We start from the raw sequence: 57,671 nt of genomic DNA, 5'->3' as shown, positions 1-57,671 counted from the left end.
TGGCTTCCTTCTCACTTCTGGGTCCATCTCCGTATGATGAGATTAAGCCGGAAGTCTCAGCACCAGGTGTCAATATCCGATCCGCTGTTCCAGGCGGAGTGTACGAGGGCGGCTGGGATGGAACGTCCATGGCTGGTCCTCATACGACAGCACTTGCTGCATTACTGCTCCAGGCGAATCATTCCCTGACCGTGGATCAGCTGGAACAGATCATTATGGATACAGCAACACCGCGCACGGACAGTCAATATCCAACATCGCCCAACAACGGTTATGGGCATGGTATCATCAATGCCTTGGATGCTGTAGGTTCCGTGCTTGAAGGCATAGGAACCGTATCGGGACGGGTAATTACCGCAGGAGATGATCTGGAAGAACCGGTACTTGAACATACGCCTGTGAATTCAGCTTTTACCGGACTCGATATTCCGCTGACGGCTCATGTAACGGATAATGTGGGTGTGGTCTCCGTAGAGGCGTTTGCCAAAACGACAGGAACAAGCCAGTACGTCTATCTGCCGATGAGCCGCATAGCGGGTGACAGCAAGGATGGAACCTATTCCGCTACTATTCCGGCATTCTTGATTGAACCTGAAGGCGTGGAATATTATATCCGGGTTAACGATTATGGCAACAACGGATTCGACAGCCAGGTGTATAAAGTGGCCGTTTCCAATGGGGTTCAGCCTGGATATGTTCAGGATTTTGAAGAAGATCAGCTGGGCTTCACGACAGGCGGCACAGGAAGCACATGGACTTGGGGTGCGCCGATCAGCGGACCTGGCAGTGCAGCCTCCGGAGAGAAGGTCATTGCCACCAACCTGGATGGTACGTACGCAGCGAATAGCAATGCCTATTTGCTCGCACCACCTATTGATCTCACCGAAAGTCCTGAAGGAGCATTAGTTTCGTTCAAACACTGGTTTGACCTTGAAAGCAATATTGACTTCGGCAAGGTATACATCGCGACGGAAGACAGTGACTATGTGTTTGAAGAACTGTTAAGCTTTACGGGCACAGGCGGGGATTGGAAAACGCAGTATGTGGACCTGCGTGATTATGCAGGACAACAGGTGTTCATCCAGTTTAATCTGACCAGTGACAACTCTGTACAGAAGGCAGGCTGGTATATCGATGACTTTTCGGTACAATCACCGGATGATATCGCTCCCGGGTCACCTGCAGAGTTGAGTGCTACTGCTGACATTTTGGGTAATGTGGCGCTGTCCTGGAATGGACCTGACGATGAAGATCTGGAGTCCTATGTCGTCTATCGTTCGACAACTTCGGGTGCCGAATACGAGGCAATTGGAAATACAAGAGCAACAACATTTACGGATACGGCTACCGTGACGGATGCCACTTACTATTACACTGTTGCAGCTCTGGATTATAGCGGCAATGAAAGCGAAAAATCGAACGAGGTATCCATTTCGGTTGAGGTGCCGGAAGACATCTACGTCGACCATTTTGACGGAAGTGACGATAATGGCTGGACGCACTCGGGAACGAAGGATGAATGGGAACGCGGTGTTCCAGTCAATGGACCTGCGAGTGCTGTTTCTCCGCCAAATGTATGGGCAACCGATCTGGACAATACGTATGAGAACGGTTCGAACTATTCGCTGGTATCGCCAGTTGTGAATTTGACGGATACCAATGATGCCACCCTGACATTCAACCACTGGTATGAAATTGAGGGCGGATATGATTTTGGCTATGTGGAAGCTTCATCAGACGGCGGAAGCACATGGTCCGAACTGGGCAAGTTCTCTCATAGTTCTAACGGCAAGCAATGGACACCGGTATTTTACGATCTGAGTGCGCTGACTGGAAACGAAGTTCAATTCCGATTCCGTCTGACCTCGGATAGCAGTGTGGTCAAGACAGGTTGGTATATTGACGATGTCCGCATTTTGAGTATTGCTCCGGAGACGGTAACACAGGATATTTCGGTAGCGCTCAGCAGTGACAAGCCAAAACCGGATTATGACAATTCCTGGTACAAAGTTACACGAACCGATAAGGCCGAATTCAATCAATCCAAACAGCAGCAGCCTGAAGCCCAGAAACCTGAAGCAGGTTCTGTTAATCCGCAAAGCCTGCCTGCCAGTGCAACGGTTACGGTGATTGAAACCGGACGTTCGGTGAAAACAGATCCATCCACAGGGAAATACAGCTTCACGCATGTGGCGGGTGATTATACATTAAAAGCGGAGGCTTACGGTTATTATCCGCGCACACAAGCAGTAACCATCACCGATGGTAGTGGTGCAAAAGCCAATTTCAATCTGGAAGCTATACCTCATGGTTCGATTGAAGGTATAGTTACCGACGAGCGGACAGGCGAACCTCTGGCTGATGCTTCAGTTCTGGTACTGGAGGATGCCCAGGTAGGTGAGGTTCGCACCGGGGCAGACGGCAGTTTTGTACTGGATGTGCTGGAAGGAAGTTATACGGTCTCCGTCAGAGCTGCAGATTATTACAGCAAAACGATTAATGTGACGGTACCCGGGAATGGCACAGCCGATGCGAGTGTGGCATTGAAGCCATTTATCGGTTTCCCTGGGGAAATCGCATATGATGACGGTACAGCGGAGAATGCGAGAGCTTTTGTAGCGGCTGACAATGCCTGGGCCGTGCGAATGACACCTGAGCAAGCTACAGCTCAAGTAACAGGTGCATCGTTCCGCTTCTGGAACACAGAATGGCCTGTACCTGGTGGAACCGCATTTCAATATGCCGTCTATGATGCTTCCGGAGCAGATGGAGCACCTGGACGTTTGCTGGCAGGACCGTTTGACGGGACAGCACTGCGCAACGATCAGTGGACCAGCGTTGAATTCCCTGAACCAGTCATCGCGAGCGGAGATTTCTATATCGTATATGTACAATCCGTGGCTGGAACAAGCGCACCGGGACTGGCTACTGATGAGAACGGCACGAATGCCGGGCGAACCTGGCAGCGCGTAAGCGGCGTGTGGAGTACAGCACCGGCAGAAGAAGGCAACTATATGATTCGTGCGGTGGTGAGATATCCGGTAAACGCACCAGTCATTACGGCACCGACCAACACCTACACGAATAAACCGACCTTCACCGTGTCAGGTACTTCTCCGGCAAACGGAGCTCAGATCAAAATTTACAATGGCAAAGATGCAGCAGGGACAACAACGGTAAGCAACGGAACGTTCAAGTTTGAAGCCAAACTTCGTTCAGGGGTCAATGCCTTTACTGCAGAGGCAGTAATCGACGGGAAAGTAACGGACCGCTCGCTTCCCGTTGTCATTATTCAGGATCAAACGCCGCCGCAGTTAACTCTTCTTACGCCTGAGGAAGGAAGCCGAACCAACGCAGAAGTGGTGCATGTTACGGGCAGCGCAGTGGATCAATTCCTCAACAAGGTTACGGTAAACGGCGAGACAGTCAGGCTGGAGAGAGACCGAAGCTTCAGTCATCGTATTCTCGTCAATGAAGGCGAGAACACAATTACGGTTATTGCGACGGACGTCGCGGGCAATAAAACGACGGTAACCCGTAAGGTTTATGTGGAAACAACATTGCCTGAGTTGACCAATATTGCACCTGCCGAGGATGTGCGAATTGTGTCGGGAGAAACCGTAACGGTTTCCTTCGACAGTGCTCCAGGCCTGCAGGCAGCATTCCGAATCCAGCTGCCGCTGAATCTAAATGCTGAAGGCAGATCGGAGATTCCACTGGTGGAAACAGAGCCTGGTCATTATACGGGCACATATACCACACCTTCCTCATTAGTCCTTGAGGGAGGAGTCATTGTCATTCGTGTTCAGGACGCAGCAGGGAACAAAATCGAGACTGAAGCACCAGGCCGGTTATACGTAACTGCCGGGGAAGAGAACAACCCGGAACCGGAACCAGAACCGGAACCACCTACCGAAGAGAATTTGCTTCCTTAAATCTGAGATGGATTCATGAGTCAGAAACCATTTATTGAATCAAGACCAGGTGCCATGCATTTGCATGAACACCTGGTCTTTTTTTAGATTTTCATGACAAGCCATTGAACCTCAACGTTAAGTCTTCTGACCGCAAAACCATAGAGGAGACAGCTTCTTAGTGTGTTGAATTCAGAATGTAAACTCTGAATTAGATGTCGCAATTTTATATATTTGTTGTCGCCTGTTTCTATTAAAATGAAATGAAGTCTGTGATAACTTATATTTAGATGTCAGGATATTATATACTAGGAGGTAAGACAACGTGACCATTCGAATTGGTAAAATAAGCATGTGGCATGTGCACGCATGGGATTATATCAAGCAAGCCCAGGAACATGAGGACACTGAAATTGCAGCAGTTTGGGATGACAATGCCCAGCGCGGCAAGGAAGCTGCAGAACGACTGAATGTCCCCTACTTTTCATCTCTTGAAGAGATGCTGGCACAGAAGGATATTGACGCCGTTATTGTGGACGCACCTACCCGTGACCACCAGGACGTCATCACCGTCGCTGCAAGAGCAGGTAAACATATTTTCACAGAAAAAGTCATTGCTTCAACGGTACAAGAGGTGAATGCAATTCTGGCTGAAGTCCGCGAGCTGGGAGTCAAAATGACGGTATCCTTGCCTCGTCTGAATGACGGGTACACGTTAACCATCCAGGATGTGCTTCAGCAAGGTTTGTTGGGAAAAGTGACTTATGTCCGGGTTCGCCTGTCTCATAACGGAGCGATAGCAGACTGGCTGCCTCAGCACTTTTATAACTTGGAGGAATGCCAGGGAGGTGCTATGATTGACCTGGGGTGCCATCCGATGTATTTAACCAGACTGTTCCTGGGTCAGGAAGTGACAGGCGTGAATGCCAATTTCGGTTATGTCACAGGCAAAGAGGTAGAAGATAATGCAGTTGCCACCTTGTTTACGGATTCTGGAGCGATCGGTGTGGTTGAAGCCGGTTTTGTGAACAGTCACTCTCCATTTACCATTGAAGTTCATGGAACGGAAGGAACCTTGCTGTACGGGACGCCTGACGACAGGCTGCTGATCCGAACCAATGCGGGTACAGAGGCGGTTAAGGAATGGACTGAGCTTCCGTTGCTGGAGAAAAGAGAAAGCGCATTCAGTCAGTGGGTTTCTCATATTCAGAACGATTCCTTGGCTGCTGAGAATCTTCAGATTGCCGCCGAGCTGACACGCCTGATGGAAGCTGCCAACACCTCTGCCAAGGAAGGACGCAGGATCTCCCTCAGTGATTTGCAAGGTTAGGCTGGTTGGGGAGGTACGATATTGAACCGATATCCTTTTGAAAAAATGCTTGAACGACAGGACCTCCTTGAGCGTTTGGATATATCCATTGCCTGGGGACATTACGAAATACGGGTTTTACGATTTCATCTGACGTCATTTCCGGCAGGTCGAATCGTTGATTTTCATAACCATGCGGAATTTGAATTTCATTTTATTCCGCGGGGCAAGGGGAAGGTCATTTTGGGAGATCAGATGCATTCCTTGTCCGAAGGCATGCTTTATTTGACCGGGCCTGGCGTCGTTCACTATCAGGAGGCCGATTCCGAAGAGGACATGGATGAACTATGTCTTCATGTGGATATTGTCGAGCAGCCCAGAGAGGATGTAGATCCGTGGGAAGCGGCAGAATCCGAGGAAACGATCGCCAAGCTCAAAGCGCTGCCCCTCGTTCCGGTGCATGATTATCACCGGGCCATGAACTGTTTTTTGGAAGCGTACGAAGCCTGTGATCGTAAACTGATCGGGTATTATACATCCATTAAACAGCTTGTGATCAGCATCCTGCTGAGAACGGTCCGTGCCCATGATAACGGCGAAATCCGGGTTGAAGCACCTGAGCGGGATATGTCCATGTACAGGTATGAATATGCGGTCCAGTATATGGAGGCCAACTATTCCAATGCCGTAACACTGGAACATGTGGCAGAGAAGCTACATATCAGCACCAGACAGCTGCAGCGGATATTTTATCAGGTGCAGCCGGGCATGCCGTTCAGCCGTGTGCTGGAAGATATTCGCCTTGGCGCGGTATGCCGCAATCTGGAGGAGAGCAATGGATCGATTGAACAAATTGCACTTGTCTCTGGTTTTACCAATGCCAACTACTTGCATGCCGTTTTCCGCAAGCGTCTGGGGATGACCCCGTCCGCTTTTCGGAAGATGAAACAAACCAAATCAAAAGTGAGGGTGAATGGATATGAGTAAAGTGTACCGGATCGGAATTGTTGGATGTGGCGGGATTGCGAATGGCAAGCATCTGCCAAGTTTGAGCAAGCTTGAGAATGTTGAACTGGTTGCATTCTGTGATATCGTCCCTGAACGTGCTGAAGAAGCCAAAGAGAAATATGGCAGCGCCGAAGCCGAAGTATATACGGATTATCAGGAACTGCTGAAGGATGAGTCCATTGATATCGTTCATGTGCTCACTCCGAATATTTCGCATGCCGAAATCTCCATTGCTGCGCTTGAAGCCGGCAAACACGTGATGTGTGAAAAGCCGATGGCGAAGACATCTGCCGAAGCACAGAGCATGCTTGAAGCAGCTGAGCGTACAGGCAAAAAGCTGACCATTGGATACAATAACCGCTTCAGGGAAGACAGCCTATACCTGAAGAAAATGTGCGAAGCAGGCGACCTGGGATCGATTTATTTTGCCAAGGCACATGCGATTCGCAGAAGAGCCGTACCGACGTGGGGTGTTTTCCTTGATGAAGAAAAACAAGGCGGCGGACCGCTGATCGATATCGGCACACATGCACTGGACCTGACACTCTGGATGATGGATAATTACAAGCCAAAAGTGGTTCTGGGCACGACGTATCATGAGCTCTCCCAAAAGGAAAATGCTGCAAATGCATGGGGCCCGTGGGATCCGAAGAAATTCTCGGTTGAAGATTCGGCCTTCGGCATGATCGTTATGGAAAATGGGGCAACCATCATGCTGGAATCCAGCTGGGCGCTAAATTCCCTGGATGTGGATGAAGCGAAATGCAGCCTTAGCGGAACGGAAGCCGGAGCCGACATGAAGAACGGCCTGCGCATTAACGGTGAGAAATTCAGCCGTCTCTATACGAATGAGATCTCACTTAGTGCAGACGGAGTTGCCTTCTACGACGGGAAGTCGGAAAGTGCGCCAGATGTTGAGATGAGAAAATGGATTGAAGCTATCGAGAAGGATCAGGAGCCTGTAGTTACACCTAAACAAGCTCTGGTCGTATCGCAAATTCTCGAAGCTCTCTATGAATCTGCCCGTACGGGAAAAGCAGTGTACTTGAACGAGCAAAACTAAAATCGATGAAACACAGTTATAACGATGAGAAGACGCTGCCGAACATTCGGCCGCGTCTTTTTCGTTATTAGGGCAAGCATTTATGTCGGAATTAAAAATATATTTGTGATTTCCGAAAAAAATCATTGCATATCTGTTTACTCGGAATTATATTAGGTATAAGAGTTAATGGTATAAGGTTTAGACATTATATCGATCGGAGTGTTGATATGTTCAACCAGGCGACTTTCCAATTTGAGAAAGTTTCTGCAATAAAGGTCAGTGAATTCATCAGGGAACAGTTAGAGGAAGCCATCATCCTTAAGGAAATCATGAGTGAAGATCAGCTCCCTTCGGAACGTGAGCTTGCCGAAATTTTCAATGCAAGCCGAATTACGGTACGTGAAGCCTTGTCCGCTCTTGAGAGTAAGGGACTAATTGAGAAGCGTGTCGGAGCCAAGGGAGGAACCTTCGTACTTCCCATCACGGCGAATGCACACAAAAGAACCAAGGAAGAAATTATGCGTGACTGGGATCAGATGTTACATGTGTTTGAATATCGGACAATCGTTGAGCCGGAAGGCGCTTTTCTGGCAGCTGAGCGGATCACCGCAGGCGAACTGGAGCTGCTGGAAGGTTATATCAAACAGAGTACCGAGCCAGCGTGTACGCGGGAGTGGTTCAGGGCACTGGACGTCAAGTTTCATCTGACGATTGCCAAAGCGTCGGGTAATCCATACTTGGAAACGGCAGTCAGACAGATTCGTACCAAGATCAATCCTGCGCTGGATTTGATGCCATACGATGAAAATATTCGGGTCCTTAACCAAGGCGTACATACCGAGATACTTGAAGCACTGAAATCACGTGATCCGATGAAGTCACGAGATACGATGAAACGTCACATTGCATTTTCCGCTGATGCCATCTATTCACGGCTGGTCTCCTCGGAACAACAAGAAGGGAATGAGCACTAATGGAACAAGCAAAACTATTTGAACTTGCACAGCAGCTGCAGCCGAAGCTCACGAACTGGCGGAGAGACTTCCACCGCAATCCGGAAATCGGATATGAAGAGGTGAGGACTTCAGGCATCGTGGCCGAACATCTGGAAAGTCTGGGGCTTGAAGTGACCCGTTATGTTGGGAAGACCGGGGTTGTAGGTTTGCTCCGGGGAGAAACGGATGGCCCAACCATTGCACTTCGCGCAGATATGGATGCTCTTCCGATCCAGGATCAGAAATCGGCGGAGTACAGTTCCCAGGTTGAAGGCAAGGCTCACTTGTGCGGTCATGACGCACATACAACAATTCTGATGGGAGCGGCTGAACTGCTTACGGGTCTTGGCAGGCCGAAGTCGGGCAACATCAAGTTTGTATTCCAGCCTGCAGAAGAGGGACTTGCCGGTGCACGTGCCATGATTCAGGACGGTGTACTGGAGAATCCGAAGGTGGATGCGATTGCAGGTTTGCATATGACACCTGGTCAGGATACGGGCACTGTCGGAGTCAGTAAAGGGGTTGCTTTTGCTTCGGCAGACCGCCTGGTGATTCGCGTGTTCGGCAAAGGAGGACATGCTGCACGGCCGCATGAGGGAATCGATGCGATTGCCGTATCTGCACAGGTCATCACTGCATTGCAGAATATCGCCAGTCGTTTGGTAGATCCGCTGGAGCCCGTCGTAGTCACCATTGGTAAAATCAGTGGCGGGTATATGGGCACAGCCATTGCGCCAGAGGTGGAGATGATCGGTACAGTGCGTACACTCTCGCCTGCCATTCGAGAACGTATGCCTGCATTGATTGAACAGGTCGTTAGCGGGGTTTGTTCATCCTTCGGCGCAGGGCATAAAGTCGTTTACGGCGATGGATATCCGGTTGTGGTGAATGATCATGCAATGGTGGACTTGCTTACCGAAACTGTGGATGGATTGGATTGGGCAAAAGGATGGAGCAGTATTCCGCCTTCTACCGGCGGTGAGGATTTTGCCTTCTATTGCGAACAGATTCCTGGCGTATTCTTCCGCCTTGGTTCCGGCAATGATGAAGAACGGACAAGGTATCCGCTTCATCATCCGATGTTTGATCTGGATGAAACGGCACTGCCATATGGTGTAGGCATGCTGTCATCCGTAGCACTTGAATTTTTGGCAAGAAACACTACTTCTAAGGGGGAACGTTCCAAATGAAAAAAAGACAATGGACTGGCATGTGGATGACATTACTCGCTGTGGTATTGGTGCTCAGCGCATGCGGTGGAACAAGCACAGGCACGGACAGCAACTCGGCATCGAGTGGAACTGAAGGCGGAGCTGCCAGCACAACGCTAACCATTGCAGCAGCTACGGATATAGAGAGCTTCGATCCGCACAACAACAATAATACATCCAGTGAGGCAGTTCTGGTCAACGTATTCGATTACCTAATCAAAAACGACAGCGAACAAAATAAAGTGCCCGGACTTGCAGAATTCTGGGAACAAGTGGATGACACCACCTGGCGTTTCAAGCTGCGTGAAGGGGTTACGTTCCATAACGGTGATCCATTCACTTCAGCAGACGTGAAATATACACTCGAGCGTGTAGCCAAAGATGAAACGCTTAAACAAAACAGCTATTTCAAAAATATCGTCGAAGTCAAAGAAGTGGATGAGCATACCGTGGATATCATTACAGATGGACCGGACCCGCTTCTGCTTAATCGTCTGTCCAAAATGGGAGCAGGCATCCTGCCTGCCAAATATATCGAAGAAAATGGAATGGATGCTTTCCTGAAACAACCGGTAGGAACCGGACCTTATAAATTCAGCAAATGGACCAAAGATGATCGTGTGGTACTCGTGAAGAATGAGAACTACTATGGCGATGAACCGAAATGGAATGAAGTCGTATTCCGCGTGATCCCTGAGGCTTCCACACGGGTATCCGAACTGCTCGCGGGTGGCGTTGACGTAGCGGCATCGATTCCGTCTACGGACATCGCCCGCATTGAGGGAGAAGCCGACAAGAAAATTGTCAAAGCACCGATCCAGCGCGTATTGCAACTGATTTTCCGTCAGACAGAAGGCAGTATTACAGCTGATCCGAAAGTGCGTGAAGCCATTGATCTGGCCATCGACAAACAAGGCATTGTCGACAGCATTGCTGGCGGAGCAGGTATCGTAACCCGCACATCCGTAACGCCAGGAAACTTTGGTGCAGATCCGTCACTATACAAAACATCGCTATATGATCTGGAAAAAGCCAAACAGCTTCTGAAAGAAGCGGGTTACGCTGAAGGCGAAGCCGAAATGACCATTTCCGTATCATCGCAATACAAAGAGCAGGTTGAAGTTGTTGCTGCCATGCTGGAGCAAGCAGGCTTCAAAATCAATATGGACGTGCTTGAGCCGAGTGCTTTCAGTGAACGTTACAGCTCCAAATCATTCAAGGAGATCTTCATGATCGGTATCGGTAACTCCTTGTTCGACGCATCGAATAACTACAACCGTTACATGTTAGAAGAAGCTAAAGGAGAGTCGGATTACAATAATCCGGAAGTGGAGAAATTGCTGCAATCTGCACTCGTGAACATGGACCCTGAGGCTCGGGAAAAAGAGTACCAGCAAGTACAGCAAATCTTCGCAGAGGAACGTCCAGCCGTGTATCTGTACCAGATGGAAGGTGTCTACGGAACGAATGCACGCGTGAACTTCACGCCGCGCAGTGATGAAATGTTCTATGCCGACGAGATTACAACTGCAGCACAGTAATACCCGGCAGAACAACCGCTCATTGCAACGATAGGCCGTGAACGGCAGGGACTGGGTACACCATGTTCCTGCCGTTCTTTTGTATAGCATGGAGGTGAATGAGGATGGGGAAATACGTACTTAAATCTTTACTGCAAGTCATTCCGGTATTGTTCATTGTTTCGCTGATTGTGTTCATTTTGGTCAGGGTCACGGGTGATCCTGTTGCCCTGATGCTGCCCGAGACCGCCACAGCCGAAGATCGTGCAGTGTTAACAGAGGCACTTGGGCTGGATCAACCGCTCTATACGCAGTATGTGAAATTCCTGGGCAGTGCATTGCAGGGTGATTTTGGTCAATCTTTTCGCTATGGACAACCGGCCCTGCAGCTTGTTCTGGAGAGATTGCCTGCCAGCTTTGAATTGGCTGTAGCAGCCATGTTTTTTGCCGTTCTGATGGCTGTGCCGCTGGGTGTAATATCGGCAGTTAAACGCAATACGTTTACCGATCTTATCATTTCGGGGATATCCGTCATCGGCAAGGCGATGCCAAACTTCTGGATGGGCATCATGCTGATCCTGTTGTTCTCCGTCATGTGGGGCGTTCTGCCCGTGTCGGGCCGGGGTGGTTTGTCGCATTTGATCTTGCCGGCTTTTACCCTTGGTGTAGGTCTGGCCGCACAGATGACCCGTTTGATTCGTTCCAGCATGCTGGAGATTCTAAGTCAGGATTATATTCGTACGGCACGCAGCAAGGGACTTGGCCGCATGGTTGTGATTGGGAAGCATGCGTTTCGGAACGGCTTGATCCCGGTCGTAACGATTATGAGCTTGCAGTTTACGAGCCTGATCGGCGGAACGCTGATTACGGAAACGGTGTTCTCCTGGCCGGGGCTGGGGCAGCTTTTGGTCGTCGCCGTCAATACACATGACATGGCGATTGTACAGGCAGCCGTGTTTGTCATTGCCTTCATCGTTGTTGTAACCAATATCCTGACGGATGTAGCCTACCGGCTGTTAGATCCGCGCATTAAATTCGACTAGAGGGAGGTGCAACCTATGACAGGGAGCAATGAAATGCCCATTCCGAGTGCGGAACAGGAAAAGGACGATTTTCGTACGCAAGGTGGATTTCGCTATATCTGGAAACAACTGATCATCAGCAAGACTGGGATGCTTGGCTTTGTGCTCGTTTGGTTGGTCGTCTTGATCGCCATATGTGCACCTCTGTTAACGAGTCATGATCCTGCAGCTGTCGATCCGCTGAATCGTCTTAAACCTCCTGCCTGGCTTGAAGGAGGAACTTCGGAACATTGGCTCGGTACAGATAACCTGGGCAGAGACATGTGGAGCCGGATCGTCTACGGTGCACGCGTTTCGTTAATTGTAGGGATGGGAGCGGTTATTGTTTCCGGAATAATTGGAGCCATTCTGGGCCTGTTGTCTGGATTTTACGGCAAATGGCTGGATGCGGTCATCATGCGGGTGGGAGATGCCTTTATGGCCATTCCTACCATTCTGTTCATGCTCGTTGTGATGGCCATCGTTGGTCCGGGAATAACAACGTTGATCTTTGTTATCGGCGTGACCAACTGGGTTCCGTTTACCCGTATCGTACGAAGTGAGGTTCTCAGTATCAAGGAGCGTGACTTTGTACAGGCTGCCAGATCCATTGGGGCCAAGAATGGACGATTGATTCTAAAACACATTCTGCCGAACATCCTGTCTTCCTTTATCGTCATCTGTGGTATGAACGTCGGAACCACCATTATCATGGAAGCTTCGCTCAGTTTTCTCGGTCTGGGCATTAAGCCGCCGGACGTTTCTTGGGGAGGCATGCTCAGTGATGGAAGACAATATGTAGCCACAAGCTGGTGGGTCGCCACATTCCCTGGATTAGCTATCACATTCACAGTGCTTGGCGTTATTTTCCTCGGTGATTGGCTGCGCGATGTACTTGATCCGCGTACGGAGACGAACACAAAATAAACAGGACTGGAGAAAGGGGACCCTCACATGTACAAACGACCGATCATGCCGGAGGATTTATATCACTATCGTTCCATCAGCCAACCCGTGATCCATCAGAATGGACAGGTGGCGTACGTTGAGCAGACCATTGATCGGCAAAAGAACGAGTACAACACCTGCATTCGGGGAATTTCCCTGGATGGTAGCGGTGATGTTGAGCTTACGAATGGCACCAAGGATACGTCGCCAAGCTGGACACCCGATGGGACACGGCTCGCTTTTCTGCGTATGGAAGATGGCGGCAAAGGATTATGGACCCTTCCGGCAGGTGCGAACGAGCCTGTAAGGCTCATTCCGCCGGAACGAAAAATATTGGATTATGCATGGTCGCCTGACGGCCAGTTTATTGCGTTTACAAGCAAAATACAAATCACGGACGCGGGTGGTAAACAAGAACCGAAGGAGGAGACAGCGCCCTTGCTGCGGGGCAAAGGTTACGAGCGTACGACCCCGAAAGCGGAAGGTTCAGGCTGGTGGGACGGGCTTTATACCCATTTGTTCGTTTATGAGGTTGGAAGTGGAGAGATCACTTCAGTGACCACCGGACCATGGAATGTCAGTGGACCCGCATGGTCCCCGGATAGTCAGAGCCTTGCTTTTATCTCGAAGCAAGTGGAAGATGAGGAATCCGATCCGGATCTGTTGTACTACACAGACGTATACACCATTCGGCCGGGGGAGAGCGAACCTTACAAAGTGACGGATTCCAGTCTGCTGGTGAGCCAGTTCTCCTATTCTCCCGATGGACAGGTACTAAACCTGATTGCCAGCGACCGGGAATTCGGCAGCGGCAGCCATAACAGATTATACACAGTCCCCGTTCAAGGAGGAACGCCCAAGCCGATCAAATCGGCATTAGACATGCAGCTAGGCAACGCAGCGCTCGGAGATATGAAGTCTGCCGGTCCGTCTCCATCTCCGCTCTCGGATGCCAGACATCCTGAACGAGGCATGTTTGTACTCGGTACCCACGATGGAAGTGTGGATGTGTACCGTATCCATGAAAATGGAGAATGTCAGTCCGTGACCGGAAAAGATGAAAAGGATGTGTTTCAATACACGTTGTCCCCGGATGGAGCCACACTCGTCATTGCTGCTCTGACAGTCGATCACCCTGCAGAGCTGTATCGTGTGAATGTTGAGACTGGCGAAACGGTCAGGCTCACCCGGAGAAACGATGAATGGATAAACGCACTGCAAGTAAATGTACCTGAACGAATTGAATTTACATCCACAGACGGATGGCGCATCCAGGGGTGGCTGCTGCAACCTGCGAGACAGGATTCAAGTGCCAAAACTCCATTGATTTTACAAATTCATGGAGGCCCTCATGCGATGTATACGGGTACATTCAGTTATGAGATGCAGACTCTTGCAGCACAGGGTTATGCCGTTTTATGGGTGAATCCTCGCGGAAGTATGGGATACGGGCAGGAATTTGCAAGAGCTTGCCGCGGTGATTTCGCGGGTGGAGACTTCCGTGACTTAATGGAGGCGGTTGATTATACCCTTGCCACACACGAACATCTTGATGAATCTCGTCTGGGTGTTGCAGGCGGCAGTTACGGAGGAGTTATGACGAACTGGATCGTTGCCCATAGCAATCGATTCAAGGCTGCTGTAACCCAGCGCTGTATCTCCAATTGGCTGTCCATGTACGGTACCAGTGACATAGGTATTTCGTATGTTGAGGGAGTCATTGGAGGCAATCCGGCAGAGGATGCCGAGCTTCTCTGGTCCCGTTCACCTTTGGCTCACGCACATAAGATCGACACACCGCTTCTTATCATGCACGGAGAGCAGGACTATCGGACTCCGATCGCCCAGGCGGAGGAGCTCTATACCACTCTCAAACGTTACGGTAAAACAACTAAACTGATTCGTTACCCTGGCTCCAATCACTCGCTGCTCAAAAGTGGCAAGCCTTCATTACGAGTGGACAGCTTCGAACAGGTCAATGCCTGGTTCAATCAATATCTCCGAGATGAGGCGGCCTGAGCATGAGTCGGGTACGACTTTCGATTCCTGTAGGGATGCTGGTGGAGAATGTGCTGACGAGCGGTGAGGCGATGGAGGTCATTATTGATCGTTTGCATCAGAGGGATCTCGCTCCTTTGCTGTCCAAGATCAAGGAACCAACCATGGATTTGGAAGAACGGTTGCAGACGGCAGAAGAAGCTGGTGAAGATTGGGCGGAGGCCATTCGCAGCGGATATGAGTTCAAGTTTTTGCATATTAACGGGTTGAAACGGGTGCTGGACTTCAGGTTCGATCGCAAAATCGATCGAGACTATGCCCAGGAAGGTCTGACACTGCAGCATATCAGATTAAGCGCTCAAGAGATAGATTTGCTCCGCACGCTTGTTGGCCGGCAGTGGGAAGTCTATGAAGAAGAGAATAATGAGGCTGGTGCAGCGTTCTCAACTCAAACTCTTGTGGGAATCAAACTAAAATATCAATAATCCATATCATACAATTCGCAGCATCCATATATGGACGTGCAACGGCGGCCCTGGGTAGTTAACCAGGGCTTTTTTTGTTGTCGTGAGCGAAGGGGGAAAGGATACACATGACCATCCGGTGAATGAAAAAAAGGATGAGTTTGATTTCATGGGCACTTATATTAGCCGTGCCAGTCAATAGGTAGGAACATAGTATAGACTAAACGGATGTATAGTGCCTTTTCCTGCAGAGAAGGGAGTGAAACTTTTGCCAAATAGTACAGGTCTTGTCTATAATCCGGTAACTGGAGCCACGCAATCCACCCAGGTCATTGTAACCTGCATCAACGACTCGCTTAATGCTCCCGTCAATATTGAGATTGAAGTATTCAGGTGGGACACGACCCAAACTACACGTTTTACTGTTGGTCATGATTTGTTTCAATTGGCTCCCCAAGCAACAAGAACATTCATCTATCCACTAGTTAACGCCGCTTTTTTTGAGGTGCAAAGTGATTATTTCAGTGCGACCAGCACGATAATTGACGTCTATGCCGTTAACTCCACAGGTCAGATCATCCAACGAATCCTCCAGTCGGAAATGACATTAATAGACCGATTCACAAATATTCCTTAAAGGAAGAGAGGTGAGTATAGTGCCAGTTGTTAATATTACCGGAGCCCTGGCAGGCAACCAGTTCGAACCTTCCATAGCTGTTAGTACGTTAAATCCCAATATCATGTGTGTCGTTGCCGTGGATACCAGCACAGGCCCTACATTGACCGGGTTCTATCGTTCAATCGATGGCGGTAACACATGGTCGACGACCGTGCTTCCACAGCCTGCTGGTTTTTCCGGAGCAGAGGCGCCTACTATTGACTACACTTTTCCAAGTACATTTATTGTAACGGTCCATGTATTCAATGGAATCAACGACGGAACGATTGTCAGTTATACATCGTTTGATGATGGGGCAACATGGCAGCCCCCCGTGATCGTCCAAGCAGGATATGGGACAATCGTTCATAATGATGAGCCTTTTATTGCCGTGGATCGGTCTCCGGGCAGTCCTTATCGAGGGCATGCCTACGTGGGGTATACACCTCTCGCTACGACATCTTCTGCCATCTTTACGCAGAGATCGGTAAATCAGGGTTTGACCTGGGAACCACCAGACCGACAATCCAACCCGCGCGGAATTCATGACCGTGCAGCGTTGGCCGTCGGTTTCTCCGGTGAAGTATACGCTGGGTATATTATTACGGGCCCTGCGAGTCCTTCTGCATTACTCCGAATATCTTATGATGGCGGAATCAATTATCAGCCTCCCATTGAGCGTCAGGCTACGTTTATCTCATCGGTTGTACCTGCTCCTTCGCCATTGCCTGTACCCAATTATGCATTTCGAGTTCAAACCAACTTGTGTCTGGGTGCTGATATATCGATTGGACCTAACAGTGGAACCGTATATGCGGTCTGGAACGATGCACGAAATGGGTATACGGATGTGTTCCTTAGCGAATCTCCCGATGGTCTGCTCTGGTCTGCTCCTGTGAGTATAACGGGTGCCCCTCCAGGTACGCAGAACTTCTTCCCTTTTATAACCGTGTCCCCATTTGCCGGAACGATCAGGGTCATTTATATGACAAACCGAATCGACGGATTCCTTCTGGATGTATTCGTTGCTGAATCATTTGACGGCGGGGCCACGTTCAGTAATCGCAGACTCACAACAACTTCCTTTAATCCCAACGGAAATAATCCGGTTCCAACGGTACTCATTGGGGATTATATTACTGCTGCCACCGCTGCTCCCGATAATCTGGCTGCTGTCTGGATGGCAACTACACCACCCACAGGAAAACTGGACGTTTATTTTGGCACGTAATCATGAATTAGGGGGCCTTGGCAGACCAGCCAAGGCTCAATCTATAATTCTTTTCTATTAGCCTACACCTGAACTATTCTTCTACATATGATGAAAGATCATTCATAGAAGAGAGGTTAAGCCTTGAACAATAAAGAGGGTGGACATGGGGTTTCCATTATTGTATGTACGAACCGGGCGCAGTTTTTTGATAATATCCTGACGAATTTTAAGAGACAGCATTATCGGAACAAAGAGTTGATTATCATTCTGAATCATGACGGGATGAATCTGGAATCATATCGAAACCGTGTTCGAGGCCACGCCAATATAAATGTATATCAGGTTCCCGAAAGGATATCGTTAGGACAATGTTTAAATGCGGGGATTGAACGTGCCCGATTCTCGTTAATTGCGAAGTTTGATGATGACGATTATTATTCTGCTTATTATTTGAAAGAACAAGTAAGTGCATTAAAACGGACCCGAAGTGATATCGTGGGCAAACATTCCTGTCTGGTGTATCTGGGCGCTTCGAAGAAACTTTTGATCAGATCCCCGAAGGAAACCGGTAAATTCGTAGAGTTTGTGCAGGGGGGCACGATCCTGTTCAAGAAGGAAGTACTCAAGAAGGTTCGATTTACCGACCGTTCCGTGGGGGAAGATGTTACGTTCCTGAGGCAATGCAGAAACAGGGGCTTCAAAACGTATGCGACCTCACCCTATAACTATGTCTATCATCGGAGGCAGAACAAAAAGAGCCATACGTGGAAAGCGGATGATGCGTTTTATCTGCAAGGCAGTAAATTAATCACCGTTACCGACCAGTTTCGTCCTTTCGCAGATAAAGAAATCTAAGAGGGCAGCATCCATAAAGTAAAAAGGCGCTCTAGTGAGCGCCCCTTATAACTATCGGTTGGTTGAAACTAAATTTTACTTGAAAATAGAATCCAGTTGCTGGAGCTCATCTTCATTTAGATGCACGTTCAATGTAAGCAGATTGGATTCAATCTGGTCCGGACGGGTTGCGCCGGGGATGATCAGATCTACAACCGGGCGGGTCAACAACCAGGCAAGCGCAAGCTGGGCAGGTTCAGCACCTTTTGCCTGTGCAAAGGCTTTGAACTGCTCCACCCGTTCAAGGTTGGCAAGATAGGCTTCTTTTTGGAACAGGGGATTATTCAGGCGTGATGTATCCGTGAAAACATCTTCCTTCTTATACTTTCCTGCGAGTAATCCGGAAGCAAGAGGAAAGAAGGGAATTAAAGAAATGTCATGCTGCAGCAAGTAAGGAATAATGTCCTTTTCGGGCTGGCGGACAAGCAGTGAATATTCTGCCTGAAGAACATCCAGATGTTTGTTGGCATTAAACTCCAGAAGCTGCTCAAAACTTAGATTGGAAGCTCCAATGGCCCGAATTTTACCCGACTTTTTCAGTTCGGCGAGTGTCTCTGCGGCTTCACCAAGTGGCGTACGGCTGTCAGGAAAATGAAGAAAGAAGAGATCAATATAATCCGTTTGCAAACGCAGCAAACTGTCATCCACTGCTTGACGCAAAGCTGCCGGGCTATTATCGACTTGTAATCCCTGCTCCGTAAAAGATGGGTTTGATGATGCTTTGGTTGAAATGACCAGATGCTCCCGTCCGCCATGCTTCTTGAGGGCTTCCCCGATTAATTCTTCCGAATGTCCCAGGCCATATAGAAACGCGGTATCGATAAAACTAATGCCTTGATCCAGCGCGGTCTGAATTAATTGCCGACTTAGGTTATCGTCCACCTTGGGGTACATCATGGAATTGCCTACAACTCCAGCTCCAAATCCCAGTTTAAAAGCGGACAAGCCTGTTTTTCCAATCGTTACTGTATGATTCATGATTACATGCTCCTCTTTGATTGATGTGGGAACCGATTTTTGATCTCATGTCACATCCTACAACCTGGTGTTAAGACCAGGTCAAGAGGCTTATTAATTTTTTCTGAAACAGCAGATGAAGTACTTAGGTAAGATCGAATTGACCGAATTGTTCTCCGGTTTTTAACTTCATTTCAATCATTTCCTTGATGAACTGAAGTTCCTGCTGCTGTAATTCAATTTTTTGTTGATAGTCGGTAAGGAGCTGATTCCATTCCTTATGGTTTGTAGTGTCCGTTGTGTTCATCTGGAGCTGAATGATGGGTTTGAGTTCCTGAAGAGACATTCCTGTTTTCTTCAAGCATCGGATCATTCGAAGTGCTTCTTGATGCACATGAGTATAACGGCGATGGCCGTTACTGAGTCTGGTCACGGGAGGCAGCAGTTCCATTTTCTCGTAGTATCGTAATGTGTCCTCACTGATCCCGAATTGATCCATCATTTCTTTCATTTTAAAAAGTTCAGACATGTTCTATTGCTCCTCTGTGAAGGGACTGGTTTGATATTCAATCTTATGATTATAAAACCTGGTGTGCACACCAGGTCAAGGCTCGCTATTGAAACATTTGCAGGAATATCATATCTAATCTTGAAGTAATCTGTATGAAGTCTCATTTAAGGAGGATGAAATGACGTCAACTTTAATGACATTAATCATTGGTACAATAATTGTTGTGTTCGGGCTGACCACAGGATTGATTCTGATCCTAAATGTCACCAAAAGGCTGCGAACGGGTCAAGAGAAGATGCAGGACAAAAAGGAGATTTTGAAATCCGGAATGCCTGCAGTAGCAATCATCCAGAATATCGCTGAGACTTCATCCAGCATGGATGGACGGCCTGGCGTGCGTCTTGATTTGTTAGTTACCCAGGAAGATGGTCAGACCTTTCAAACCATTGTGAAGACGTATATTCCAATCATTCATGTACCGAAATTCCAGAGAGGAAGCGAAATTGACGTGAGATACATAGATCATGGGGGAGTGAAGAAGGTAGAAGTTGAGGATGCTTACCTCCCGTAACACTTCATTGATCACAAAACATCTGACGGAAACCGCAGCAATGCGGTTTTTTCTTATGCCGATATAAGTTCAGCATAACTAAACTTAAATCCAAAGAATGCTATAAAATGATTTTCTTGAATAACAACAAATCGATAAATATTATTTATCAAACGGTAACTAAATTCCTTTCATGAAAGTTTCACAACTTCGTTTACATCAATTAAAAAAAGTCATATAATTGTCATCGGAAGGTTAACAACTAACTTAAAGTTATATAGTGTTAAAAAGAAACTAAAGAGACATCACGAAAGAAGGCTATGAGTAATGAACACATTTTTTGTTGATTCGAGTGGAAATCTGAAAACACAATTAAGAGGTAAAGACATTCTATCCAGTCCGATTCTGAACAAGGGCGTTGCATTTACCGAAGAAGAGAGAAAAGAACTTAACCTGAACGGCATTTTGCCACCGATGGTTTTAAATATTGAAGAACAGGTGAGCCGGGTATATCAGCAGCTGCAAAATGAATCTGATAATTTGCGGAAAAGCATCATGCTGAATGACTTGTTCAACCGAAACATTGTCCTTTTTTACCGTTTATTAAAAGAACATCTTAGTGAAATGCTGCCGATTGTATATACACCTACCGTCGGGCAAGCGATTCAGGAGTATAGCCATCAATATCACAGACCTGGCGGAGTGTACCTCTCGATTAACGATATGGAAGGCCTGGAGGAAGCATTCCGAAACAGCGGCCTGCAAGCTGGAGACGTGGATCTCATTGTGGTAACTGACTCGGAAAGCATCCTCGGCATCGGAGACTGGGGTGTAGGCGGGATCAACATTGCCATCGGTAAACTGGCTGTGTACACCGCTGCAGTTGGCGTTGACCCAAGCCGGGTACTTCCTGTGGTACTGGATGTTGGAACCAACAACCCTACATTGCTGAATGATCCATTATATGTGGGAAATCGTCATGAACGTATTCGCGGCGAGAAGTATGATCAGTTTATCGAAGCATTTGTGAAAGAGACTACCAAATGGTTCCCGGACGTGCTGCTTCACTGGGAAGATATGGGCAGTGTGAATGCCAGAAACATCATCCAAAAATATGGAGAGAAGCTTCTCACCTTCAATGATGATATTCAAGGAACGGGTGCAGTCACACTGGCTGCGGTGATGTCAGGCGTTCAGGTTACGGGCGTACCTCTTCGTGAACATCGCGTACTTGTATTTGGTCCAGGCGCTGCCGGTATCGGTAATGCGGATCAGATCAGAGACGCCATGATGGAAGAAGGACTTACGCAAGAGGAAGCTGAGAACCGTTTCTGGGCGTTCGACTATCGCGGTATTTTGACGGACGAGATCGAAGGATTGTTTGAATACCAGAAGCCATATGTACGTAAAGCTGAGGAGATTAAGGACTGGAACCTGGATGAACAGGGTCAGGTGAATCTGCTGGAAGCTGTTACTCGTATTAAACCGACCATTCTGATCGGTACTTCTGGTGTTACAGGCGCCTTCAATGAACAGGTTGTTAAGGAAATGGCTAAGCATGTGGAACGTCCAATCATTATGCCGATGTCCAATCCAACCTCCCTCGCTGAAGCAGCTCCAAAAAGCCTGATTGAATGGACGGATGGCAAAGCGTTGATCGCGACAGGCAGCCCATTTGAACCGGTAATGTATAAAGACATTCAGTTTGAAATTGGTCAATCCAACAATGCTTTTGTTTTCCCTGGCCTAGGACTTGGAGCCATTGTATCCAAAGCTTCAACATTTACGAAGAATATGTTTACAGCAGCAGCGATCGCGGTAGCTGGCGCTGTGGATTCTTCTGAACCTGGAGCTCCACTGCTGCCAAGAGTGAAAGAATTACAGGATGTTTCATACAAAGTTGCAGTTGCAGTAGCCAAAGCAGCAATAGAAGACGGCGTCGCCCGCCGGAAACTAGAAAACGTGGAAGAGGCCATTAAGGAAGCTATGTGGCATCCTGTATATAGACCCGTCCTTGCAGCAGTTTAATGAACGTGAACACACAATTGTTTTAATATGACAATACGTCACACCGAGAGAATACCTGTCCAATCGTGCAGGTATTCCTTGCCTGTGCCTAAAATTGAGAAAAACATATCACATCATCAAAATCTTTTGTCATTTGTTGAATTGTTGCAAATGCTCAGATTATAAATGGAGGTTTGACCAACATGTCAGTAAGTGACATTTTCATCATATTAATTCCGATATTTTTCGTAATTTTACTAGGTTTTTTTGGCGGCTATTTTAAAGTATTTAACTCTGCATCCTCCAAAGGCCTGAATACACTGGTAACCAAGTTTGCGCTGCCGGCGCATTTGTTCATTGGGATCACTACGACGAAAAAAGAGACGCTGATTGACAAGTGGCCATTCTTCATGACCATATTCCTGGGAATCATCGGCTTCTATGTCGTACTATTGCTGGTCATGCGTTTCATTTTTAAAGTGAATCTCAGCCAATCATCGATCTTTTCATTGAATGCGACTCAACCTTCGTTTGCATTTATGGGAATTCCGGTTCTGGGTAACCTGTTCGGGGCTGCTGAAGTCACTATTCCAATTGCGATTACGGGCATTGTAGTCAATGCGTTGCTTGATCCAATCGCGACCATTGTCAGTTCAGTCGGGAAGAAAACGGAAGCAGGCAAGAAGAGCGGTCACGACGAAAGCTTGTTTAAACTTACGGTCCATTCCATCATTCATGGCCTGAAAGAACCGCTTGCCTGCATCCCGCTTCTGGGTGTGATCCTGACACTCTTTGGCTTCCAGTCACCTCAGCTGCTGCAAAGTTCATTTGATCAGATTGGCAGCATTACGTCCGGTGCAGCGCTCTTTGCCATTGGGGTAACGGTGGGTATTAATCGGATCAAATTCAGCCTGAATGCCATTAGCATTTCGCTGTTGAAAGTGATTGCTCTGCCGTTGTTTACGTATATGTTTGCCATACTGATGGGGCTGTCCTCCACGGACGTAACCATGGTTATTCTGCTGGTGTCCTTCCCCGGATCAGCTGTAGCTGCCATGATTGCATCCAGGTTCGATACACTTGAGGTGGAGACGGCATCATCGTTTGTCATGAGCTCGGTGCTGTCACTGATCTCATTGCCAATTCTCATTTCCATACTGGTTTAAATGTGACGAACTCAGATCCTAATCAGGACTCTGGGTTCGTTTTACTATGCCGAGAGCACCTGATGGTGTATCTGGGCTTACGTGCCATTGAGGTTGATAATCAGGCTATGTAGAATATCCAACTGGATGAAGAAAATTGCGAGAAGTACATACCTGAACTCATCGAAGTGCTTATTCTGTTAGGGGATTTGGATCGTAGATGTACTGTATTCCATCCTGTTTCTAACATGGCAGCAGGTCATTAGTGGCGATATTGCCAGAAAGTCGGCAGCAGCGCTCGTGGTGGATACATTTTATCATGGCTTTGTTGCGAAGTAAGAATGCCGGAAGAGTATTCCTTATTTGTATAACCTCTTGTATCAGTTGTCCAGAAAGCAAAGCTAAAAAGCCGCAGATCTGCGGCTTTTGTAATGTCTATTAATGTAGTTCATTATGGGATCTAACCTACTGCGTTACTGCTCACCATGTATTGATCCATCTTGGCTTTTAATTGCTCCGATGCCGGCATGAGCGGCAGGCGCAGTTGATCGGAAGTAATGATCCCTTGATTGACAAGCAGCCATTTGAGCATGGCAGGAGCCGGCTCTGCAAAGAGGTGATCAATAAAAGGAGCGAGCCCATTGAACAGCTCACGGGAGCCATCCTTGTCACCAGCTATGAAGCGGTCATACACTTCAATGAATTGCTGCGTGTTAATATTGGCAGATGCCAGCATGCCACCAGCAGCTCCCTCACTTAACATATCGTAAAAGAATGAATCATCCCCGCACAGGATCGGTTTGGATCCGCTGCGTACCAGCTCCGACATTAATTCAATGCCGTTGGTACTGTCCTTAAGGCCAATGACCCCATTTAAGTTCATTATTTTCTTCATCGTATCCACAGAGACACGGACACCCGTGCGTGCTGGAATTTCATATACAATGATGGGCACTCCCACTTCGGCAGTCACTCTAAAGTGCTCAAATATGCCTTCCTCTGTCGGTCTGTTGTAGTAGGGAGTTACGACAAGAACAGCATCGGCACCAAGTTCACCAGCCTTTTGTGTTCGCTTGACCGTTGATGCTGTATCGTTGGTTCCGGTTCCAACGACGATGGGTATCGTTTTATTTATGCTTATCAGAGTTTCCTTCGTGACTTGAACAAGCTGCTCCACTTCATCCCATGAAACTGTAGGTGACTCTCCAGTCGTGCCGTTAATAACCAAACCATGAATTCCGCTATTTGCCATATGTGTGATGTAGTTCCGAAAGGAAGGGATATCGAGCTGATTATCCTTCGTAAAAGGGGTGATTACCGGTACATAAATACCTTGAATCTGTTGTTCGGTTAGCATAATATGGCCTCCATTTATGTTGAAATGACATTAAATTCACTTTACCATGGGAATTGGCATCATAGTTAACTATAATAGATGATGAGTGTTATCGATTATTTTGATAAGGAAGGTAGTAGGAACATGGATCTGAATTATTTTCAAACCTTTCGTGAAGTAGCCGTGCGGCAAAGTTTCACCAAGGCGGCAGAAGAGCTTGGCTATGCACAGTCGAGTGTAACGACCCAGATTCAAAAGCTGGAAAAAATCTATCAGGTCAAATTATTCGAACGTTACAATAACAATAAAATCCGACTTACTTCAGCAGGGGAGGAATTGTTTAAGCTATCCGGACAACTCCTGGAGATATATGAACATTCACAGGAGAAGCTGACCAAGCAGGGCGGCGGTTCCCTTACGATCGCAACCATGGATTCATTGGCTTCCTACTTTCTTCCTGCCCCGATTCAGACCACACGCAAGCAGTATCCTGAACTGGGTATTCGGCTGCAGACGGATCGGGAAGACATGATTTTGCAGAAAGTAAAAGAAGGAGAGGCGGATGTGGGCCTTATTCTGGCGAATGCTTCATCCGAATCAGGCTTGCAGTGGATTACCATTCGGGAAGAGCCGCTTGTCCTCATCGTTAACACGGATCATCCCCTTGCGAAGAAGCCAAAAATTGAACTGGGTGATCTGGCGGACGAAGAATGGATTATGCCCGAGGATACCTGCAACTACAGACAGCTGTTGGAGAGGGTACTGAGAACAAACGGTATTCCTTACAAAGTGGGGCTGGAACTCGGAAGTCCTGAGGCGATTAAACGAAGCATTATGGCAGGATCGGGTATCTCCCTTTTGCCTCAAATGATCGCGCTAGATGAGATTCGGCGGGAGGAACTTACGGTATTGCCGCTGGAACATGGCGAATTCAGACTCGAAATCCAGTTAGTCATTCACACGCGGAAATGGGTATCTCATGCATTACGTCAATTTGTCACGAACCTGGGAGCGAAGGAGACTGAATGGTAAATCCATTCAGTCTTTTTGGCGATTGAATCTCTCGAAAACGTTTAGCAAAACCGTAATAGATGAATTGTTCTATTCCATTTTGTTTTGAAGCTTGAATATCAAAATTTTGTTCTATCAAAAACATGATTTTGTATATAACGTTCAACAGAAAACTCATGTTACCATGATGATGGCGCTAACAAGCACCCAGCAAACTGTAAGCGCTTTAATTATTCCCGGCCGGGGATCCTTTCTCTACGAATTCATGTTACACCAATCATGAAGGAGGCGAATGATCTTGGGAAAAAGCAGGTTTTGGAAGATAGGCGCCGTTGCCGCGCTGCTCATATCCGTACTGCCAACGAGTACTGGTCTGGCGGCAGCATCACTCACAGAGGTACCTTATGCCATGGATTCTAGCAATCAGGCGGGATGGTGGACGCCGCTTGAGACATATGGCACGGGAAATGAGTATGCGTACTTGGCTTACAACGGCCCGGGAGGCTCAGAGAACACACATACGGTAAATATTGCAAGGCGGGATGGATCAGGAGCGTGGTCCAACATTCCGGTGATGAATGGCAGTACCGTTGCCCAGTATAGCGATGACATTGGGCACAATCAACCTTCCATAGCCCGCGACGGCAGCGGCCGATTTCATGTCTTTGCTTCCATGCACAACGACAGCTGGCGTTACTTCAGGTCGGATACCGTTGGAGGCGCCCCACAAAATCATTCTTCCGATATGCCTTCCTTCTCAACCTTCAAGGGGACATACCCTGTTATGACAACAGCACCGAATGGTGATGTTTATCTTCTGATCCGATCAAGCGATGACTTAACGGGATATCGCCCGGGAATTTTGTATCGCTGGAATAATGCGCAGTCCAGCTGGAGCCAAGTCGCGATCGTCGGTGCCAATGCAGGTCGGTCATTCTATCCCAATGATCTGGTTTTCGATGCGCAAGGCGACTTACACATCTTGTTTGAATGGTCTACTTTTGTTTCGAGCGCACTCCGTCATGATTTGTCTTACGTAAAATACAGACCTTCGACAGGTACCTTCTATAAAGCAGATGGCAGTGTCATATCTGCACCGGTTTCGCTTAGTAATGTGGATATCGTCCAGCCGTTTGCATCAACTGAGGTCTATGTCAAGGATGGAGGCGATCCAGGGGGTCCGGGAATCCAGAGCGCCAAGCTTGCTGTAGATTCAGCTGGGAATCCGAAGATTGTTTACCGATACCGTGAGGAAGGAAGCCCGAACTTCTCCGTGAAGTATGCTTCTTATGATGCAGGAGGATGGACGCAGCAGACGGTATATAATGCCACGGCAACGAGAGCAGGAATTGATATTACGTGGACGGGGTCGAATGTTCGTGTCTACTATACGAAATATAGCGGTACAGACCGCGCATATATGGCGGTTCCGGACGGCAATGGCGGATGGACCCAAACGTCGATTGCTTCCGGCAAGCCGATCGAAAGGCTCAGTGTTGAGCGTAATGCCAATGGTGTCGACATCCTGTACCTGGTGGATGTCACCAATCGCAAGCTTTATTACGGCAGAAACTAATCTGTTCACTTCTGAAAAGTACCTCTGGAGATTCAACCGCGTTTACAGTGCGGGATCACTCCAGGGGTGTTTTTTTTGGATCATATTCAAATATTAATAGAGTTCAGAATTTGAGATTTCATAATTACAAGAAATGATATAAATTTCTAGTAGATCCAAAACATTACCAAATTAAGACAGCAAATTCGGAACAAGGAGGCTGGTATCCAGACATATTTTCCAGAGTGAACAGCTTGAACGCATTCCATCATATCCAAGTAGGAGGGATCCCATGCTTTATACAATTATTGTGCCAGTTAACCAGGATTATAACATTCTGAACCTGTTCACCGATTCACTGCTTCGGACGGTAAGCCCGTCTACACAGATTATCTTCATCAACGATGGTTCCGGCTCGGCCGTTTTTCAACATCTGGAGAAACTGAAGCAGGAAGTTCGAGAAGGGGTAACGATTGAAATTCTGCAGCATGATTTTCCACTCGGTTGCGCGGTGTCCATTAACAGTGCACTGCGGCGAGCTGAGGGAGATTATATATTCTTCCTGGATTCCGACACCATTCTGCAGCCGGATTGGCAGACCATGATGAGAGAGACGTTGGATAGCGATATTACAATCGGCATGATTGGCGGTGTACTGCTGTATCCGCAAACCGGAGGCGTACAGCACTGTGGGATTGCATTTGCGGACACCATTGGCCGGCATCTTTTCCTGAATGCATCCCCTGAAGATATTCCAAAAGAAACATTTTCGGTACAACTGGTTGTGTTCGCCATGTTCGGCATGAAGCGGGAAGTCTACGAAACGATCGGTACCTTGGATGAGAAATTCTTTAACGGATACGAGGATTTTGATTACCAGATGCGTGCACGGGCTGCCGGATATGATACGGTCATTAATCCAAATATTCGCGCCTATCACTGGGAGCGCAGCAGCGGCATTCATCGAAATTTCAACCGGAAAAACAATCTGGCCCGCTTCTGGAAAAAGTGGGGTAGTGAGATCGAGGCTGATGTTTGGCCGTTCGTGTTCAGTCACTTGAAAGAACAGCTGGGTAGCCAACCCGAACACCAATATCTGCCGATTGTCGGCATTGATCTCGCTGAAGTACGAAGCGATGCCGATACGTTCTGGACCAAGCTTGAGGAAGCTGATATTGCACCTATTTCAGAGGTACGTGATTATTCCAATCGCTTCAATTCGAACGGGGCGATCTGGCTGCCGCAGGTACTGGGCAAGGAACTGATTCATAGTGAAAACCGCTTGCTGTTTTTGGTAGATAATTTTGCCCGCTTGCTGGAGAACCGATACTGGATTGAGATGAGACATGCGCACCGGGCCAAGGATCTGATTATCGATTTATATGGCAATGTTATCACGATGGATCGCATATACGATGGCTGCTGGCCAGGAACCAAAGTTCGTTAACCACAAAACCAAGAATACAGGGAGGAAATATAGGTGAATTCAAAAGAGAGCACGCTGGATCGTGCCGTAAGGTTTACCCGGAATCTGGAGTGGCTCGCGCACGTCGAAAAGGTCATTCCGAGCGGATGCAGTACACTTGCCAAAGCACCTGAACGGTTATTTCCAGGCCACACACCCGTATGCTGTGCAGAAGCACGTAATTCCCGATTTATCGATATTGATGGGAATGAATGGCTGGATTGCGAGATGGCCATGGGTACGGCACCTTGGGGACATGCGCGCCATGAAGTTCAATTGACCGTCATTCATCAGTTGAAAAAAGGGACAAGCTACTCCATTCCGGCTGACATTGAACTGGAATGTGCTGACCTGATCCTGCAGCGGTTTGGTGGGCGATATCCTTCGCTGCGATTCACGAAGAGCGGTGCTGATGCTGTCAGTGGAGCCGTACGTCTGGCTAGGGCAGGAAGCGGCAAAAGCAAGGTGATTGCAACAGCCTATCATGGTTGGCATGACTGGTCAGCTTATGGTTATTATGGTCGCGAAACGAAAGAGCGCGGTATCCCAGTGGATATTGAACGTACAACAATCTGGGTCGACAAGCCTTCACCAGAGCGAATTGAAGCTCAGATTACAGCGTCTCCCGAAGACATCGCCTGCATTGTGCTGTGTCCGAATGAATGGAAGCCTGAACCGCTGGAGCAAGTCGTTTCCCTCTGCCGGTCATTGGATATCATTGTGATTTTTGATGAAGTCACTTCGGGCATTCGAATGGGCAAGCAGGCAACAGCAGGAGAATATGACATCTGGCCGGATCTGCTCTGTATTTCCAAAGGAATGGCGAACGGACTGCCTCTCGCTGCCGTAATGGGACCCCAGCATTTGATGTCATTGTCGGGACAAGTCAGATTCAGCAATGCCCATTCCAGTGAAACCACTGCACTTGCAGCAGCCATCGCATGTGAGCGCTTGATGAAAGCTGCAAAGGTATGGCCAAGCTGGCGTGATGCCACCATCCGGATCATGGACCTGATTGAAGCGGAACTTGTGCTTCTTGGGCTGACGGACCAATTGGCGCTGAAGGGAACCTATGCAAGCTTCTACATTCACTCGATTACGGAGGATAACTTCCAATCTGATCCGTTCCGGGAGTTTATCGTTAAAAAAATGGCGCACTTCGGCATTTTCACCAAAGGATATTTTATTTTCTCAGATGCACATACTCGCGAAGAATTGCTGTGGGTGGAGGAAGCACTATTGCAGACGCTTTCGGACTGGAAAGAGCTGCGTAAACAGGAGCACCTTGCTCAATAACAATTTCGAAAACGTTTATAACTTCATCCCTACGGGGGAATCGACTAGGAGGAATAATCCATGAAAGCACTCGTATATCAGGATCATAAACAGGTAGCATTACTTGATGTTGAACAACCAAGCATCCAAAAACCGAACCAGGTTAAAGTCAAAATTTATGGCTCAGGCATCTGCGGCACGGATCTGAACATTGTCAAAGGCAAAGTTCCGGCAAACAAGGGAACGATTATCGGTCATGAAGGCGTGGGTACGGTCGTGGAGGTGGGCTCGGAGGTCCGCGGATTTCAGGTAGGCGACCGGGTTTTGATTGATCCCACCCAGTCTTGTGGAACCTGCTCCTACTGCCGCGAAGGATTGTTCATCTATTGTGAAAACTTCGATGATTATCAGGTAGGCATGACCACGCACGGTACATTTGCCGAATATTACGTGGGAGATGAGAAATATATCTATCCAATTTCGGATTCCATGAGCTGGGAGACGGCGATGATGATTGAGCCGCTTGGTTGTGTTCTGCAGACGTTCATGAAAGCAGGGGTTAAGCCAAGTGATTCAGTGCTCGTTCTGGGTTCAGGCGCCATTGGCTCCCTGTGTCAGCTTGTAAGCAAACGATTGGCACGGCTCACCGTTGGCACAGAAGTAGACCCGTACCGCAAAGAGTTTGCTTCAACCATTGCTGATCATGTGTTCTATCCTCAGGAACTGACGCTGGATAACGTATACGAAATTAACAACAACAAAAAGTTTGATATCGTAGTCGATGCTGTGGGGAATCAGCTTCATGTTGGATTTGAGATGATTGCCAAAGGGGGCAGAATCATTCCCATGGGCTACGACGACAGCTATAAGGTGACATTTAAATCAACTGACGTGATTAATGATGGGATTAGCATTATTGGCGCCGTAGCCGTGCATTCGATGATTAGTACGGCATTGAAATTCGCGCAAAGCATTCCGGAACTGGAACGCATGGTGACGGCCAAGGAACTGCTATCTGATTACGAGGAGGCATTTAACGGCACCGTGGGATATCATCTGCGTACCGGGGAGCCTCTGCCGATGAACTCGGTCAAAACAGCTCTAATTTTATAGGAGTATAGAAGTCTCGGAATTGCCGCTGCTTATGGATCACCATGGGCGGCGGCAAGATCCGCAGAAGGAGGGGGATTTGGATTGAAGCTGCTTCAGGATTTGCCGAGAAATCCACGGTATTCCATTTTACTTGAACCGGTATGGGCCATCCCGGGCACGATTGTCCTGTTTTATGCTCCTTTATATATGAAGGAAGCCGGACTTTCGGACATCGAAATCGGTTTGATCAATTCGGTGAATCTTTATTTTGCCTTTATATTTCAGTTGTTTGCCGGTTCAATTACGAACAAGCTGGGCCGGAAGCGGACAACGCTGATATTTGATCTGGTTGCGTGGAGTATTCCGATGTTCATCTGGGCATTTTCGCAAAATTTCTGGCTGTTTCTGATTGCCTACCTGCTGAATGCCACCTCAAAATTCGTGACGGTATCCTTCAACTGTCTGATCATTGAGGATGTCGAGGAGCATAAACGCTCCAGAGTGTTCGGCATTCTTAACATGATTATCACGGCAGCGGGAGTACTAACGCCGATCGCAGGCGTAGTTATTGCTGATTTTGGCATTGTGCCAACGCTGGCCAGCATCTATTTTGTCGGGGGAATTTTGATGACCGCGATGTTCTTTATTCGTAACCGGTATACCGATGAAACTGAGGTCGGTAAAGAGCTGATGGGCATGCACAGTCAAACGAGGGTGCTGCACAGCCTTGCTTCAAGCCTGCGTCTGTTTGGCAAATCGTTCTATAAACGAAGACTCTTGCCGATCATCTTGATTACCGTGCTTTCCAATCTGATTCTGCAGCTGAATTTCTTTCAGGTCATTTTCTTTAAGGAACAGCTCAAGTTTGATGATCGTGTGATTTCGTTTATCCCGGTTGTGACGGCATTAACGGTCATGCTGCTGTATCTGGTCATCATTCCACGTCTGAAACAACGATCGGAGGAGAAGTATGTTGGATTTTCCATCATATTAAGTACAATCGGAGCCGTACTATTTCTGTTGATCCCGGTTGGAAACATAGCCATGCTGTTCCTGACGCTGATCGTGCTTGCGGCCGGTAATTTTATTCTGCAGACGTATCGGGACTCCCTGCTCATGAACAGACTGGGCACGCATGAAAAAGCCGATATGTTCTCAGCCGTACAGACGGTCATGACGCTGACCGCCATTCCGTCAGGTTACCTGACAGGGTTGCTGTACCATCATCATCCTGTGCTTTTGTTCAGCGTCATTCTTGCACTGTACGTCATCCTGATGGTCATTATGTTGTTCCTGCCTGATTCACAGAAACATACCCAAGTGATCGAATCTTACAAAAATATGTAGGAGAAGGGGTTTTCTGTATATAGGAAGAATATGTAATACAGAAAACGACTTGGGAGGTTAAGAGATGTCAAATGTATTTGCAGCAGAAACAAGAAGCCAAATGAACTGGATGAATGAACCTGAAAGCTGGTCTTACACAGAAGAGGGCGTACTCATTGTGGAGGCTCAGGCTGATACAGACTTTTTCCAGGACCCCGCCGGCATTAACGTCCGTGCATCCGCTCCATTCCTTGCGATACCTGTTCCGGGTGATTTTGAACTGACCACCCAATTAACAGTGGACATGAAACACCAGTATGACTCCGGATGTCTGATGGTCATGGCAGATGAACGCAACTGGTGCAAGCTTTGTTTTGAGTATGATGGAAAAGCAGCAACCATTGTGTCGGTGGTTACCCGGGACGGTTCCTCTGACGATTGCAATTCGATTGAAGTACCCGTACCCGATCCATACCTGCGCATACGCAAGGTAGAGGATTGCATTTCATTTTTTTATTCACCCGATGGGGAAGAGTGGAAACTAATTCGGTACTTCGGCATGCCGATTCAGGGGGAGATCCAGGCAGGCGTCGTTGCACAGTCACCAACCGGAGCAGGTTGTACCTGTCGCTTTTTGACCTTGGAGGTTACAAGGCCTGACTTGACTGCACGCTTCTAAGCCATTTCCCCCGCCGATCATTGGAGGGAGAACAGGTTCATGATAAAAGCATTTATTTTGGATTTTGATGGACTGATCCTGGACACAGAGACACCTTGGTATTATGCGTTTCGGGACATTTATCAGGAACACGGTCTTGAACTTGGACTGGAGCTCTGGTCCAAAAATGTGGGAACGGACTTTGAAGAGTTTCATCCTTTTCTGTATTTGGAACAAGCACTCCAAAAACCGATTGATCATGATCAGATCAAACTGTTATCCGAGCAGAAATATACATCCTACCTGGGGCAGGCCGCTATCCTACCCGGTGTGCACGAATTGCTCCGGTCAGCCCGAGAGAAGGGGATTCAGCTCGCCGTTGCTTCGAGCTCCACGCGCGATTGGGTTCATGGCTATTTGCACAAACTGGGCATATTTGAACAATTCTCCGTCATTCATACGGCTGAGGATGTCAAGCGCGTCAAGCCAGATCCGGAGTTGTATCTTCTGGCTCTAAACAGTCTGGGGATCGAGGCTTCGGAGGCTGTTGTTTTCGAAGATTCACCTAATGGGCTGAAGGCAGCCAAGGCTGCGGGGATTCGTTGCGTCATTGTGCCGAACGAGGTAACTCGCGATCTGGAGTTCAAGCTGCATGATCTGCGGTTATCCTCGCTGGCCGATATAGATGTGGACATTCTCTAACTCAGGTATTGTTTGCGTAACTCAATCGGAGAGATTCCTTCGTATTTCTTGAACACAGAACCAAAGTAACTGGCGCTGTTGAAACCGACCGCTTTGGCGATGTCATGGGCCGTAATGGCATCATTCTGAATGAGCATTTCCTTGGCTTTCAACAGTCGATATCGTGTCAGGTACTCAAGCGGAGTCATTTGGAATTCTTTCTTGAATATCCGGTTTAAGTGCTGCTCGGTTACGTTCATCTGCTGAGCCAGCATGGTAAGCGAGATATCCTCATAATAATTTTGCTTGATAAAAGTAACGAGTCCGGCAAGCTTTAAGCGTGCATCGGAGCGTTCATATGCACCATAACGATCTCCTTCGATCGTCAATCTGACCAGAAGCATGTAGAGTAATGCAGATACGTGCCAGATTTGATCCTTGTGCCGGGACTGCAGCGCCAGCGTTATTTCATGCAGCAGGATATGAAGCATTCCATCCGGCTTGAAGGCGCGCAGCTCCCCGATCTGCAAGGTATGCAGGAAGCGGGGTAACAAATAGCCATTGAACGTAAGACAGTTAAACAACAATGATTCACTCAGATTATGATAGCGATAGTTAACTTCAGGAAACATGATAAGAGCGGTTCCTTCACGGATCAAGAATTCATGATTTTTGGCTGCGATTCGCCCGGTTCCTCCGATGCATTGTACTATGGTGTAATCCCGTGAATGGTCGCTCCAATGCATGAATTCATCAGCATTCATCTGGATCTGCCCCGTAATCATTAGTGGCATATCGGCATCCAGCGGATTCTCCATGCTAGGTTTCGGCATCGTTGTGTTATTCCTCTTTTCGTTAAGGGATCGTGTGCGTAAGTGGCGCGGAGACAGCGTTAAAAGAAACCTAATTTGAATTATATTACATAAATAACATTATTTTAAATGTCGCTATTGCAACAATGAACCATAGAGCGAAAACCTTTTAGCTTGAAGGATCGAAATGGGGATATCTTGCTAATCTGATGCGAAACAGTATACGCTATAATGGAACCAGTGATAGAGGAAAGGGATGCACGCATGAAGAAAGTCATCGTAGTAGGATCAGGAATACTGGGGGCTTCGACAGCCTATCAGTTAGCAAAAAGGGGTGCGGAAGTCATCCTTGTGGACCGTGGCGATATTGGACAAGCGACGGATGCTGCGGCGGGTATTATCTGCCCATGGTTATCGCAAAGGCGTAATCAGGATTGGTACCAGCTTGCCAAGGCCGGCGCACGCTTCTATCCCGGATTAATTGAAGAACTGCAAAGCGAGGGAGAAACGGAAACCGGTTATGCCCGAGTGGGGGCATTAAGTATTCATTCGGATATCGAAAAAATCGGCAAGATGGAAGAGCGGGCTCATCTTCGAAGAGCAGATGCACCGGAAGTTGGGGACATTACACGACTTAACGAAGAGGAAACGCATGAGCGGTTTCCATTGCTGGACCAACGTTATCATTCGGTATATATTAGCGGCGCAGCGCGCATAGATGGGCGTGCCCTGCGAGATGCCTTCATTCGATCCGCGCAGCGGAATGGAGCTGTCCTCATTCATGGGGATGCTGCTCTTTTATTTGATTCGGGTCGTGTAACAGGAGTGACGGTTGATACAGAGTGTATTATGGCAGATGAAGTCATTGTATGTGCAGGTGCATGGGCCAATTCGATCCTGAAGCCTCTGGGCATTCACTTTAAGGTTCATTACCAAAAAGCACAAATTATGCATTTGCAGGTTTCAGAACAAGAAAAAACTGGCAGCTGGCCTGTGGTTATGCCACCTTCTGATCAATATCTTTTGGCATTTGAAGAGCACAAGATCGTGATCGGCGCAACACATGAAAATGAAATTGAAGGTTACGACACAAGAATCACACCGGGCGGTATGCAGGAAATCTTGAATAAAGGGCTGGAGCTCGCCCCAGGTTTGTCTAATAGCACGTTTCAGGAGGTAAGAGTTGGCTTTCGGCCGTTTACGCCAGGCTTTCTTCCGGTTATGGGAATTGTTCCAGGATGGAAGGGACTGATCACGGCCAATGGACTTGGTGCCTCAGGTTTAACGATGGGCCCCTTTATTGGCTGTCAGTTAGCGAAGCTGGCTCTGAATCAGGAGTTGGATATCGATATCCAACCGTATAATCTTGCCAAAGCGATAGATGAATCTTAAAAAAGGAAATGTGGAGGTGAACATGACCTATTCACAGCGTATAACCCAAGCAAATTCTTCGGATATATCCTATTTGGAGTACCAGATCGGTGCTGCGGAGGACGAATTGAAACAAGCTGAAAGCCAGCAGATCCAATACGAATCTGAATTGAACCAACGAAGGATGTTGACGGCTGAGGCCCAATCATTTCGGGATACCGACATAGAAGAAAAACTGCAGCATCAACTGGCCGAAGTGAAGAAGCGTATGGAAGCGATCCGTACACGGCTAGTTCAATTGCAGGACGATATGGAGAAGTTGGCAGATTGAGAGGTCCTCACCTTATGAATAAACGAAAACAACTGCTTTTGGACACGGCACTCGTGCTTTTTGAGAAGAATGGCGTGTCCAATACAACCATCCAGATGATTCTGGATCATTCAGGTGTGTCGAAGGGCACATTTTATAAATTTTTCAGTTCCAAGGATGATTGTGTTCTCGCGATCCTGGAGCAGCGGATCCAGGAAGATATGATGATTCGCCAAGAACTTGAGGCGCAAAAGTATAGCTCTGATTTTGACTTACTGGTAGACCAGATCGTGGTGCCGATGATATCGCCGGACAAACAGCGAGTAGTTGAGTTGTTTTGGACAGGCTTTTATTCCGGGGAATTTGATGTCGAAAATCTAACCAGAATCCAGTTAAACTGGCTGGCTGGACGACTTGTACAGTTATTTGGTGAAGAGGTTAGACCATACGCCTGTGAAGGGGCCATTTTTTGTTTTGGGATGGTTCACCAGATTTCGAATACGTGGAGAAACTTTCATCTGAACCAGCCTCATTGGAAAGCACTAGTGCCGAAGGTCCTGAACTATACCGAGGTTCTGCTGAGAGACTTGGTGAACAAACAGGAACATATCATTGATGCGGCAAGTCTGGCTGTTATCGATCCTGAATTCAAGCAGAACGTACCGGATAAACAACATCTGCTTGCCGAGCTGGACAAGTTCAACCGGTCTATTCAGAAATCTAACGTATCCATCCAGGCCAAGGAATTAACCCAAGGACTATGGTCCTTGTTCCGGGAAGAACCGCTTAATTTTTCCATGCTGAAGATTACGTTAACAGCTTTTCAGGCTGCTTTTGATTCTGGATGTGAACAGATGCAATCAAGAAAGATTGCTCAGACATGCTGGTGGTTTATTGAAATGAACGGAATGATCGAGATTGCAAAATAGCTAACAAACAATTAATCAAACTATATAATATACAAGTCGTATAATTAAAACCCTCTTATAAGAGGGTTTTTTAATTTGGTTCAAATGGTTTATATCAAAAATTATACGATTCGTATAAAATTTAACTAGGTGCTGAACTGTCAATTCATGTACCGATGAAGGAGGAGTGAGGCAAACGATCTACCGCGGCGAGAACCCGTAGTCGACAACAGCCAAACAAGAATTTATTTCAGGAGGTGGCATCAGCATGTACAAAGAAGTGATTCGAGTGGAGGATATCACCAGATTCCAGTCCAGATCCGAGGAGTTCTTCCCGATTCAGTGGTATCAAAAGATGTTGTCCGAAAGTCCAGTGCACTACCATGAAGATACCGACACCTGGAATGTGTTCAGGTATGATGATGTTAAACAGGTTCTAAGCAATCATGAATATTTCTCAGCTGAAGGCACCCGAACAACCATAGCCGTAGGGGCGAAGAACAAGGAAGGCACACCTCCGGACAAACTAAACATCTCAAGCATTGACCCGCCAAGGCATCAAAAAAGCCGTTCATTGTTATCCGCAGCCTTTACACCCCGCAGTCTCAAAAACTGGGAACCGCGAATTCGCAACATTGCGAAGCAGCTGGTGGAAGACCTGGAGTTTAATACAACCATTGATATCGTTGAAAAGCTTGCTGCTCCACTGCCTGCCATGGTCATGGCGGACTTGCTCGGGATCCCGCTCACGGACAGCCACCGGTTCAAAAGCTGGGTGGATATCCTGTTCCAACCTACCACACAAGAGAACGCACAAGAAAGTGAAATAAAGAAACAGGCTGCTGCTCAGGAATATTATCAATTCCTGTATCCTCTCGTAGTGAAGAAGCGGGAAAATCCCGGAGAGGACATCATTACCGATTTGTTGAACGTCGATGTGGAGGGAGAAAAGTTCACTGAAGATGAAGTCGTTCGAACAACGATGCTCCTGCTTGGTGCTGGCATAGAAACGACGAGCCATATGGTCTCGAGCACATTCTATTCTTTCTTGTACGACGAGGGGGATTTATACGGCGAGTTAAGACAGAACCCGGATCTGGTTCCGCTTGCTGTGGAAGAAATGCTTCGATACCGATTCCATAATGCGAAAAGACATCGAACAGTCAAGAAGGACAACCAGTTGCTTGGTGTTGATCTGAAAAAAGGGGATGTCGTCATCTCCTGGATGAGCGCGGCGAATATGGACGAGCGAATGTTTGATCACCCGTTTGAAATTGACATTCATCGTCGCAACAATAAAAAACATCTCACTTTTGGCAATGGCCCGCACTTTTGCCTTGGGGCACCACTGGCAAGGATGGAACTTACTCTTGTATTAACAGCCTTTGTGGAGAGGGTTGCACGGATTGAAGCTGTGGACACATTTGAGCTTGAACGGAATCTGTCGACCTCAGCTCCAGGACAATCCTTGACGCATTTACCGCTGAAGATATTTGAATAGGAAATGCTCATGATAAATCAAGAAAAAAGCGGCAGACTGGACATGGAATTCGTCCTGATCTGCCGCTTTTCTATCTTTCCTGTTTAATTCGAGTTCATGGAAACTTTCTGTCTAACAGGCATTTTGGCTTCTTCTTCTTTTGCTTGTTTCGTACGTTTAATAAAGAAGGAGAGAGCGAGTCCAACGACTGCTATGCCAATGATTACGACATAAGCATCGTTGATTCCCTGGATCATGGATTCCATTGCCAATTGCTCCCGGGACAAGCTGTTCGCAGCACCACTTGCGATCATATCCTGTGCATGGGTCGTGGTACGACTGGTCATGACACTTACGAGCAATGAAGTACCGACCGCACCAGCGACCTGTCTGACTGTATTAGAGATGGCTGTACCATGTGGACCGAGTCTTGGCGGCAGCTGGTTCAGACCTGCCGTTTGAATTGGCATCATGAGCAGAGCCATACCAATTCGGCGTCCGGTAGACATCAGAACCAGATAAGTGTAGCTGGTTGAATCCGTCAGATCGATAAAGCCGATCGTCGTTACGATCGTAATCACCATACCAATGATGGCAAGCCATTTTGCTCCAAATCGGTCGAACAAACGTCCAGTAACCGGCATCAGGAATCCCATGACGAGAGCACCTGGAAGCAGTAATAAACCGGATTCCAGTGCGGTGTAACCACGGGCATTTTGAAGATACAGAGGCAGCAGCATCATGTCTGCATACATGATCATGGTAATTGCGATATTAATGATCGTGGTCAAGGAGAACATATTATACTTGAACGCACGAAGGTCGAGCAGCGGGGTTGCAGAAACAAGCTGACGCCAAGTGAATAAGGCGAGGGACACAATTCCTGCCGTAAGACAGATGAGCACTTCGGCACTGGACCATCCCAGGCCTCCCGCGCGGCTGAACCCATACAATAATGCACCAAAACCAATTGTCGATAACGCTACACTAAGCGTATCAAACTTGGTATCAATGCGCTCGGATACATTTTTCAGATACACAAACGCACATCCGATAACAATGACCGTCAATGGGATCATCGCATAAAACATCGTTTGCCACGAATAGTTCTCAAGCACGTAGCCAGCTAAGGTAGGTCCGATTGCCGGGGCGAAAATGACCGCGAAACCGACCATACCCATGGCAGCTCCCCGTTTCTCAGGAGAGAACAGCGTGAGAATGACATGCATCAGCAGCGGCATGATAATACCTGCTCCAGCAGCCTGCACCATACGACCTGTAAGCAGTGTACCGAAGTTGGTTGCGAGTGCCGATATGATTGTACCGATCAGGAATATGAACATAGAAGCCTGAAAGAGCTGTCTTGTCGAGAAGCGCTGCATGAAATACGCAGTAATTGGAATAAGTACTCCATTCACCAGCATGTAGCCGGTTGTTAACCATTGCGCTGTTGTCGCGGAGATATTAAAATCACCCATCAACTCCGGAGTGGCAACACTCATGAGGGTTTGATTCAACGTGGCAAGAAATGCACCCAGAATCATGACAAACAGTATGGGACCTTTTTTGATGTTTTTCTCATCATCTAATCTAGCCTGACTCAATCCATTCCATCCTTTCAATCTACACGTGACTAAATTTACAACGTGTTGTATAGTTTACATTGTATTTATTGAATTATATACATATTCCCGCAGATTACAATTTACACCTCTGGGTATATTCGTTGCTTATTTTACAGAATTAATAAATTTGTAGCTTATTAAGAAAATAAACGACTCATTATTTAAAATTGTAATTTTCTGAAATAAGGAGTGAATAGAATGAAAAACGATAACAAGGCCGCTACCGATCCGCGAATACTCCGGACAAGGCAACTCATACGGGATGCCTTCGTAGATCTGATGCAGGAAATGGATATCGAAAAATTAACGGTGAACCGGATTGCCGAACGTGCAACCATTAACCGGGTAACCTTCTATCTTCATTATCGTGATATTACGGATATGATGGAGAAGTTGGCGGACGAGATGAACGAACATATTGAACGGATCATTGATCAGTATCACCGGTTTGACAATAATGAAACAGAGGAGGCCTGGCCAGTTCTGGTGAAAGTATTGGAGCATTTTGCTGATCATCCCAAATTCTATCGTGTTGTGCTAGCTTCCAAACGAACCCCTATTTTCACAGAGCGACTGTTGAAATTGTTAACTAGACTCGTTACTGAAAAGATCGAAAAAATGGAGATGGAAAGTGCTTTTGCGCAGGCAGGCATCCATAAGGAAATTGCGATCTGGTACACCTCTTCGGCCCTGATTGGAACCATTGTGGCTTGGCTTCGCAATGACATGCCTTATGCACCTCATTTTCTGGCCAAACAATTCTCATTGATTCGCTCGTATTCGTACAAAGGCCTTATGTAAAAAAACAACAAGGAATGGATGTGAGACGCATGAACATCATCATATTTGGAGCGACCGGAAGAACAGGCAAGGAGCTGCTGCAGCGTGCGCTGAGTGAAGGACATACCGTAATTGCATTTGTCAGAAATCCTTCCAAACTAGGCATTTCTCATCCAAACTTAAAGATCGTGCAGGGCGAAGTAACCCGGTATACGGATGTCGACCATGTCGTGAAAAAGGAAAAAGTGGATGCGGTCTTTTCTGTTCTTGGCGCGAAGAGCCCGTTCAAAAGAGATCTCGTTCTTATCGATGCCTTGAAAAACATTATCCAGGCGATGGAAAACAATGAAGCAGGCAAACTGATTCATGTGTCGTTTATTGGCACTCATAGAGATGCCGGAAAGCTCGGTTTCTTGTACAAACATGTCATCCCGAACGTCATGACCAATCTGCTTCGCGATCACCTGGACAAGGACAACCTTGTAACCAGCAGCAAGCTGAATTGGATACTGGTTCAACCTCCTATACTTACAATGGAAGATTATAATGGAGAGTATGTTCACGAAACGCAGATCCACCCGGACAAGTCTCGGAAACTCAAGCTGTCGCGTGCCAATCTGGCTGATTTTTTGCTTAAACATGTGAACGATGGTTCATATGATCGTAAAGCCGTCTTGGTTACAGAGTAAGTCAACCATTCGTAAGGGGGATCCATCCAGGGATTGGATTGTGTTTGCTTTTGTTATTCAGTAGAATGATTTTAATTTATATTTTCAAAAGGAGAGCGGTTACGTGCTGGAACTCAGTTTCAATGACCCGGATAAACTGGTAAATGTCACCCATGCCTTGTCAAACCGTTCCCGGATTGACATTCTCCAGCTGTTACATGTGAGCAAGCTGAATATCATTGAAATTGCCGAGGCGCTAAATTTACCGATTTCAACCGTGGCCAATCATATCAAGGTGCTTGAAGGTGCCAATTTAATACATACAGAGATGCTTCCTGCATCACGCGGAGCCATGAAATTGTGCAGTCGCAATTATGATGATATACACATTATGTTGGATCAGGTGGTACCTGATTCCACCTGTGACATGAATCTGTATGAGGTGGAGATGCCCATTGGACATTACAGTGACTGTGAGGTGACGCCCACGTGCGGTATGGCAAGCGCTACAGGCATAATTCTTAAAGAGGATGATCCGGCAAGCTTTTATCACCCCGAACATGTGGATGCTCAGATTATCTGGTTAAGCGAAGGGTATCTGGAATACTTGCTTCCGATGGATATTCCTTCTGACGCAACGATCCTATCCTTGGAACTGTCCATGGAAATGTGCTCTGAAGTACCTCATTACAATAACGACTGGCCGTCTGATATATCTGTATGGGTGAATGGCATGAAGATCGGGATGTGGACAAGTCCGGGAGATCTGGGCGACAGGCGTGGCAAGCTGAATCCGGATTGGTGGCACAACGGCTCTACGCAGTATGGAATTCTTAAGACATGGCAGGTAGACCAGGAGCATACCACATTGGATATGAAGAAAATCTCCGATATATCTTTGAGTAATCTCGAGCTGGGGGATAAACCCAAATTACGCCTGCGCATTGGAATTGATCCCAGTGCCAAACACCAGGGGGGAATGAACCTGTTTGGTAATCAATTTGGTGATCATGGGCAGCACATTTTGATGCGTGTGAAGTACACGCTGAATCCAGCGTAACTCCGCTGATACGGCATGCTAAGTAATAGAAGAACTCGATTTCAAGGCCGCCCTTGGGCGGTTTTTTTAACAACAAATGGTTTGAAGGTAAGGAGGGAGCGTTCTGCTGATAGATTCTACTCAACATAAACGTCTGATCGGGATCATGAAGTCATTTCCCCTGAAACAGAGGTACTCGAAAGAGGAACTGTTGATAAATGATCTGAAATTAGGGTCTGCAGGGAACGTTGAAATGTTCTATTCACCGCATAATGAATATCTCAATGCCTCCGCCAAAGTCATGCTTGTTGGCATTACACCGGGTTGGCAGCAGATGGAGATTGCTTTCCGCACAGCCATTCGAGCCTTGAAGCATCAGAATTCATATGAATTCGCCTGCCAGGAAGCGAAGTTTGCCGCCAGAATGGCTGGAACGATGCGAACGAACTTAATTCATATGCTTCAGGAGATAAGATTGCATGAATTTTTAAGCGTGCCTCATGTGCAAGAGCTTTTTGATCCTGAGTGCACACTTCTGCATACCACTTCTCTGATTCGATATCCCATCTTTGTGAAGCAACAAAATTATACGGGACATCAACCAGCCATTACCACTAATACTTTTCTATATGAAGCTGTACTTGGGTCTTTCCTGCCTGAATGGAATCTTCTGAACGAACCATTAATTATTCCACTCGGAAAGTCGGTTGAGGCTGTACTTCGTCAATTGCTTGATGAGAAGCGGATGCAGGATAAGAGAATTTTGTGGGGATTCCCTCATCCGTCCGGCGCTAACGGTTACCGGCTCAAACAGTTTCAGCAGAACAAAGTAGATATGCAGCACACACTACGCTACCTCAATACCGCCGATCCTTCCTAGTTAAAAGCAATAAGAGTTTTAAACGGCATCGGACATACATTGACAGTGGGTCAATCGAGTGAATTAATAGTATAATAGTCAGGACGACCTAGAATGCTTTGAAGGAAAAGGAGAAGCAAATGCCGACAATACTTGTTGCTGACGATGATGCGAATATTCGCGAACTTGTCTGTTTATTTCTGAAGAATGACGGATTCACTACGGTAGAAGCTGCAGATGGCAAGCAGGCCCTAACAGTTTATGCCTCGACACCTGTCGATCTGGTTGTGCTTGATATTATGATGCCGATTATGGATGGATGGACATTATGCAAGGAGCTGCGCAGGGCAAGTCCCGACCTTCCCTTGCTTATGTTGACTGCAAGAGGTGAAACGTGGGAGAAAGTTAAGGGTTTTGACCTGGGAACAGATGATTATCTGACGAAACCGTTCGACCCCATGGAATTGACGGTTCGGGTCAGAGCGCTGCTGAAGCGTTACCGGATTGGCTCTACACAAACGATTCAGCTCGGGAATCTTATCCTGAATAAACAAACCTATAAAGTCACTATGGGCACGGAATCTCTTGCGCTGCCGCTCAAAGAATTCGAATTGCTGTACAAGCTAGCTGGTACACCAGGACAAGTATATACGCGCGAGCAGTTAATTGATCAAATTTGGGGAATTGATTACGCTGGAGATGATCGAACGATAGACGTACATATTAAACGTTTGAGAGAAAGGTTTGTCGCTTCAACTGATTTTCGAATTGAAACGGTGCGCGGCCTTGGTTATCGGCTTGAGGTTAGTGAATGATCAGATCTCTGTATATCCGTGTGGTACTAACCTTTTTAATTTCCGTCATCGCGGGTACGATCATCGCCTTCGTGATTACCTTTTTGGTATTCAGGGGGAATATGAATGAGAATGTCCAGGAAGAATTATTGAGTTTTGGACAGGATATCGTGCGTATCTATGAAACTATTCCATTGCATGAAGCAGACAAATTTGTGGGAGGGATGAAGCAGCTCAACTCCTATCATATCCGCATTTACGACGAGGATAATACTGAGGTCCATTCCTATGGAACACTGGGTGACCAGGCTTCTGCTCGGGTGTCATCGGATCAAGTAAAGAACGTACTGAATGGGGAGATCGTTCGTGCTGATTCGTCCAACGAATCTACAGGTTTTGTCGGATTGCCATTAATGACGGAAGCGGGGGCGAAAGCGTTATTTATACAGCCGCTCTTATCACCGTACACTTCTTTCAACGTAAGATGGTTATCCACTTTCCTGATATATTCTTTGGTCATAGGGAGTTTGTTGATTCTGATTGCTTCCATATACGTGGTGAAACCGATTAACAAACTTACCAAAGCAACCAAGCGTCTGGCCTCAGGTGATTTTAATGTCAGGCTGAATATCAAGCAGACGGGAGAGCTTGGAACCTTGGCTCGAAGTTTTGAGGAGATGACACATGATCTGCAGCAGCTTGAACAAATGCGCAGAGAATTTGTAACGAATGTATCGCATGAGGTTCAGTCGCCGCTGACTTCCATATCCGGTTATGCTCAAGCGCTCAAGCAGGTCAATCTCGGAGAGCATGAACGAAGCCGCTATCTGGATATCATTATTGCTGAAGCAAAGCGGATGTCCAAAATGAGTGACAGCTTGCTGAAGCTGAGTTTGCTTGAGTCCGATTCTCAGCCATTGCGATCTGTCACACGCAGTCTGGATGAACAGATCAGGCGTGTAATCGTGGCACTGCAGCCGCAGTGGACTGCCCGAAACATCGCTTTTGAGTTGGATCTTGAACCGATCAAAGTAACAGCGGATCATGATCAACTGGACCAGGTCTGGATGAATATTATAGGCAATGGTATCAAGTTTACCGAAGATGGTGGCATCATTGGCGTGAGCATCAAGCGGAATCTCTCGGATGTAATCATTCGAATATCCGATAATGGAATCGGAATCGACCCTGAAGATCAGAAGCGTATATTCGAGCGCTTTTTCAAGGCAGATCGTTCCCATAGCAGCAAAACCGAAGGAAGTGGCATGGGGCTCGCTATTGTTAAACAGATTGTTTCGCTTCATCAAGGTGATATTCAGGTGGAGAGCAATCCGGGTCAAGGAACAACCTTTGTCATCACCTTGCCGATCAATCCTGCTGAAAAGTCATAGGTAGACGATAATAGTCTATCAAATGAATAAACCACGATCCGCTGAGGATGACATACAAGAACATTTGTATGTCATCCTCAGCTTTTTCGATTTTCAGAAGTAAGAGGGTCATTCACATAACTGGAAAATAACGGTTGACAGATGTGTTTATTGCGTATACAATCGTATACATATTATCGTGTATACAAACGTATACGTTGTGGAGGTGTTCTTGAAATGAGAGATGCTAATGAGTCAGCAGAACGTCAAAGTTTGCGTTCAGGACGTGAACGCGGAGAAGAAGAGCAGCGTGGTGAACGGTCCAGAAGGGGCAGAGGACATGGGGAACATCACGGTAAGCGGGGGAATGGAGCACAAACATTCCGCCGTGGCCGGATTCTGGTATTTCTGGAGCAAATGCAAAATCGAAGAACAACTTTGGCCAGACAGCTGGGTCAAGCGGAATATGAGCATATTCGTCCGATGATTAGTGGTGAACTGAAAGCCATTGACCAGGTTATCGATGAATATATTCATCTCTTCGAGCTGCAGGATGAAAATGAAAGCCCTAATAAGGATTTGGAGAGTGAATAAGAATGATTCGTCGTTTCTTTTCGTATTATCGGCCTTACAAGAAACTGTTTGTCATTGATTTTGGATGTGCAGTGATCGCAGGGCTGTTGGAACTGGCTTTTCCTCTGGCCGTGAGCAAATTCATCAATGAATTATTGCCAGGCCAGGACTGGCCGCTCATTATCCTGGCGTGTGTTGTATTGTTGTCCATTTATGCGCTCAATACAGCTTTGAATTATGTGGTTACATATTGGGGTCACATGCTCGGTATTAACATTGAGACCAACATGCGTGAGAAGATGTTCGCTCACTTGCAGAAGTTGTCGTTCCGTTTCTTTGATAATCGCAAAACGGGCCATCTGATTGGTCACTTAACCAATGACCTGAACGACATCGGAGAGGTTGCCCATCATGGACCGGAGGATGTGTTCATCGCTGTGATGACATTGATCGGTTCATTCTGGCTCATGGCGAATATTAATCTGGAGCTGGCATTGATTACATTTATTATTATTCCGATCATGGCCTGGGTCATCATCGTATTTGGTGGCCGGATGACCAAAACCTATCGGCGTCTCTTCGGCAATGTGGGTAATTTCAATTCCCGGATCGAAGATAACGTAGGCGGGATTCGTGTTGTTCAATCGTTTGCCAATGAAGAACATGAGAAGAAACTGTTTTCCGTCGACAATGAGAACTTTCGTCAAACGAAGCTGCTTGCCTATAAAACGATGGCCAAGAGTATATCGGTCAGCTATATGATGATGAGACTGGTCACTGTATTTGTGATGATCAGCGGGGCCTGGTTTTTTATTGACGGCAAAATTGATATGGGAGACTTCATGGCATTCCTGCTGCTGTCCAATATCTTCTTCCGTCCGATTGAGAAAATCAACGCGGTCATTGAAAGTTACCCGAAGGGAATCGCCGGCTTCAAGCGTTATCTGGAAATCATTGATACGGAGCCTGAAATCGCTGATGCCAAGAACGCAGTTGAACTGAAACATGTTCGGGGCGATATCCGTTTTGAGAATGTATCATTCGGTTATGAATCCAGCCGTCGCATTTTGAATAACATCAGTCTGTCTATTAAACCTGGAGAAACCGTTGCATTCGTTGGACCTTCCGGTGCAGGGAAAACAACCATCTGCAGTCTGCTTCCAAGGTTCTACGAAGTGGAAGAGGGGCGAATCACGGTGGATGGTGTTGATGTTCGGGATGTCCAGCTGCAATCCCTTCGCAAGCATATTGGTATCGTTCAGCAGGATGTATTCCTGTTCTCAGGAACCATCAAGGAGAATATCGCCTATGGGGATCTCACGGCAACTGATGAGCAAATCTGGGATGCTTCCCGCCGGGCATCGCTGGAGGAACTGCTTCTCACGCTGCCGGACGGCATCGATACGATCATCGGTGAACGTGGAGTTAAGCTCTCGGGGGGGCAGAAGCAGCGTTTGTCCATTGCCCGCATGTTCCTGAAAAATCCACCGATTCTGATCCTGGACGAAGCAACATCTGCTCTGGATACGGAAACGGAAGCTTTAATCCAGAAATCTCTCGCAGAACTGTCAGTGGGCAGAACCACATTGGTCATTGCACACCGTCTGACAACCATCAAGAATGCGGACCGGATCATGGTCGTGAATGCAGACGGCATTGCCGAGCAAGGGAATCATGATGAGCTGGTCGCTGCTGGTGGAATTTACAGCCGACTTCATCAGGTACAATATAGTCATTCATAAAAATAGGTTATTGTGACCGAACCGCGCATTTTGCGCGGTTTTTTGCCGTTCATTGTTTTTCACTTTATAAATGAACGTATATCTGCATCCTGTACATGAACGGCATAAGTGTTGTTCTTATCCTGAAATAGAATATATACGAGGTATGGGGACAACATACTTATGATAAATGGAGGTGACCTTATGACCAACTCACCGGAACACTTGGCCGGACATGAATCACTGGATTTACATGAAGTTATCAATTTTAAAACACTGTGCCTGGCGAAGTCCAAATTGATGCAAGGTCTTGTCTTCGACCAGGATCTGAAAGACTTGATGCAAAAGGACGTAATACAGTCCATGCAGGCGCTGCAAGATTTGCAGGCTATCTATACAAAGGCCCCTTTTGAAACGACGGTTCCCACTCACAGACCTACGCCAATACTAAACTGAGGTGATCCACTTGAAACAGGAAGCGATAAATCCCGCAAAGATGGATGCATTGGATCCGGCCAATTCACTTCATATGCCTGAAATGGCGGATATGACGTTTGCGATGGATTTTTTGATCCGTGCCAAAGAAGGTGTTCGCAATATAGCGATTGCTCTGACTGAGACGGTATCGGCAGATGCCAGAGCGCTATTAAAGCAGCAGCTACATCAGGGTATTGAACTTCATCAGGAAATATCGGAGCTTATGATTCGTAAGAAATGGTTTCATCCCTATGAGCTTCAAGAGCAATACCAGCTGGATCAATTGTCTGCGAATCAAACCGTTGAAATTGCCAAGCAGCAGTTATTCCCGGAGGATACCCGGCGAAAAGGTTTATTTGATCGTACACCGGATGAGCACATTGGAGGAGACAAGGCATGAAGGCAGTGACCTACCAAGGCATCAAAAATGTCGTAGTTAAGGATGTACCTGATCCCAAGATTGAGAAGCGGGATGATGCGATTATCAGGCTCACTACTACGGCGATTTGCGGATCGGACCTGCATCTGCTCCACGGAATGATTCCCAACCTGCAGGAAGACTATGTCATAGGGCATGAACCGATGGGCGTTGTTGAAGAAGTGGGTCCGGATGTGACGAATCTGAAAAAGGGAGATCGTGTCATTATCCCTTTTAATATTGCATGTGGCCAATGCTTTTATTGTCAAAACCATCTGGAGAGCCAATGTGACCAATCGAACGAACATGGAGAAATGGGCGGTTTTTTCGGTTACTCGGGAACAACCGGTGGATATGCTGGAGGGCAAGCCGAGTACTTGAGAGTTCCTTTTGCCAACTTTACTCATTTCAAAATTCCCGAAAGCTGTGAACATGAAGATGAGTCATTGTGCCTGATCTCCGATGCGATGACGACTGCTTTCTGGAGCGTTGATAATGCGGGAGTGAAGGATGGGGATACTGTTGTCATCGTTGGCTGTGGTCCCGTTGGTTTATTGGCTCAGAAATTTGCCTGGTTCAAGGGTGCAAAACGGGTGATCGCAGTAGATTACCTGGACTACCGTTTGCAGCACGCCAAACAAACGAATCAAGTCGAGATCGTTAACTCTGGAACCATTCCGAACGCGGGAGACCATATCAAGGAAATAACCAAAGGCGGAGCAGATATTGTGATCGATTGCTCTGGCATGAGCGGGAAAATGACACCTCTTGAATCCCTGGCTTCTGGACTTAAGCTGCACGGTGGAGCTTTGGGTGGATTCCTGATTGCATCCCAAGCTGTTCGCAAAGGAGGGACCATTCAGGTAACGGGCGTATACGGAGGAAAATACAACGGATTTCCTTTTGGAGATATTTTTCAGAGAAATGTTAATCTTCGTACGGGACAGGCTCCGGTCATTCACTATATGCCTTATATGTATGAACTGATTGATACAGGTAAAGTGAATCCACGTGATGTGGTTACCCATGTGATTCCGCTCAGTGATGCCAAAAAGGGGTATGAAATATTCGATACAAGGCAGGATCAATGTATTAAGGTGGTTCTCAAACCATAAGCAGTTCGGAAAGGAAGCGTGATTCAACATGAAATATGCCCTGCATGAAACACTTGAAGTTCAGGAGATGGCTGCGTTCAGAACCGTCAATTTAACCAAATCGAATATCATGGTGCTGCTCGTTTCAGATCCGGAGCTGAAGGAGATATTAAGGCAGGAAGTACAGCAATCGACAGATGCGGTCCAGGAGTTGAATGAGATTATGAAAAAGGCTGAACTGCAGGAGATGACAAAATGAATCCAATCATTGAGCATTTGATGGGTGTGCAACCCTTGACAGACCAAGTCATAGCGATGGATTATTTGATTACTTCTAAAAGTGCAGTGAGGAATTATGCAATGGCCGTCACGGATGCAGGTACTCCCGAAATCAAGTCGATATTGGTTCGTCAATTAGATGAAGCTATTCTTGCACATGAGCGCATTGTAACGTATATGCTCGAGCGTGGGTGGTATCATCCATGGGATACCAAGCAGCAGCTGCAACTCAATATGCAGAATGTAGATACGGCCCTAGGTCTGTCTTTGAACTGAAGAGCTAAGGTATGAAACAAAAGTCACAGTCCGTGCCGAGAAAAGGTACGGATTGTGGCTTTTTTGTCATGCAGCATCATTTTGTTGACAACGTCCACTAATCAACTTATTATAATGTTGACAATGTCCACTAAAAGGGAGGGTTTCACATCGACTCTCAGCATATAGATTCTGATATTCTGGCTGACATGCGGCGTTTCAACCGTTTTTATACCAATATTCTTGGTGTACTTGATAAGTATATCCTTGGTACAGGCTATTCGTTTGCCGAGGTAAGGGTCATCATTGAAATTGGGATTCGCGGAGAGAGTATTGCGAACAATCTGGTGGATACACTGACCATCGATCGCAGTTATATGAGCCGGATTGTAAACAAGCTGTCTAAGGAAGGCCTGCTTATCAAGGTTAATTCGGAAGCTGACAGCCGGGTCAGTCTCATTCGTCTGACGGATAAAGGCAAGGAGCTCTACGCCGAATTAAACGATCGGTCTGACCAGCAAATATTGAAGTTAATGCAGGATCTGAATGAGGAAGAGATCAGAGAGGTCTATGCTTCCATGATGAACATACAAGCGAAGTTAACGAAGAAAGCAGGAGAGACAACACGATGATACGATTCGAATGTGATTATAACGAAGGTGCCCATGAACGCATTTTACAAAGACTGATCGAGACCAATATGGAACAAACGAGCGGATATGGTACAGATCCGCACTGTGATCGGGCGAGAGCTCTTATTCGTCAGGCGTGTAACAGCGAGGAGGCTGATGTACATTTTCTGGTCGGAGGCACTCAAACGAACACAACCGTAATTGCGTCCACATTGCGTCCCTATCAAGGAGTCATTGCGGCTACCTCGGGCCACATTGCCGTTCACGAAACCGGTGCAATTGAAGCAACCGGCCATAAAGTGCTTACGGTTCCCAGTGAAGACGGGAAGATCACAGCGGACCAAGTAAAGGCAGTCTATAAGGCACATATGAGTGAGTCTTCTCCAGAACACTGCGTACAGCCAGGAATGGTTTACATATCCCAGCCTACAGAGAACGGTACAATGTATAGTAAGGCTGAATTGCAATCATTGTTCGATGCAAGCCGGGAATCCGGACTCCCCTTATTTGTGGACGGTGCACGACTCGGATACGCACTTGCGTCACCGGATTGTGACATGACTCTTGCTGATCTCGCCCATCTATGTGATGTGTTCTATATTGGAGGGACCAAGATTGGTGCACTGATGGGGGAAGCAGTAGTCATTCTGAATGATGCACTGAAGTCTGATTTCCGTTACATGATTAAACAAAAGGGTGGTCTGCTCGCAAAAGGCAGATTGCTGGGCATTCAATTCGAAACGTTGTTTGAAGACGGATTGTATCTGGAAATTTCACGTCATGCCATCGATATGGCCATGCGAATTCATGATTCACTTGAAGCGCAGCACATCCGGTTCCTGTATGAATCACCAACCAATCAGCAGTTTCCGATCTTGCCTGATGTTTTGCTTGAGAAATTACGCAGTCAATACACCTTCACATTCTGGGAAAAGGTTGACGACACACATAGTGCAGTCCGTTTCTGCACCAGCTGGGCGACTCAGCAGGCTAATGTGGATGCGCTGGTTCGTGATATCGCTCAATTGATGCATGAATCAAGTGAAAGCCGGGTACTGGCTGAAGCACTGGTTTAAACCGAATAAGAAGAATGAATAGTTTCAATCTACTGAGAAAAGGACGACTACATGTCGTCCTTTTTTTGTTCATTATTATTGAAACACCTCAGAAGCTATTCGCTCAAGATCAGATCGTATTTTTCCTTCAATCGTTTAATATCACTTCGTGGAGGCGCGCCGAACATGCGTGAATATTCACGGCTAAACTGGGAGGCACTTTCGTAGCCAACCCGAAAAGCGACATCGGCCGCATCAGCAGACTCCGCCATCAGAAGGCGCCGGGCTTCCTGTAATCGCAGTTGTTTTTGAAATTGCAGCGGGCTCATGGCCGTGATCTCCTTGAAGTGCCGATGGAATGAGGATACGCTCATGCTGGCCGTCTCTGCGAGTTCTTCGACGCGAAAAGGCTGCTCCCAGTGATGAACGATATACTCGATAGCTTCCCTGATCCGGTACGTGCTGCTACCTTCTACCGCGATCTGAGCCAATTCGCCTCCATAAGGTCCCTGGAGAAGACGGAATAAAATTTCCTTAGTGTACAATGGGGCCAGGAAAGGAATTTCCTCCGGAGTATCCAGTAAGCGGATCAGGCGAAGAACAGCATCCTGTATGGAAGATTCCATCTGTCCCACGAACATGGCTCGTCTGGCGTTTTCTTTGGAAGTGACTTGGATATTGCATTCGTTCAGTACTTCCATAATCTGATTCGTCGTGAACTCAAGCTTAAGACTTAGATAAGGTGCTTCCGTGGACGCCTTAATAATCTGTCCAATGACCGGAAGATTCATGGAAGCGATCAGATAATTGGATGGTCCATATTCAAAGCGCTCCTGTGCGAGCAATACTTCCTTTACACCTTGCACGATTACGCAAAAAGCAGGCTTATACACTCTGTATGCCGGTTCGGTAATACTTGTATGGTGATAGAAAAACAGTGAAGGGATCGCCGTTTCCATCGCACCGTTACGTTCGGAGTGACGCTCAACCAACTCGTTCAGTTCCCGTTTTTGTTGAAGTAGCTCCTCGGTCATGTAAACTCCTCCTTACGGCGTTAACCTCGTTTTATTATACGGCTTAATTCTCGAAAGCAAAAGAACCTGTGATAGGAATAGGCAATCAATTAAGATAAATGATATACCGCCTGGTGAGCATGCTTCAGCATAATGAGATTAACCTCACAGAATCAAGCAAGTGAGAGTGTGTGTGGAGCACGAGTACCCGTATTGTCGTCAATGAAAAAAATCAAATGAGGAAGGATGATGAAAGATGCAAAAACGCATATTGGGAAGCAGCGGGTTGGAGGTTTCGGCCATTGGCCTTGGTTGTATGGGAATGAGCCATGGGTATGGTGCAGCTTCGGATAAGAGGGAGATGATCTCCGTTCTTCAAGAAGCTGTGGAACGAGGTGTGACGTTTTTTGATACCGCTGAAGTATACGGGCCATACACCAATGAAGAGCTTGTTGGTGAAGCACTTAAAACCGTTCGGAATCAAGTCGTCATCGCCACCAAATTTGGTTTCGATATACAGCATGGCAAACAGAGCGGTATGAATAGCCGGCCGGAACATATTCGCAAAGTGGCGGAAGAGTCGCTGCAGCGTCTGCAGATTGAAGCCATTGATCTGTACTATCAGCACCGGGTCGACCCGGATGTACCGATCGAGGAAGTGGCAGGAGCAGTTCAGGATTTGATCCGGGAAGGAAAAGTAAAACACTGGGGACTGTCCGAGGCAGGTGTGCAAACGATCCGTCGTGCACACGCCGTACAGCCTCTTGCAGCAGTACAGAGTGAATATTCCCTGTGGTGGAGACGTCCTGAAGAGGAGTTGATCCCTGCATTGGAGGAACTTGGGATTGGTTTCGTCCCATTCAGCCCTCTAGGTAAAGGTTACCTGACAGGAAGCTTCAACGCAAAAACGACATTTGATCAAGGTGACCTGCGTAACATTTTGCCTCGTTTTACGCCTGAAGCGCTTGAAGCGAATCAGGTATTGGTTGATTTATTAAAAGATAAAGCGGATGAACTACAGGCCAGCCCGGCCCAAATTGCGCTCGCGTGGCTGCTTGCCCAGAAATCTTGGATTGTGCCGATTCCAGGCACGCGCAAATTGAGCAGATTGGAAGAAAATCTGAATTCGGCAGATCTTAAGCTCAAGCCTGAAGATGTGCAAAGTATAAATGAAGCAGCCTCAAGGATCACATTGGTGGGTGCACGATATACGGAAGAACTGGAGAGAAGAACAGGTCTTTGACACTTATGAGAATGGTGGAGAGTCAATTTCTGCTGCGAGTTAACAGGAGTTTGTAGAAAGTTGGTGGATAAGATGATCGAGGAAGTAATGAAAAGTTTGAAGCAGATCTTAGCCGACAGACTGGAGTTTCAGATCAAAATGGAAGAAAATTCAATTTTCAAGGATGCATACCTCAATTATTGGTTTAAGTTAACTTCACAAGAAATCAGTTACCTGGAGGATGCCTATATCCCTCATCCGGTGACGGGCAATCTGAGTTAGAGTTTAAAATAAAATGCATGAAGTCGCCCTGCTGGCGACTTTTTTAATAGTTGAAGTGATGTTGACTGATCAGGAGGGATGTACGGTTGGAACGTTTATGGACCAGGTCCTTTATTTTGATGACATTGGGATTGCTTTTTTTATTTACTGCTTTTTATATGCTGTATCCTACGCTGCCGCTATTTATTAAAGAGATGGGCGGCAATGAACAGCAAGTGGGCCTAGCGATGGGGGCATTGATGTTATCTTCAGTCCTATTCAGGCCCTTTGTCGGTGGAATGTTGGATCGATTCGGCAGACGTCCGTTTATGATTGGAGGGCTGCTTGTTTTTATTGCATCGATGTATATGTATAATTGGGTTGGTGGAGTCTTGGTACTGATGGGGCTCCGAATTATGCATGGTATAAGCTGGGCAATGTCGACGACTTCCATGATGACCGCCGTCACCGATATGATTCCGGCCAATCGTCGTGGAGAAGGGATGGGTTGGTTCAGTACCTCCATGACTTTCGCGATGGCGATTGGCCCCATGATCGGATTAAGTATCATGCAAGGCCAATCCGATCAGAGCATGTTCCTGTTTGCAGTTGTGCTATCTGCCGTTGCACTGTTATTGACGCTTGCTGCTAAAATGCCGTTCACACCGACAGCGGATCAGAAGAAGATTCAGATATTCGAAAAATCCGTCCTGCCTGTAATGGCACCCATATTTTTTCTTTTTGTGGCTTATGGAGGAATTACAACGTTTGTTCCGCTATTTGCAGCTGAGATCCAGGTCAATTCCGGTACTTTTTTTCTCATCTACGCAGCAACCCTCGCTCTTTCTCGTCCAATCGCAGGAAAACTTTCTGATCGAGTCGGAGAGGTAGTTGTGATTGTGCCGGCTCTGATCATTACCATGGCGGCACTACTTGTCTTGAGCTTCTCGACCAGTTTGTTTGGAGTGTTGTGTTCTGCGGTTCTATACGGTATCGGCTTTGGATCTGCGCAACCTGCTCTTCAGGCCATAACACTACGTATGGCGCCGAAGGAGCGACAAGGTGCTGCCAATGCCTTTTTCTCGACGGCCACGGATCTGGGGATCGGTCTGGGTGCGATTTTGCTGGGATTGGTTTCGGAATACATGAGCTACAGTGTTCTATTTAGTGTCAGTGCCTTATCTGTTTTTGTAGCCTTACTGCTGTTTGCTATATATGTGAAAAAGTTCATTCCGGGGCAGAAAGCATCTTTTTTTTGGTAAATTCTTGGCACTGTAATACCATTGGCGAATATGCCCATCTGCAGGAACGGAACAGGTTCCATGTCACGATGGCTTAACAGTTCGATCAGCTTGCTCCGCAAAACCGGGAATTAAAAGTGGATAAACAGTTTTGCTGATATTTCTTCAAAGGTGTAACATGGGAGGAGCAGGAAACCATAATCGATGCCGTGGAGTAAAAGGTTCGGCCTTAACTTATGCATATGGACAATGGTTTTATGGATACCAGTCGATTGCGAATCGCAGCTTATAAAGAAGCGGGGAAGAAACATGAAAATAGATAGCCCGAAAATTCAGGAACAATTGATGACCATAGAAACCACTCAGGTATTGGAGTCCAAAGCAGAATACCGGAATCTACTCATTGAAAATAGCTCACTTGATAACCAGGAAGCAACCAAAGCATCCTTTGAGAATGTCATTTTTAGAAATGTGATTATCTCGGATTCCTCGCTGGAACAATTTGAATTTATGGATGTTGTTTTTGAGCATTGTGATTTTTCCAACGTCAATTTCTCAAGTGCAATCATGCACCGGGCATCATGGATAAACTGCAAATTTGTTGGCACCGATTTTTCTAACAGCCGAATGCAAAACGTACAAATAACTCAAAGTGTGGGAGACTACTCCAATTTCAGGTTTGCCCACCTTAAACACGTCTCTTTAACTGAATGTTCATTAATCAGTGCTGACTTTGCCTATCTGGCATTGCAAAAAATGGTACTCGACAACTGCAATATCGATCAGGCTTTCATGACAGGGACAAAATTGAAAGGATTGGATCTTAGCAATTGCCAATTTGACTCTTTGGCTTTGAACATGGAAGATTTGAATGGCTGCGTCATCTCACCCTATCAAGCGGCTACCTTCGTCGGATTAATGGGGATGATCATTAAATCATAAAGGGCTTGCCGCCAGAGGAGAAGTGTGTATAATAGGAAACATAAAATCATACGACATGCTTTCTAGGGTTCCGCGATATTAGATCGGTCTGGTCCGAGAGAAAGCTCATAACCTGATGGTTGTGCCACGGAGGGATAAAAGCCTGGGAGATAAACTGCTTGAATGCAGTTTGTTTCCTGGGTTTTTTTTATTTGCTCTCTAAAACACATACTAATCGTTGTTGTATGAAATGTGAACCAAAAAGGAGTAGGTCAAAAATGAACAAAACATGGTTGTCTGTTATTATTGCAGCCCTTTTCGAGGTGGGTTGGGTGATTGGCTTAAAGCATGCGAGTGGTCTGTTGGAATGGGGAGCAACGGTGATCGCCATTGCCGTCAGCTTTTCCTTGATGATTGCGGCTTCCCGTACACTCGATGTCGGAACGGTATATGCGGTATTTGTCGGATTGGGAACGGCTGGCACGGTGCTGGCAGAGATCCTGTTATTCGGTGCTGCTGTCCAGGCTGGGAAAATGATACTCATTGGTGTGTTACTGCTCGGTGTAATCGGACTGAAAATGGTAAGCAAGCAGAAAACGAAGGAGGCGCATCATTCATGAATTGGGTATTTCTTATTATGGCAGGCCTATTCGAGATGCTGGGTGTATTGATGATTAATAAATGGA

The 57,671-nt window shown here is 47.0% G+C and carries 56 protein-coding genes and 1 riboswitch (2 of these 57 only partly in view); of the genes, 50 read left to right on the top strand and 6 right to left on the bottom strand.

Annotated features, from left to right (window positions below; translation table 11 throughout):
• The 14 genes from ABGV42_RS07705 to ABGV42_RS07640 form a co-directional block, all read left to right on the top strand.
• A protein-coding gene (locus ABGV42_RS07705) for a S8 family serine peptidase (protein WP_347381146.1) crosses the window boundary here: on the top strand, window positions 1-3,935 show its 3' portion. Its footprint begins 1,288 nt before the window's first position; 3,935 of the gene's 5,223 nt are visible here — the last part of the coding sequence; its start codon lies beyond the left edge, outside the window; the stop codon is at window positions 3,933-3,935.
• Between the two features lie 304 nt (window positions 3,936-4,239).
• Entirely contained in the window at window positions 4,240-5,244 is a 1,005-nt protein-coding gene (locus ABGV42_RS07700) for a Gfo/Idh/MocA family protein (protein ID WP_347381145.1), read from the top strand.
• A gap of 21 nt (window positions 5,245-5,265) precedes the next feature.
• Window positions 5,266-6,210 (top strand): AraC family transcriptional regulator, encoded by a 945-nt coding sequence (locus ABGV42_RS07695; RefSeq protein ID WP_347381144.1) that lies wholly within the window; start codon window positions 5,266-5,268, stop codon window positions 6,208-6,210.
• Complete coding sequence (locus ABGV42_RS07690; RefSeq protein WP_347381143.1) at window positions 6,203-7,294, top strand: Gfo/Idh/MocA family protein; 1,092 nt, start codon at window positions 6,203-6,205, stop codon at window positions 7,292-7,294. The genes ABGV42_RS07695 and ABGV42_RS07690 overlap by 8 nt, the downstream gene beginning before the upstream one ends.
• 209 nt (window positions 7,295-7,503) lie before the next feature.
• Window positions 7,504-8,250 carry a FadR/GntR family transcriptional regulator gene (locus ABGV42_RS07685; RefSeq protein WP_347381142.1) on the top strand — a complete coding sequence of 249 codons (747 nt, stop codon included), beginning with the start codon at window positions 7,504-7,506 and terminating at the stop codon, window positions 8,248-8,250.
• Window positions 8,250-9,461 (top strand): M20 metallopeptidase family protein, encoded by a 1,212-nt coding sequence (locus ABGV42_RS07680; RefSeq protein WP_347381141.1) that lies wholly within the window; start codon window positions 8,250-8,252, stop codon window positions 9,459-9,461. The genes ABGV42_RS07685 and ABGV42_RS07680 overlap by 1 nt, the downstream gene beginning before the upstream one ends.
• Complete coding sequence (locus ABGV42_RS07675) at window positions 9,458-11,023, top strand: ABC transporter substrate-binding protein (RefSeq protein WP_347381140.1); 1,566 nt, start codon at window positions 9,458-9,460, stop codon at window positions 11,021-11,023. The genes ABGV42_RS07680 and ABGV42_RS07675 overlap by 4 nt, the downstream gene beginning before the upstream one ends.
• 104 nt (window positions 11,024-11,127) lie before the next feature.
• Window positions 11,128-12,045, top strand: coding sequence for an ABC transporter permease (locus ABGV42_RS07670; protein ID WP_347381139.1), 918 nt, complete (start codon window positions 11,128-11,130; stop codon window positions 12,043-12,045).
• A gap of 15 nt (window positions 12,046-12,060) precedes the next feature.
• Entirely contained in the window at window positions 12,061-12,990 is a 930-nt protein-coding gene (locus ABGV42_RS07665; protein ID WP_347381138.1) for an ABC transporter permease, read from the top strand.
• Window positions 12,991-13,017: 27 nt separating this feature from the next.
• A complete protein-coding gene (locus ABGV42_RS07660; RefSeq protein ID WP_347381137.1) occupies window positions 13,018-15,030 on the top strand; it encodes a S9 family peptidase in 2,013 nt (670 codons plus the stop codon).
• A gap of 2 nt (window positions 15,031-15,032) precedes the next feature.
• Complete coding sequence (locus ABGV42_RS07655) at window positions 15,033-15,494, top strand: hypothetical protein (RefSeq protein ID WP_347381136.1); 462 nt, start codon at window positions 15,033-15,035, stop codon at window positions 15,492-15,494.
• 247 nt (window positions 15,495-15,741) lie between these two features.
• Window positions 15,742-16,110: a hypothetical protein gene (locus ABGV42_RS07650; protein WP_347381135.1), complete on the top strand. Its 369-nt coding sequence runs from the start codon at window positions 15,742-15,744 to the stop codon at window positions 16,108-16,110.
• 19 nt (window positions 16,111-16,129) lie between these two features.
• Window positions 16,130-17,362, top strand: a complete 1,233-nt coding sequence (locus tag ABGV42_RS07645) for a sialidase family protein (protein ID WP_347381134.1) — start codon at window positions 16,130-16,132, stop codon at window positions 17,360-17,362.
• Window positions 17,363-17,485: 123 nt separating this feature from the next.
• On the top strand, window positions 17,486-18,199 hold the full coding sequence (locus ABGV42_RS07640; RefSeq protein ID WP_347381133.1) for a glycosyltransferase: 714 nt from the start codon (window positions 17,486-17,488) through the stop codon (window positions 18,197-18,199).
• Between the two features lie 75 nt (window positions 18,200-18,274).
• On the opposite strand, the gene ABGV42_RS07635 is transcribed toward ABGV42_RS07640, so the two are convergent.
• Window positions 18,275-19,216: an aldo/keto reductase gene (locus ABGV42_RS07635; RefSeq protein WP_347381132.1), complete on the bottom strand. Its 942-nt coding sequence runs from the start codon at window positions 19,214-19,216 to the stop codon at window positions 18,275-18,277.
• 124 nt (window positions 19,217-19,340) lie between these two features.
• On the bottom strand, window positions 19,341-19,724 hold the full coding sequence (locus ABGV42_RS07630; RefSeq protein ID WP_347381131.1) for a MerR family transcriptional regulator: 384 nt from the start codon (window positions 19,722-19,724) through the stop codon (window positions 19,341-19,343).
• Window positions 19,725-19,884: 160 nt separating this feature from the next.
• Between ABGV42_RS07630 and ABGV42_RS07625 the strand changes: the two genes are divergently transcribed.
• The 3 genes from ABGV42_RS07625 to ABGV42_RS07615 all read left to right on the top strand — a co-directional run bounded on the left by ABGV42_RS07625 (window position 19,885) and on the right by ABGV42_RS07615 (window position 23,429).
• Entirely contained in the window at window positions 19,885-20,277 is a 393-nt protein-coding gene (locus ABGV42_RS07625) for a hypothetical protein (RefSeq protein WP_347381130.1), read from the top strand.
• A 306-nt stretch (window positions 20,278-20,583) separates the two neighbouring features.
• Window positions 20,584-22,284, top strand: a complete 1,701-nt coding sequence (locus ABGV42_RS07620; protein WP_347381129.1) for an NAD-dependent malic enzyme — start codon at window positions 20,584-20,586, stop codon at window positions 22,282-22,284.
• A gap of 182 nt (window positions 22,285-22,466) precedes the next feature.
• Window positions 22,467-23,429: an AEC family transporter gene (locus ABGV42_RS07615; protein ID WP_347381128.1), complete on the top strand. Its 963-nt coding sequence runs from the start codon at window positions 22,467-22,469 to the stop codon at window positions 23,427-23,429.
• A gap of 439 nt (window positions 23,430-23,868) precedes the next feature.
• On the opposite strand, the gene dapA is transcribed toward ABGV42_RS07615, so the two are convergent.
• On the bottom strand, window positions 23,869-24,765 hold the full coding sequence (dapA, locus tag ABGV42_RS07610; protein ID WP_347381127.1) for a 4-hydroxy-tetrahydrodipicolinate synthase: 897 nt from the start codon (window positions 24,763-24,765) through the stop codon (window positions 23,869-23,871).
• Window positions 24,766-24,888: 123 nt separating this feature from the next.
• Here dapA and ABGV42_RS07605 point away from each other — a divergent pair, with 123 nt between their 5' ends.
• From ABGV42_RS07605 to ABGV42_RS07570, 8 genes are all read left to right on the top strand, one after another.
• Window positions 24,889-25,776, top strand: coding sequence for a LysR family transcriptional regulator (locus tag ABGV42_RS07605; protein WP_347381126.1), 888 nt, complete (start codon window positions 24,889-24,891; stop codon window positions 25,774-25,776).
• A gap of 277 nt (window positions 25,777-26,053) precedes the next feature.
• Window positions 26,054-27,331, top strand: a complete 1,278-nt coding sequence (locus tag ABGV42_RS07600) for a BNR-4 repeat-containing protein (RefSeq protein WP_347381125.1) — start codon at window positions 26,054-26,056, stop codon at window positions 27,329-27,331.
• A 271-nt stretch (window positions 27,332-27,602) separates the two neighbouring features.
• Window positions 27,603-28,757, top strand: a complete 1,155-nt coding sequence (locus tag ABGV42_RS07595; RefSeq protein ID WP_347381124.1) for a glycosyltransferase family 2 protein — start codon at window positions 27,603-27,605, stop codon at window positions 28,755-28,757.
• 33 nt (window positions 28,758-28,790) lie between these two features.
• Window positions 28,791-30,071, top strand: coding sequence for an aminotransferase class III-fold pyridoxal phosphate-dependent enzyme (locus tag ABGV42_RS07590; RefSeq protein ID WP_347381123.1), 1,281 nt, complete (start codon window positions 28,791-28,793; stop codon window positions 30,069-30,071).
• Window positions 30,072-30,131: 60 nt separating this feature from the next.
• Window positions 30,132-31,163, top strand: coding sequence for a zinc-dependent alcohol dehydrogenase (locus ABGV42_RS07585; RefSeq protein WP_347381122.1), 1,032 nt, complete (start codon window positions 30,132-30,134; stop codon window positions 31,161-31,163).
• Between the two features lie 81 nt (window positions 31,164-31,244).
• The gene (locus tag ABGV42_RS07580; RefSeq protein ID WP_347381121.1) at window positions 31,245-32,489 is read left to right on the top strand and encodes an MFS transporter; all 1,245 of its coding nucleotides are present in this window, start codon (window positions 31,245-31,247) and stop codon (window positions 32,487-32,489) included.
• Window positions 32,490-32,553: 64 nt separating this feature from the next.
• On the top strand, window positions 32,554-33,147 hold the full coding sequence (locus tag ABGV42_RS07575) for a DUF1349 domain-containing protein (protein WP_347381120.1): 594 nt from the start codon (window positions 32,554-32,556) through the stop codon (window positions 33,145-33,147).
• Window positions 33,148-33,186: 39 nt separating this feature from the next.
• Complete coding sequence (locus tag ABGV42_RS07570) at window positions 33,187-33,828, top strand: HAD family hydrolase (protein WP_347381119.1); 642 nt, start codon at window positions 33,187-33,189, stop codon at window positions 33,826-33,828.
• Here the strand turns inward: ABGV42_RS07570 and ABGV42_RS07565 are convergent.
• Window positions 33,825-34,640, bottom strand: coding sequence for an AraC family transcriptional regulator (locus ABGV42_RS07565; protein WP_347381118.1), 816 nt, complete (start codon window positions 34,638-34,640; stop codon window positions 33,825-33,827). The two genes, ABGV42_RS07570 and ABGV42_RS07565, sit on opposite strands and share 4 nt — an antisense overlap.
• A gap of 243 nt (window positions 34,641-34,883) precedes the next feature.
• Between ABGV42_RS07565 and ABGV42_RS07560 the strand changes: the two genes are divergently transcribed.
• The 4 genes from ABGV42_RS07560 to ABGV42_RS07545 all read left to right on the top strand — a co-directional run bounded on the left by ABGV42_RS07560 (window position 34,884) and on the right by ABGV42_RS07545 (window position 38,709).
• Window positions 34,884-36,011, top strand: coding sequence for an NAD(P)/FAD-dependent oxidoreductase (locus tag ABGV42_RS07560; RefSeq protein WP_347381117.1), 1,128 nt, complete (start codon window positions 34,884-34,886; stop codon window positions 36,009-36,011).
• A 22-nt stretch (window positions 36,012-36,033) separates the two neighbouring features.
• The gene (locus tag ABGV42_RS07555) at window positions 36,034-36,321 is read left to right on the top strand and encodes a hypothetical protein (protein WP_347381116.1); all 288 of its coding nucleotides are present in this window, start codon (window positions 36,034-36,036) and stop codon (window positions 36,319-36,321) included.
• 14 nt (window positions 36,322-36,335) lie between these two features.
• Window positions 36,336-37,229 (top strand): TetR/AcrR family transcriptional regulator, encoded by an 894-nt coding sequence (locus ABGV42_RS07550; RefSeq protein ID WP_347381115.1) that lies wholly within the window; start codon window positions 36,336-36,338, stop codon window positions 37,227-37,229.
• 247 nt (window positions 37,230-37,476) lie between these two features.
• The gene (locus tag ABGV42_RS07545; RefSeq protein WP_347381114.1) at window positions 37,477-38,709 is read left to right on the top strand and encodes a cytochrome P450; all 1,233 of its coding nucleotides are present in this window, start codon (window positions 37,477-37,479) and stop codon (window positions 38,707-38,709) included.
• A gap of 83 nt (window positions 38,710-38,792) precedes the next feature.
• Here the strand turns inward: ABGV42_RS07545 and ABGV42_RS07540 are convergent, their stop codons facing one another.
• On the bottom strand, window positions 38,793-40,232 hold the full coding sequence (locus ABGV42_RS07540; protein WP_347383171.1) for a DHA2 family efflux MFS transporter permease subunit: 1,440 nt from the start codon (window positions 40,230-40,232) through the stop codon (window positions 38,793-38,795).
• A gap of 279 nt (window positions 40,233-40,511) precedes the next feature.
• Between ABGV42_RS07540 and ABGV42_RS07535 the strand changes: the two genes are divergently transcribed.
• From ABGV42_RS07535 to ABGV42_RS07465, 15 genes are all read left to right on the top strand, one after another.
• Window positions 40,512-41,114, top strand: a complete 603-nt coding sequence (locus ABGV42_RS07535) for a TetR/AcrR family transcriptional regulator (RefSeq protein ID WP_347381113.1) — start codon at window positions 40,512-40,514, stop codon at window positions 41,112-41,114.
• A 29-nt stretch (window positions 41,115-41,143) separates the two neighbouring features.
• Window positions 41,144-41,782 (top strand): NAD(P)-dependent oxidoreductase, encoded by a 639-nt coding sequence (locus tag ABGV42_RS07530; RefSeq protein WP_347381112.1) that lies wholly within the window; start codon window positions 41,144-41,146, stop codon window positions 41,780-41,782.
• 103 nt (window positions 41,783-41,885) lie between these two features.
• A complete protein-coding gene (locus ABGV42_RS07525) occupies window positions 41,886-42,821 on the top strand; it encodes an ArsR/SmtB family transcription factor (protein WP_347381111.1) in 936 nt (311 codons plus the stop codon).
• Window positions 42,822-43,011: 190 nt separating this feature from the next.
• Window positions 43,012-43,680 carry a hypothetical protein gene (locus tag ABGV42_RS07520; RefSeq protein ID WP_347381110.1) on the top strand — a complete coding sequence of 223 codons (669 nt, stop codon included), beginning with the start codon at window positions 43,012-43,014 and terminating at the stop codon, window positions 43,678-43,680.
• Window positions 43,681-43,799: 119 nt separating this feature from the next.
• Window positions 43,800-44,474: a response regulator transcription factor gene (locus ABGV42_RS07515; RefSeq protein WP_347381109.1), complete on the top strand. Its 675-nt coding sequence runs from the start codon at window positions 43,800-43,802 to the stop codon at window positions 44,472-44,474.
• Complete coding sequence (locus ABGV42_RS07510; protein ID WP_347381108.1) at window positions 44,471-45,844, top strand: sensor histidine kinase; 1,374 nt, start codon at window positions 44,471-44,473, stop codon at window positions 45,842-45,844. Before ABGV42_RS07515 ends, ABGV42_RS07510 begins: the two co-directional genes overlap by 4 nt.
• Window positions 45,845-46,060: 216 nt before the next feature.
• Window positions 46,061-46,417 (top strand): hypothetical protein, encoded by a 357-nt coding sequence (locus ABGV42_RS07505; protein WP_347381107.1) that lies wholly within the window; start codon window positions 46,061-46,063, stop codon window positions 46,415-46,417.
• A gap of 2 nt (window positions 46,418-46,419) precedes the next feature.
• The gene (locus tag ABGV42_RS07500; RefSeq protein WP_347381106.1) at window positions 46,420-48,138 is read left to right on the top strand and encodes an ABC transporter ATP-binding protein; all 1,719 of its coding nucleotides are present in this window, start codon (window positions 46,420-46,422) and stop codon (window positions 48,136-48,138) included.
• Window positions 48,139-48,321: 183 nt separating this feature from the next.
• Window positions 48,322-48,573 (top strand): spore gernimation protein GerQ, encoded by a 252-nt coding sequence (locus tag ABGV42_RS07495; protein ID WP_347381105.1) that lies wholly within the window; start codon window positions 48,322-48,324, stop codon window positions 48,571-48,573.
• A 40-nt stretch (window positions 48,574-48,613) separates the two neighbouring features.
• Window positions 48,614-48,994, top strand: a complete 381-nt coding sequence (locus tag ABGV42_RS07490) for a spore coat protein (RefSeq protein WP_347383170.1) — start codon at window positions 48,614-48,616, stop codon at window positions 48,992-48,994.
• Window positions 48,991-50,127, top strand: coding sequence for a zinc-dependent alcohol dehydrogenase (locus ABGV42_RS07485; RefSeq protein WP_347381104.1), 1,137 nt, complete (start codon window positions 48,991-48,993; stop codon window positions 50,125-50,127). The genes ABGV42_RS07490 and ABGV42_RS07485 overlap by 4 nt, the downstream gene beginning before the upstream one ends.
• A gap of 28 nt (window positions 50,128-50,155) precedes the next feature.
• Complete coding sequence (locus ABGV42_RS07480) at window positions 50,156-50,365, top strand: hypothetical protein (protein ID WP_347381103.1); 210 nt, start codon at window positions 50,156-50,158, stop codon at window positions 50,363-50,365.
• Window positions 50,362-50,661 carry a spore coat protein gene (locus ABGV42_RS07475; protein WP_347381102.1) on the top strand — a complete coding sequence of 100 codons (300 nt, stop codon included), beginning with the start codon at window positions 50,362-50,364 and terminating at the stop codon, window positions 50,659-50,661. The genes ABGV42_RS07480 and ABGV42_RS07475 overlap by 4 nt, the downstream gene beginning before the upstream one ends.
• Before the next feature lie 188 nt (window positions 50,662-50,849).
• Window positions 50,850-51,272, top strand: coding sequence for a MarR family winged helix-turn-helix transcriptional regulator (locus ABGV42_RS07470; RefSeq protein ID WP_347381101.1), 423 nt, complete (start codon window positions 50,850-50,852; stop codon window positions 51,270-51,272).
• Window positions 51,269-52,348 (top strand): threonine aldolase family protein, encoded by a 1,080-nt coding sequence (locus ABGV42_RS07465; protein WP_347381100.1) that lies wholly within the window; start codon window positions 51,269-51,271, stop codon window positions 52,346-52,348. Before ABGV42_RS07470 ends, ABGV42_RS07465 begins: the two co-directional genes overlap by 4 nt.
• A gap of 95 nt (window positions 52,349-52,443) precedes the next feature.
• On the opposite strand, the gene ABGV42_RS07460 is transcribed toward ABGV42_RS07465, so the two are convergent.
• The gene (locus ABGV42_RS07460; RefSeq protein ID WP_347381099.1) at window positions 52,444-53,361 is read right to left on the bottom strand and encodes an AraC family transcriptional regulator; all 918 of its coding nucleotides are present in this window, start codon (window positions 53,359-53,361) and stop codon (window positions 52,444-52,446) included.
• Window positions 53,362-53,596: 235 nt separating this feature from the next.
• Between ABGV42_RS07460 and ABGV42_RS07455 the strand changes: the two genes are divergently transcribed.
• The 6 genes from ABGV42_RS07455 to ABGV42_RS07430 all read left to right on the top strand — a co-directional run.
• Window positions 53,597-54,583, top strand: coding sequence for an aldo/keto reductase (locus tag ABGV42_RS07455; protein ID WP_347381098.1), 987 nt, complete (start codon window positions 53,597-53,599; stop codon window positions 54,581-54,583).
• 60 nt (window positions 54,584-54,643) lie between these two features.
• Window positions 54,644-54,844: a hypothetical protein gene (locus ABGV42_RS07450; protein ID WP_347381097.1), complete on the top strand. Its 201-nt coding sequence runs from the start codon at window positions 54,644-54,646 to the stop codon at window positions 54,842-54,844.
• A gap of 86 nt (window positions 54,845-54,930) precedes the next feature.
• On the top strand, window positions 54,931-56,085 hold the full coding sequence (locus ABGV42_RS07445) for an MFS transporter (protein WP_347381096.1): 1,155 nt from the start codon (window positions 54,931-54,933) through the stop codon (window positions 56,083-56,085).
• 288 nt (window positions 56,086-56,373) lie between these two features.
• A complete protein-coding gene (locus ABGV42_RS07440) occupies window positions 56,374-57,006 on the top strand; it encodes a pentapeptide repeat-containing protein (protein ID WP_347381095.1) in 633 nt (210 codons plus the stop codon).
• A gap of 51 nt (window positions 57,007-57,057) precedes the next feature.
• A riboswitch (guanidine-I (ykkC/yxkD leader) is annotated at window positions 57,058-57,157 on the top strand.
• Window positions 57,158-57,263: 106 nt separating this feature from the next.
• Window positions 57,264-57,605 carry a DMT family transporter gene (locus ABGV42_RS07435; RefSeq protein WP_239298191.1) on the top strand — a complete coding sequence of 114 codons (342 nt, stop codon included), beginning with the start codon at window positions 57,264-57,266 and terminating at the stop codon, window positions 57,603-57,605.
• Window positions 57,602-57,671, top strand: the start of a protein-coding gene (locus tag ABGV42_RS07430; RefSeq protein ID WP_110822322.1) for a DMT family transporter. The gene runs 245 nt beyond the window's last position; 70 of the gene's 315 nt are visible here — the first part of the coding sequence; the start codon lies at window positions 57,602-57,604; the stop codon falls past the right edge of the window. The genes ABGV42_RS07435 and ABGV42_RS07430 overlap by 4 nt, the downstream gene beginning before the upstream one ends.

This window comes from Paenibacillus pabuli, from assembly GCF_039831995.1.
GTDB lineage: Bacteria > Bacillota > Bacilli > Paenibacillales > Paenibacillaceae > Paenibacillus > Paenibacillus pabuli_C.
Note: the sequence above shows the minus strand (reverse complement) of the source record. Positions and strands in the feature narration are given on the sequence as shown.

What these genes read in the sequence shown, in the direction of transcription:
- ABGV42_RS07690 (WP_347381143.1), top strand. Translation starts at nt 6,203, where the DNA reads ATGAGTAAAGTGTACCGGATCGGAATTGTTGGATGTGGCGGGATTGCG.
- ABGV42_RS07685 (WP_347381142.1), top strand. Translation starts at nt 7,504, where the DNA reads ATGTTCAACCAGGCGACTTTCCAATTTGAGAAAGTTTCTGCAATAAAG.
- ABGV42_RS07680 (WP_347381141.1), top strand. Translation starts at nt 8,250, where the DNA reads ATGGAACAAGCAAAACTATTTGAACTTGCACAGCAGCTGCAGCCGAAG.
- ABGV42_RS07675 (WP_347381140.1), top strand. Translation starts at nt 9,458, where the DNA reads ATGAAAAAAAGACAATGGACTGGCATGTGGATGACATTACTCGCTGTG.
- ABGV42_RS07670 (WP_347381139.1), top strand. Translation starts at nt 11,128, where the DNA reads ATGGGGAAATACGTACTTAAATCTTTACTGCAAGTCATTCCGGTATTG.
- ABGV42_RS07665 (WP_347381138.1), top strand. Translation starts at nt 12,061, where the DNA reads ATGACAGGGAGCAATGAAATGCCCATTCCGAGTGCGGAACAGGAAAAG.
- ABGV42_RS07660 (WP_347381137.1), top strand. Translation starts at nt 13,018, where the DNA reads ATGTACAAACGACCGATCATGCCGGAGGATTTATATCACTATCGTTCC.
- ABGV42_RS07655 (WP_347381136.1), top strand. Translation starts at nt 15,033, where the DNA reads ATGAGTCGGGTACGACTTTCGATTCCTGTAGGGATGCTGGTGGAGAAT.
- ABGV42_RS07635 (WP_347381132.1), bottom strand. Translation starts at nt 19,216, where the DNA reads ATGAATCATACAGTAACGATTGGAAAAACAGGCTTGTCCGCTTTTAAA.
- ABGV42_RS07630 (WP_347381131.1), bottom strand. Translation starts at nt 19,724, where the DNA reads ATGTCTGAACTTTTTAAAATGAAAGAAATGATGGATCAATTCGGGATC.
- ABGV42_RS07625 (WP_347381130.1), top strand. Translation starts at nt 19,885, where the DNA reads ATGACGTCAACTTTAATGACATTAATCATTGGTACAATAATTGTTGTG.
- ABGV42_RS07620 (WP_347381129.1), top strand. Translation starts at nt 20,584, where the DNA reads ATGAACACATTTTTTGTTGATTCGAGTGGAAATCTGAAAACACAATTA.
- ABGV42_RS07615 (WP_347381128.1), top strand. Translation starts at nt 22,467, where the DNA reads ATGTCAGTAAGTGACATTTTCATCATATTAATTCCGATATTTTTCGTA.
- dapA (WP_347381127.1), bottom strand. Translation starts at nt 24,765, where the DNA reads ATGCTAACCGAACAACAGATTCAAGGTATTTATGTACCGGTAATCACC.
- ABGV42_RS07605 (WP_347381126.1), top strand. Translation starts at nt 24,889, where the DNA reads ATGGATCTGAATTATTTTCAAACCTTTCGTGAAGTAGCCGTGCGGCAA.
- ABGV42_RS07595 (WP_347381124.1), top strand. Translation starts at nt 27,603, where the DNA reads ATGCTTTATACAATTATTGTGCCAGTTAACCAGGATTATAACATTCTG.
- ABGV42_RS07585 (WP_347381122.1), top strand. Translation starts at nt 30,132, where the DNA reads ATGAAAGCACTCGTATATCAGGATCATAAACAGGTAGCATTACTTGAT.
- ABGV42_RS07575 (WP_347381120.1), top strand. Translation starts at nt 32,554, where the DNA reads ATGTCAAATGTATTTGCAGCAGAAACAAGAAGCCAAATGAACTGGATG.
- ABGV42_RS07570 (WP_347381119.1), top strand. Translation starts at nt 33,187, where the DNA reads ATGATAAAAGCATTTATTTTGGATTTTGATGGACTGATCCTGGACACA.
- ABGV42_RS07565 (WP_347381118.1), bottom strand. Translation starts at nt 34,640, where the DNA reads ATGCCGAAACCTAGCATGGAGAATCCGCTGGATGCCGATATGCCACTA.
- ABGV42_RS07560 (WP_347381117.1), top strand. Translation starts at nt 34,884, where the DNA reads ATGAAGAAAGTCATCGTAGTAGGATCAGGAATACTGGGGGCTTCGACA.
- ABGV42_RS07555 (WP_347381116.1), top strand. Translation starts at nt 36,034, where the DNA reads ATGACCTATTCACAGCGTATAACCCAAGCAAATTCTTCGGATATATCC.
- ABGV42_RS07550 (WP_347381115.1), top strand. Translation starts at nt 36,336, where the DNA reads ATGAATAAACGAAAACAACTGCTTTTGGACACGGCACTCGTGCTTTTT.
- ABGV42_RS07545 (WP_347381114.1), top strand. Translation starts at nt 37,477, where the DNA reads ATGTACAAAGAAGTGATTCGAGTGGAGGATATCACCAGATTCCAGTCC.
- ABGV42_RS07540 (WP_347383171.1), bottom strand. Translation starts at nt 40,232, where the DNA reads ATGATTCTGGGTGCATTTCTTGCCACGTTGAATCAAACCCTCATGAGT.
- ABGV42_RS07535 (WP_347381113.1), top strand. Translation starts at nt 40,512, where the DNA reads ATGAAAAACGATAACAAGGCCGCTACCGATCCGCGAATACTCCGGACA.
- ABGV42_RS07530 (WP_347381112.1), top strand. Translation starts at nt 41,144, where the DNA reads ATGAACATCATCATATTTGGAGCGACCGGAAGAACAGGCAAGGAGCTG.
- ABGV42_RS07515 (WP_347381109.1), top strand. Translation starts at nt 43,800, where the DNA reads ATGCCGACAATACTTGTTGCTGACGATGATGCGAATATTCGCGAACTT.
- ABGV42_RS07510 (WP_347381108.1), top strand. Translation starts at nt 44,471, where the DNA reads ATGATCAGATCTCTGTATATCCGTGTGGTACTAACCTTTTTAATTTCC.
- ABGV42_RS07505 (WP_347381107.1), top strand. Translation starts at nt 46,061, where the DNA reads ATGAGAGATGCTAATGAGTCAGCAGAACGTCAAAGTTTGCGTTCAGGA.
- ABGV42_RS07500 (WP_347381106.1), top strand. Translation starts at nt 46,420, where the DNA reads ATGATTCGTCGTTTCTTTTCGTATTATCGGCCTTACAAGAAACTGTTT.
- ABGV42_RS07495 (WP_347381105.1), top strand. Translation starts at nt 48,322, where the DNA reads ATGACCAACTCACCGGAACACTTGGCCGGACATGAATCACTGGATTTA.
- ABGV42_RS07490 (WP_347383170.1), top strand. Translation starts at nt 48,614, where the DNA reads ATGGATGCATTGGATCCGGCCAATTCACTTCATATGCCTGAAATGGCG.
- ABGV42_RS07485 (WP_347381104.1), top strand. Translation starts at nt 48,991, where the DNA reads ATGAAGGCAGTGACCTACCAAGGCATCAAAAATGTCGTAGTTAAGGAT.
- ABGV42_RS07480 (WP_347381103.1), top strand. Translation starts at nt 50,156, where the DNA reads ATGAAATATGCCCTGCATGAAACACTTGAAGTTCAGGAGATGGCTGCG.
- ABGV42_RS07475 (WP_347381102.1), top strand. Translation starts at nt 50,362, where the DNA reads ATGAATCCAATCATTGAGCATTTGATGGGTGTGCAACCCTTGACAGAC.
- ABGV42_RS07470 (WP_347381101.1), top strand. Translation starts at nt 50,850, where the DNA reads ATGCGGCGTTTCAACCGTTTTTATACCAATATTCTTGGTGTACTTGAT.
- ABGV42_RS07465 (WP_347381100.1), top strand. Translation starts at nt 51,269, where the DNA reads ATGATACGATTCGAATGTGATTATAACGAAGGTGCCCATGAACGCATT.
- ABGV42_RS07460 (WP_347381099.1), bottom strand. Translation starts at nt 53,361, where the DNA reads ATGACCGAGGAGCTACTTCAACAAAAACGGGAACTGAACGAGTTGGTT.
- ABGV42_RS07455 (WP_347381098.1), top strand. Translation starts at nt 53,597, where the DNA reads ATGCAAAAACGCATATTGGGAAGCAGCGGGTTGGAGGTTTCGGCCATT.
- ABGV42_RS07440 (WP_347381095.1), top strand. Translation starts at nt 56,374, where the DNA reads ATGAAAATAGATAGCCCGAAAATTCAGGAACAATTGATGACCATAGAA.
- ABGV42_RS07435 (WP_239298191.1), top strand. Translation starts at nt 57,264, where the DNA reads ATGAACAAAACATGGTTGTCTGTTATTATTGCAGCCCTTTTCGAGGTG.